Source organism: Rhizobium acaciae, assembly GCF_025941625.1.
Classification (GTDB): Bacteria; Pseudomonadota; Alphaproteobacteria; order Rhizobiales; family Rhizobiaceae; genus Rhizobium; species Rhizobium acaciae.
Genome location: NZ_JAPCZO010000036.1, coordinates 1 through 57,530, shown reverse-complemented (window position 1 = coordinate 57,530; position 57,530 = coordinate 1). Strand labels below are relative to the sequence as shown.

The following is a 57,530-nucleotide window of genomic DNA, read 5'->3' as shown; positions in this document are numbered from 1 at the left end:
CTCTCTTGAACGCCGGCACTCCGAGCGCTTGATCCTGGGTGCCCTCATACGCGCTAGGTAAAGTGCAACCTCTCAGCCCCAAAAAATCACAGCCATCCCCCGCCTCGTGTTAGCGCGGAATTAAAGAATATCGCCTCTTATTTGTTGCGACGACATCGGACCCCGCCAGCCGATCGCATGATGCAAGCGTCAGCCCAAACGTAATCCCTAATCCGCGATATTGAAGCAGCGTTTTCTGCAACAATTGATTTCAAAAGCACCGGGCGCGCGAGCACGCCCCGTCAATCGGGTGACATTTCCATGCTGAAACATCTGAAAATCCGCACAAAAATCATATCGGTGGTGGCGCTCCTGGGGCTGATCACCATGGCCGGGCTGATCTATGTCATTTCCGAGTTCCGCCGTGCGGACGCCGCCTACAGCGCCTTCATCGATCATGAGGCGCAGGCCTCGATGCTGAGCGCGCGCGCCAGCGCATCGGCGGTGGCCTCGGTGCTGCAGGTAAGCCTGCTTGCCGACATGAAGCCCGATACGCCCGAATTCCAGAAGGCGCTCGCCACACCGAGCAAGCTGCCGCAGGCGCGTGACCGCATGAAGCAGGCACTGGCACTGGTGCCCAGCCGCAAGCCGGCGATCGATGAAATTCAGGCGGGCATCGATGAGATCGAAGCGCTGGCGAACAAGATCATAGAACAGAGCAAAGCTAAGGACAGCGCCGGCGCCCAGGCGAATGTTGCCCTGATCAATGCCAAGCTCGATGCGCTGACGCCGAAGATGATCGCCAACAATGATGCGATGATGGCGATGCTCAACGATGGCGGCGACGCGCTCTCGGCTTCCGTCAACGGACGGATCGGCTTCTGTTTCGTGCTGATCGGCATCGCCGTTCTTGCCGCCGTCGGCTTCAGCGTGGTCGTCGCCCAGAAGGGCATCGCCGGTCCGATGACGCAGCTGCGCCAGCGCATGACACGGCTTGCCGAGGGCGATACCACAAGCGACGTCAGCGGCCTCGACCGCGGCGACGAAGTCGGCCAGATGGCAAAGGCCGTTTCGGTCTTCCGCGACAATGCGATCGAGCGCGCCCGGATCGAAGCGCGCGCCGAAGCAGACCGCGACGTCAGCGACAGCGAGCGCCGCGACCGCGAGGCGCAGAAGGCCCGCGAAGCATCCGAACTCGACCGCGCCGTCACCGCGCTCGGCGACGGCCTGCGCCGCCTTGCCGCCGGCGATCTCGCCTCGCATATCGCCGAGCCCTTCGTCGCGCATCTCGATGCGCTGCGTGAGGATTTCAACAACTCGGTCGAGAAGCTCAACGAAACCCTGCATACGGTCGGCGCCAATGCCCGGGCGATCGGCGCCGGCGCCAACGAGATTCGCTCCTCCGCGGACCAGCTTTCGCAGCGGACGGAACAGCAATCGGCCTCCGTCGAAGAAACGGCAGCAGCGCTGGAGGAGATCACCACGACGGTGCGTGACGCCGCCAAGCGGGCCGAGGAGGCGAGCCAGCTCGTCGCCCGGACCCGCCTCGGCGCCGAGAAATCGGGCGAGATCGTCCGCAAGGCCGTCTCCGCCATGCAGCAGATCGAGAAGTCGTCGGGCGAAATCTCCAACATCATCGGCGTCATCGACGACATCGCCTTCCAGACCAACCTTTTGGCCTTGAACGCCGGCGTCGAAGCCGCCCGCGCCGGCGACGCCGGCAAGGGCTTTGCGGTCGTCGCCCAGGAAGTGCGCGAGCTCGCCCAGCGCTCGGCCAAGGCGGCCAAGGAGATCAAGGCACTGATCAGCACCTCCGGCTCGCATGTGCAGACCGGCGTCTCGCTGGTCGGCGAGACCGGCAAGGCGCTCGACGCGATCGTCCAAGAGGTGCAGGAGATCAACCAGCACGTCCACGCGATCGCCGAAGCCTCCCGCGAACAGTCGATCGGGCTGCAGGAGATCAACACCGCCGTCAACACCATGGATCAGGGCACGCAGCAGAATGCGGCGATGGTCGAGGAATCCACCGCTGCCAGCCACAATCTGGCAACCGAAGCGGCAGCGCTCAACAACCTGCTCGGCCAATTCAGGCTGACGGGCACCGGCGGCTTCACCACGAGTGCGCCAATCGCCGCAGCAGCACCGCGCGCTGCCGCCCGCCCAGCAGCCAGGGCAGCCCCGGTCCGCGTCGCCCGCGAAGGCACCGCCCGCCCGGCCGCCTCACCGGCCCGCGCGCTCGGCCAGAAAATCGCCAACGCCTTCGGCGCCGGCAGCGGCACGTCGCCGAGCCAGGATCCCGACTGGACGGAATTCTGAGCCGCTTGAGGCTTGCCCCTCATCCGGCTGCCGCCACCTTCTCCCCGCACGCGGGGAGAAGGGATATGCTGCACCGGCCTCCTCAATCTCAACGTTGCGTTTGGCACGTCCCCTCGCCCCGTCGGAAGGGGGAGAGGGTTAGGGTCGCCCTTTCTCTCTGTGGAACCTCGTATCCGATTTATTCCGGCCGCCAGCCGATCTCGATGAGGATGTTTCCGGGCGCCGTGCAATAAAACAGCCAGCCGCCGCGCATGGCGACCGGCGGACCGGACAGATCAGCACCGGCAGCAGCAAGTCCGGCATGGACCGCATCGACATCCGTCTTTTCGGGCAGGATGAAGCCGACATGATAGGTCTGGCGCCCCATCTCCACCTGATCGGCGGTGCCGAATTTTGCGATTGCGTGGCTGAGGACGATTTCGAGGCCGGCATCGTCTTCGAGGATCGCCAGGCCGTTCTGGCCGCGCATATCCCTAAGTCTCAGACCGAAATGGCGGATGAAGAAATCCGCGGCGGCAGCGATATCGGGTACGTGGAAGTCGAGGTGGTTCAAGCGCATGACAGTCTCCGTTCGAAAAAATCCCGGGACTGCCTTTTGCCGTCTCCGCACGCCGCCGGGATCCCGCATCTTGGTGCGGATCACGTCGCGGGTTCTCGTGCCATGGCACGGAGCAGAGCTTCCGTGAGAGCGCGCTTGACGCTCGAACGGGAGGGACCGGGCTTACCTCAACCGATCCTGCCTTTTTCGACGATGCCGATCTAGCAGACGGCACCGGTTTCGGCAAGGATGCGTCGGCGCGCCTGGAGGATCGGGATTTTCACCCTAATATCCATAGGTGATGTCGCGTCCGGCAGTCGATCACGACGTCCCCGGGAATGCTTCCCAAAGGATTGAGGAGCGGCATGGGCATTTGTGTCGTGAACTCTCTCCGGCAAGGCGTAGAGTGACACAATTCACGGCATTGGGAGGGATGGACATGAAACCTGCAATCATCGGCCTCGTCGGCACGCTCGTTCTCGCGGGATGCAGCAGCGTCAGCTACAGCGGCCCGGGCCTCGAACCCATCCCCGGAAGTATCACCTATAGCGGCCAACCGCGCACCAAGCTCACCAAATCGCCGGTTGGTTCCGCCTTTCCGCATGATTTCATCGACCAATACGGCCGGCAGGTGGAGGAAACCTACATCATCCAGCCCGACCGGAGCCTGATCATCGCGCATCGGCAATATAAGCCGATCCGGTTCTTCGGGGATTAGGCTTGGCCGGCGTGGTTTGCGGGATGGAGCGGGTGAAGGGGAATATCCCTCAATTGCGAACGGAGGCCATGGGCTGGATCAAGTCCGCTGTGTCTTCGGCAAGCGCGTCGACCGCCGCTTAACGGACTTCGAGTCTGGATTTCAGCCCGCGCCGGATCAACCCGTCAGGGCCAGCCAATCACCGATCGTTTTTCCGTAACGCCGTGTGGAGCGGATTGCCGGAGCCGGCCGCTGTTGGGTTGCCACCGTCCTTCGGATTTCACGCGGGCTCAGCCCGAATTCGTGGATGAAGGCGCGCGTAAAATTGGCGGCGACCTCGAAACCGGCGGCTTCTGCGATTTCTGAAATCGGCCTGTGGTCGGCCGAATTGCTGAGATCCGCATAGGCCTGCAGCAATCGCCGCTTGCGAATATAATTGAGCACGCCTCCGCTCGCCTCAAACAGTTGATAAAGCCGCGTACGCGAAATCCCCAACGCGCGGCACATCACTTCCGGTGTCAAGTTTTCCGAATGGAGATTGACGTGAATGTAGCGGTGTGCCCGCTCCATCAGTCCCATGTTGGTCTGGTTTTGACCGGTATCAGTCCTTGTGGACGATGCGGCGCCCGCAACGACCATATCGCCGATGGTTTGGATGATCCGAGGCACTTCCTCTATCGTCAGATTGCCGAGGTTCGTTTCGAGGCCCGTGAGATAGCCCGTGAGCAACTCGGCGTGGCTGCCCGAAAGAACCGTGTTGCCGGCGCTCTGGAGAAGGCTCGCGTCGCGAGCCAGCAACTCATACGGCAGGAACACGAGCAAAGCTTCGGTATCGGTCATCCGTCCGCGATAGGGGCTGCCGAGAGACATGAAAAGTATCTCGCCGGCGCCGGTCTCGGTGACACGACGGTTGACCTCGGTCCAGGCCTGGCCGCTGCGCTGCAGGCCGACGTTCCAATGGTCGATGGGGCTCGATCGAAGCATGGCCTGATCGCGGACATATCTGTGGGCATGCGCGCGCTGCTGGACGATCAGGATATCGCCGAGATGCCAGCCGGTCTGCTCCGCGAGGAATCCGTCTTCGGGTGATTTTCCCTCCGGCAGATGAACATCCACGAGCGGCGCCATATGTGCCCGCCAGGCCTGGAATTGTTCTGCCGGTGGCAGGTCCTGCGTCGAGAATCGCAGCGGCTCGAGTGCAGGAGAGGCATGGGGCGGGCGTTCCTTGCGCATGGCCGGTTCACGCGGCCAGCGCCGCCGCTCCATATGCGCCGGCCGTTCCTGTTCCGCGGCAGGATCATCGTCGGATTCAGACCCTGTAGCCATCCAATTCCTCCAGCGCATAACCCGACCCGAGCCATGGAAATTGAGAAAAGCAATTGTTTTTGCGGCTGAAATCTCCGCAGAACTCCGTCTGAAAAAGCGGAAGTGCCCGAAGAGTCTCCTCCATAAGTTGTTTATCATATTCCTTTTCGCTCTGAAATGTACGGAGCGATAATTTCCAGGACGTGAGGATAACGACAATTGCCTTTCCTAGCTGTATCTAAATAAGCATCGGTTCATTCAAAAAGAAAAACCGGACGAACAAAATATTCGCATGATCGAACGACTTGGTTTCGCGATATGTCGAAGTAAATATCGAATATCTCATAGCAAAATCTGAAAACACGGGAGGTAGTCGTGAACTATCTTGGTAAGATTCGTGCGCGCTCTGTACAAGCTTCGGCTCGTGATGCAAATTGTCCATCCGGAATACATCGCGCTCCCAAGAGAGTTCTTGTCACCGGCGGTGCAGGTTTCCTCGGATCGCATCTCTGCGAGACGCTTTTGGCCGCCGGACACCAGGTGATCTGCCTCGACAATTTTTCCACCGGCATGCGGCGCAATATCGCCGATCTGAAGCGAGTCGATCGCTTCAATGTCGTCGCCCACGATATCGTCCACCCGCTCGATCTGGAAGTCGACGAGATCTATAACCTCGCCTGCCCGGCATCGCCCCCGCATTATCAGGCCGATCCGATCCATACGACAAAAACCTGCGTGCTGGGCTCCCTCAACCTTCTGGAGCTGGCCGCGCGCACCGGCGCACGCATCCTTCAGGCATCCACCTCCGAAGTCTACGGCGACCCGAACGTCCATCCGCAGGTCGAAAGCTACTGGGGCAACGTCAATTCGTTCGGGCCACGCTCCTGCTATGACGAGGGCAAGCGGTGCGCCGAGACGCTGTTCTTCGACTTCCACAACACGCACGGCGTCGAGATCAAGATCATCCGCATCTTCAACACCTACGGCCCGCGGATGCGTCCGGACGACGGCCGCGTCGTCTCGAATTTCATCGTTCAGGCCCTGACGGGGCAAGACATCACGATATATGGCGACGGCTCCCAGACCCGCTCGTTCTGTTTCGTCGATGATCTCATCGGCGGCATGGTCCGCATGATGGCCTCACCGTCGTCGCTGACGGGGCCTGTCAATCTCGGTAATCCGGGCGAATTCACGATCCGGGAGCTGGCCGAGCAGGTGATCGGATTGACCGGTTCCCGGTCGCAAATCATCCATCGCGCTCTGCCGGTTGACGATCCCCGTCAGCGTCGCCCCGACATTTCGCTTGCCATGCAGGAACTCGACTGGCGGCCGAAGATCGACTTGTCGAGCGGCCTGCGTCAGACGATCGACTATTTCGATGGCGTTCTCACCCGTCCGGCACGCGAGCTGGAGGCGGTCTGATGGATGCGCCCCGGGTCCTGGTCACGGGCGGCGCCGGCTATATCGGCAGCCACACCGCCAAGCTCCTCCGCTCGGAGGGGATTGAGCCTGTCGTCTACGACAATCTCACGACCGGAAACCGTTCGTCCGTGCGCTGGGGCCCTTTCGTCGAAGGTGACGTCCTCGACTCGTCATGCCTAATCGAGGTCATCGAGAAATATGCTCCCGATGCCGTCATCCACTTTGCCGCCTCGGCCTATGTCGGCGAGTCCGTGGAAAACCCGGCGAAATATTACAACAACAATGTCTGCGGTGCATTGTCGCTTATCGATGCCTGCCGGCAGACGGGGCTTCAGAACGTCATCTTCTCATCGAGTTGTGCCGTCTACGGCGTCCCCTCCGTGCTGCCGATCGATGAGACATTGCCGAAGGCTCCGATCAATCCCTACGGCAAGACCAAGCTGATCTTCGAGCACATGCTCGCCGATTATGCGGCGGCCTACGGCCTGCGGTATGTTGCCCTGCGTTACTTCAATGCCTGTGGAGCCGATCCGGACGGCGAGCTTGGCGAATGGCACGTTCCGGAAACCCATCTCATTCCGCGGGCGCTGCTGGCCGCGGCCGGCCGGATTCCGCACCTGGAGATATTCGGCGATGATTACGATACCCCTGACGGGACCTGCATAAGGGACTATATTCACGTCGCAGATCTCGCGCGCGCCCATGTTCAGGCCTTCACCCATCTCGCCAAAGGCGGAGCAAACCTCGCTATCAACCTCGGCACCGGGCGGGGTTATTCCATCAGGGACGTGCTGCGCGTGATCCAGGAAACGACCGGCTGCGAAGTCCCGGTCGTCATCCATCCACGCCGGCCGGGCGATCCGCCCAGCCTCTACGCCGACGCCAGCCTGGCCCGCGAGACGCTCTGCTTCCAGCCTCGATATTCCGACCTCGAAACCATCGTGCGGACGGCGGCTCCGTTCTTCGGTCTGGAGGCGCGCGCATGACCGAACTTGCGATTACCCAAGCGACGCATGCTCCGGAACCCTCCCGCGAGCCGCTTCTTGTCCCGGTTCTGACCGGACATCGGCGGGCCGAATATCTGTTCTTGGCAGCCGTATGGGCCTGCGCCTTCGCCTATTTCTGGATCTGGTGGTTGGAGCCGCGCCATCACGTCGATGCTTTCGGCACGATTACGGTGAGCCTCGTTCTTGCCTGGGTTACCGCTCTGCCGGCCTATTTCATCGTCGTCTTCTATCGGGCGGCAAGACCGAACGGTCCCTTGCGCCTGCCGGCGGGCAGTCGAGTAGCCATGGTCGTGACCAAGGCGCCGGCCGAACCCTTCTCGGTCGTCAGTGAAACCCTGCTGGCAATGCTTGCCCAGGAGGTGGAACACGACACCTGGCTTGCCGACGAAGACCCTTCCCCCGAAACTCTCGACTGGTGCTCCGGGCACGGGGTCCTCGTCTCGACCCGCAAGGGGCGATCCGATTATCATCGGACGTCGTGGCCCCGACGCACGCGGTGCAAGGAAGGCAACCTCGCCTTCTTCTACGACCACTACGGCTACAGCCGCTACGATTTCGTGGCGCAACTCGATGCGGATCATGTTCCCGCGCCCGACTATCTCTTCCACATGCTGCGTCCGTTCGCCGATCCAAAGGTCGGCTATGTCTCGGCCCCCAGCATTTGCGACAAGAACGCTTCCGAAAGCTGGTCGGCACGTGGAAGGCTCTATGCCGAGGCCAGCATGCATGGTTCGCTCCAAGCCGGTTACAATGGCGGCCTGGCGCCGATGTGCATAGGGTCGCATTACGCGGTGCGTACCGTCGCCCTCAAACAGATCGGCGGCCTCGGTCCGGAGTTGGCTGAAGACCATTCGACGACATTGATGATGAATGCCGGCGGCTGGCGGGGTGTGCATGCGCTGGATGCCATCGCCCATGGTGACGGCCCCAGAACCTTCAGCGATCTCGTGACGCAGGAATTCCAGTGGTCGCGCAGCCTGGTCATGGTGCTGTTGCGGTACTCGCCGAGCCTCCTCGGCCGGCTGCCGCCCCGGCTCAAGTTCCAGTTCCTCTTTTCGCAACTCTGGTATCCGCTTTTTGCGTTCTTTATGTTGCTCATGTTTGCGTTGCCGATCATCGCGCTCGTGCGCGGCCAGAACTTCGTGACGGTGACCTATCCCGATTTCCTGGCGCATTTCGCACCGCTTTCTATCGCTCTCGTGGTGATGGCTTATCGCTGGCGCGCCAGCAGCTCGTTCCGCCCCTACGACGCCAAGATCCTGAGCTGGGAATGCATGCTCTTTCTCTTTGCCCGCTGGCCCTGGGCGCTCGCCGGCACGCTGGCTGCGGTGCACGATTTTGTAACAGGCTCCTTCGTCGATTTCCGCGTCACGCCGAAAGGCCGGTCCGAAGTCGATCTGCTGCCGGTGCGTGTCCTGGCGCCCTACGCTTTGCTGGCGCTCATTGCGGTATTGCCCGCCCTGGCAATCGGCGATGCCGGCGCTTCCAAGGGGGCTTACTTCTTTACCGTCCAGAACGCGGCAATCTACTGCGCGCTGCTGTTGGTCATCGTCGGGCGCCATTCGAAGGAAAATACTGTTGCGGCGGCCCCACGTTTCTACCGTCCGGCGATGGCGACCGTGCTTCTTGCGCTCGTCGCGCTGCCGGGGGTTGCAACCGTCATGCGCGGAAAGGATGCGACCGAGGCACTTGCCTGGGGCAGCGGCCGCCTTCAGCTGTTCGAAGAGCGCTATGCCGTCGCCGGTGCAGGCCGGGGCGGGACCGCCCTGCGCACGATCTTTTTCAAACCACGATGGATTTCCGATCCGGAGGAGATCCAACTGAGAACCGATGCCGCTCACCCGGATGTGCGGCCGAGCGTGGAGGAAGTACACAATGCATAGCCCATCCAAAATAGCCCTGTTGTCGTTAACCGGCCTGTTGCTGTCGGGAGTCGCGATCCTGCCGACCGCTCTGGGCAGCTCTGCCGAAGGGCAGCCGCTTGCAATGACGACATCGTCCATTGCGCCGCCGGCCAAAATGCCGGTCGTCACGAAGGAGTCGATCACGTTCGGCGCCTATGATCCGCACGGAGATTTAGGCGCCTCGCCCGATTCGAAGATCGAACACCTCTTCCTGCCCTGGGAAGATGTCGATCTGCAGACGCTCGCCGTCGCCGACAATTATGCGCAAGCGCGTGGCCGCACCCTGCTGATCTCGGTCGAGCCCTGGACCTGGTCACCCGATTGGCGCCAAACCTCGCAGGAACTGCTGCACAGCATCCTCAACGGTTCGCGCGATGCGAACATGGCCGCCGTCTGCTCGACTGCTGCCAAGCTGAAAAGTCCGGTCATCATTCGCTGGGGACAGGAAATGGACGAAACCGACAGCCAGTTCTCCTGGTCGCATTGGCAGGGCGCCGATTATGTCAAAGCCTATCGCCGGATGGTGGATGTCTGCAAGGTCCACCTGAAGACGGCCAAATACATGTGGTCACCGAAGGGCAATGAGGGGCTTCAAGCCTTTTATCCCGGCAACGATGTCGTCGATCTCATCGGGCTCTCGGTCTTTGGCCTGGAGCAATACGACAGGGACAAGACTGGCCGCGACCAGACGTTTGCCGAGCACCTTGCGCCCGGATACGCCCGTGTCGCTGGTTACGGCAAGCCCATCATGGTTGCCGAACTCGGCTACGAGGGCGACGAACCCTTCGTGCGAAGCTGGGCTGAGAGCGTAACGAAACGCTATCCCCAGTTCCCGGCCCTGAGCGCCGTTGTCTACTTCAACGACCGTGAAGTCTATCCGTGGCCGGACGGCTATGGCCGCCCCGACTGGCGGATCGTCCGCCAAAGCATCAATTGAATTAGAAGGAACCTGAACATGTCCATGCTTCAAAAAATGCTCCTGGCCGTGGCCCTGACCAGCGGTATCGCTACGGCCGCGTCCGCTGCCGGAACCAATGAGCCTGCGGGGATCGAGACCGCAAAGCCGATGAGCAGCGCGGAAATCTATCGGCTCTACAACCAGAATTCCTGGATGTGGAAAGCCGGCGCCGGCTACTTCTCCGCAAAGGCGCGTCGCTTTACCGCCTGGTCGCGGGAAAATGGCTCGCCATCCTTCGGCATGGGCCGCTGGTTCATCACGGAGTCGGGTAAACTCTGCTTCAACGCCGACTGGCACGCCAAGACCGGAACGGCGACGGCAATCACCTGCTTCAGCCACCGCAAGAAGGGCGGCCTGATCTATCAGAAACGCGAACCGGACGGTCAATGGTACGTTTTCAAGAGCGCACCGGCACAAGCCACCGACGAATTCGCAAAGCTTCGCCACGGCGACTACGTGAGGTCTCAATTGGGGAGAATTGAGACGAGCGTCAGTAAGACCAAATAAGGGCGAAGCTAGGGGTTGCGCGCGGCCGAGGCGCCATCTGTATCCTTGTAGGAGCCGATGCCTGCGCGCAACCCTTTTCATAAAAGATCGCGAAGCGCCTTCAAAAGGCGGCGAACGAACGGCCGGGGCCTCGAACCCATCCCCGGCAGCATCACCTATGGTGGCCAGCCGCGCACCAAACTCACCAAATCCCCCGGCTCCGCCTTCCCGCATGACTTCATCGACCAATACGGCCGGCAGGTGGAGGAAACCTACATGATCCAGCCCGACCGGAGCCTGATCATCGCGCATCGGCAGTACAAGCCGATCCGGTTTTTCGGGGATTAGGCTCGTTCGGCGTGGTTTGCGGGAGATGGAGCGGGTGAAGGGAATCGAAACGGCGATTTATCTTATTGTTCTAACACTGTATTTTAAACACGAACAATTGAAATACCTGCCATCGTACCGCAAATTTCGTTGCATGTAGATGGATGTTAGCAGCGCTGTTGGACAACAACCTACGCGGATCGCAGCCTTCCATGCATTTTCTGCTTCCGAATAACCCTCTCGAATAGTTTTTTCGCCAGAGGCTGCTGCTCCTGCAATTGAGAATGGAGCAAAGGGACCCTAATATCCATGGGTCTCCCCGTAAACGTGAGTCGATGTGTGAGCAAATTATACGACCGTAAGGAACTCATCGCTGCGGCTGCGGCATTTGCAGATGCCATATACAACGGGGGAATCCCGGGACGACCAGCTGGCGAAACGCCCTTTCATACCGTCTGTCTTGGCGAACGCTTCATATCCAATCATGCAGTCAAGCTACTACTTGATCCTGAGCCCTCCTATTTCGGACATATCCGACCTCAGTCAGATGGCAGCAGATCCTGCACAAGGCGGCAGCGCGCCATTGAGCAGCACATCACCGCTGAAACTACAAGCTCCGAATGGCGGCGAAACCTCCTCGCCTCCGATCGAGAATGGACTGCGGGCTGACCCGGTCGAGGCCGTAGCTCCCTCGGAACAATGGCAATTCAGCACCCGAGAGGAGGACTGGGGACAAACCTGCTATGCCGAAATTCAGAAGCGTGATGTTAAGGTTGGCTTTATGGGCTCGCCCGGCGAGCATCTCATTGGTTTCGTTGAGGGCGTCTTCAAGGGCGACACCAGAGCGACATGGCACGTGGATGACAAGCGGGCCTATGTATCCGACGGCGGCCAGAACAACTATTTCGGCTGGCATGAATTTGACCAACTGCCGATGGACTTGCTGGATCAGATTTCAAGCGGCAAGGAATTGGCTATTACGGGCGCAAAGGGTGAGCGCACTGTTGTCAGCCTCAAGGGCGCGAGTGAGGCAGTATCCAGGTTCAAGGCCTGCTTCGGCAAGCACTAGCTCCGTTCTATCATGCGCTGTCTGCTGCCCCGCTGATTTTTAAAGCCAATGAAGCAAAGCCGCACTCTTGCGACGACCAGATGTGTAAATCCCTAAGACCAGTCGCCAACGAGTGCCGCAAGAAAACTTCGACTTGTACTTGATTATTTTTGATTTGCCCTATATCGGTTGTCCGCCTCACAAGATTCAGATAAACAGCGATAGATCTAAAGCAGCTCATTAATGCGCGACCTCGCACTTACCATAGGATATTTTCCTATTGCCACTGCCGCGATAGGGCTGTACGCTTATGCTAGATATTTCTATATTAAGAAATATGACTTTTATGTGTATGCATTTTCTTCTCTCTTTCTGAGTATATTTTCTATATCCGTGATATTCTATATCTTTATTGCAAAATCGCTCATCAGTATAGTGATGTCGCAAATATTTTCTGTTTCATTGATGTTTATTTTGGTGCGGCTTGCGGTGAGTCGCGCCGCAGATGGTTCGACGCGTATGTTGGTGGACCGCGGCCTGCCAGCGAAAGCGCTCATTCTAATGGCTCTCATGCCAGCCTCAGTTGTTATCGTGATTGATTGGTTGGTCGAAAATATATCTCCAAGATGCATAGGAGCAAAGTGCGGGGCTCTGGAGTTTGTATTCGGCAGCGATGACGTTTTCAGCCTCTACTACTTCACCAATCTCTATGGAGTAGTTTTTTTAACACTGAGCGCCCTTTCTATAAATGCCCTAACAAGACGATTTCTAGCAAAATTAAAATAGGCAGGACACCATGGCGGATCAATACAATTCTCTGTTCCCGGGCGATCAATACAATTCTGCCATAGAAAACACTCCAAAGACTTATGGCGTTTCCAATGATCAATTTAGAGATACGCTCAATAACACAGCAACTACTATCCAGTTTGCTGTAGATATAGCGAAGGCTTTGTCGGCATACTCTATAGTTGCGACCTACGGCGCTAAAGCTACTAATAAATATTTTACGAAGAAGGCGGTAAGCGCGAGAAGAATACTTGGCTTCGGCCAGAAATTTGAGGGAATCACATCATTCGCCTCTAAGTATGCCTTGGACGTTCGCGCTCTCGCCGGAGTCGGCAAAGCGCTCGGGGAGGTCGCGTTGCCGCTTATGCTTGCCGAGAATGGCTTGGACCTTGCTACTTACGAGGGACGTCATTATTGGACGAGAGCAGTTGGCATTGCCGCTGACGATTTTGCTGGCCTTTCCCTGGGCCTAGGCGTGACTGTTGCCGCAACGGCGACCGCTGTTTTTCTTGCCGCCACGCCTGTGGGATGGGCACTAGCCGGCACCTGGGTTCTGGGTGCGGCCACTGCCGCGGCGTATTCTTACAAGTATGGGTCAGTGGTGCGTAATGGGGTCACTAATGCTCTTGATGATGCAGTGTACGGACCGCCAGAAAAGCCGCAGCGGCCTGCAGTGGATCTGACTTTCCAGCAACTCATGACGCCTACTCCGTCGCCAGCACAAATTTCGGCAACTGATCTGATCACACCAATTCCACCGCCTGTTCCTGTCACTTCAGTCGCACCGCTTACACCTGCATCGCTGCCAGATTTTCGGAACTACTGGGATCCCTCGTCCTATAGTGAGGGCGGCAACTATTCGACATCGTCTGGTCGCGGTGGATCATCTGATATCTACGGTAGCTCTTCATGGGGTGGCGGATCTTCTTCCGTTCAAGACTCTGGAGGTGCTAGCGCACCCGGCAGCAGTGGAGGGGGCGGAAGCTCATTCAGTGGACATGGCAATTCTGGGAGTCACTATACACAGACGCCATTTGAAGGACCGGTGCCAGAGTCTAGACCTTCTGCGGATACCTCTAGTGGTTGGGTGCAGTGGACCAGCGATAAAGGTACGGGTTGGAATCTCAGTGTAGACCACTGGAGTAAAGACAAAGACTTCTACGACAATCATGGACATTACGGGTGGCCGATATTGCTCGATATATCGGGCGGTGGTCTGAACGTGGAGAGCGTTTCATCCTCCTCAAGGTTCGTTGATCTCGACGGCGACGGTTACCAGCATCGCACCGCATGGGCTGGAACGGGCACCGGTGTACTTGTCATTGACGCGGATGGTGACGGCAAGATCAGCCGATCGAGCGAATTCGCTTTTACTGAGTGGGATTCTTCGGCGACGAGCGACCTCGAGGCGCTGAAGCATGTCTTCGATACTAACGGCAACGGCAAGCTCGACGCCGGCGACGCGCAATGGTCGAAATTCCGAGTGGATGTCAACGGCCAGCTTGTCACGCTTGATAGCCTCGGCATCACCTCGATCGACCTGACGCCGAAGGGCAGCGGCCAGACCTTCAGTGACGGCTCCGCCGTCACCGGAACGACCACCTTCACTCGTGCCGATGGCACGACTGGAACCGTCGGCGACGCCATATTAGCGAACGATGATGCCGCGTATATCGTCAAGACGACCAGCACGACGAAGGCTGACAATTCGGTCGAGAAGACGATCCTTGCCTACAATAAGGACGGCAGCCTTGCCTTCCGCAACGTGGTGACGACGAGCGCCGATGGCAAAACCGTCCAGACGCAGTTCGACGACGACGGCAACGGCACCTTGGATCGCTCGCAGACCAATGTGCTGACCACCGATACCTCAGGCGTTCAGACAAAAACCGTCTCCAACTTCAATGCTGACGGATCGCTGTCGGATCGCACAACGACGGTCACCAGCGCCGATCATCTGACCGTGACGACGGCGCTTGACCAGGACGGTGACGGAATCGCCGATCAGCAGCAGACTTTCGTCAAGAACGCCGATGGTTCGACCACGACGACCACGCAGCAACTCAGCGTCAACGGGACGCTCCTGTTTGGAACATCAGTCAATGGCTCGGCCGACGGCCTGACGAAGACGACCAGCCTCGATCGCGACGGCAATGGGGTCTACGACGATATCGTCACCGAGACCACCACAGTCGCGGCGGATGGCAGCCGCACCATCACAGCGATCGATCGCAGCTCCAACGGCAAGCTTCTATCAGAGGTCGACACGTCAACCAGTGCTGACGGCCGCACCATCACCGTATCGGTCGACGCAGACGGTAACGGACCCCGCGAAACCAAAACCGTCACCACATCCACCACGGCAGCCTCTGGCGACATAACGCTGGACACGATCGTCTACAACACCAATGCGTCCTCCATTAAGCGCTCCAAATCGACGACGGTCACCACCGCCGACGGATTGTCAAAGACCACGACGAGCGACCTAAACGCCGATGGCGTCATCGATTTCACCGATACCGATGTGACGGTGATCGACACCACCAGCCGGACGCAGACGGTCCAGCATCGCACCAAGACCGGGACCACGGGCACCCTGCTGTCGCAGACGGTCACGAAGACCAGCCTCGACGGCAAGTCGATCACGATCACCGAGGATGCGAACGGCGACACCAAGACCGACAAACTGACCGAGATCATCGTCGGGACCGATGGGCAGACGACCAACACGGTCAGCACGCTGAACTCCGATGGCTCGTTGATCAGCAAAACCGTCACGCTCACATCCGCCGGTGGCCTGTCGAAGACGATCAGCGTCGATGCGAATGGCGATACCGTCAACGATCTCGTGGTGACGGATGTCATCTCCACCAATGCCGACGGCAGCCGCACGGAAATCGTGACGTCGACGAGCGGTAACGGCACGCTGACCGGCAAGACTATTACGACCACAACAGCCAACAGCCTGACCCAAACCGTCAAGACCGACGCCGACGGCGACGGCGTCTACGAAGATACCACGAAAAGCGTCATCGCTCTTGACAGCACCGGTAAGCGAACGGAAACGGTGAGGAGCACGAGCGTCGACGGCACGCTGAACTCTCAGATCGTCACCGACGTCAGCGCCGACCGCCGCAGCACCACCATCGTGAGCGATGCGGATGGCGACGGCAAGACCGATACGCGCCGGGTCGAGACGACCACAGTCAGCGGCAATGTCAACATCTGGGAGCGGCAATACGCTGCGGATGCGTCGACGATCAGCACGGTAATTACCGACATTAGCGGTAATGGCCTGACCAAGACCGTGTCGGCGGATTTGAACCACGACGGCGTCGGCGACCGGATCACGAACGACCAGACCGTGCTCAATGCCGATGGAAGCAGGACTCAGGCGATCTCTCTGACGAGCAGCGATGCCACGCGTCTCGACAAGAAGACGATCGTCACGTCAGGCAACGGCATGTCGATCACGACGAGCGACTACATCAACGGCGACGAGGTGGTCGACGCCAAGACGACCGATGTCACGACATTCGACACCTACGGGCTGCAGTTCCAAACCGTATCGAACTATCAGGGAACGACGCTGGTAAATTCGACGAAAGTGACGACCAATCTTAACGGCCTCAACGGATCGATCGATTATGATTTGGACGGCGATGGCACGGTCAATCAGACCTTGTCATGGAAAAAAACGCCGCTCGATCCGGCCGGATCGGTCACCACCACCGAAACCGTCAAGGCAACCGACACCGCCGCCACGCTGATCTCACAGAGGATCACCACGGTCAGCGCCGACCAGAAAACGACCACAGTGAACACGAAGATCGACAGCGACACCGTCGATGACTTCGTGGAAACGATAACCATCAACGATGTTGGAACGCAAAAGGACGAAATCAAGCAGTATAAGGCTTCCGGTGTCCTCGAAAGCCAGGCTGTGGTCACCACCTCGGATGACGGGCTGTTGAAGACCTTGAGTTCCGACCTCGATGGTAACGGCATCTTTGAACTCGTCACCACCGACGTCATTGTGCTGAACGCCGGCGGCAGCCGCACCGAGACCATCTCGAAGATGGGCATCGGCGATGCGCTGATCTCCCGCACAACGGCCAATGTCAGCGCCAGCGGCTTGACCAAGACGACGAGCTGGGCCGATGCCAGTGGCACGGTAGTTCGCTCCATGACCGACGTCACCGTCATCAACGCCGATGGCGGCGCCACGGAGACACTGTCCTACTTCAAGGGGGATGGGACGACGCTGGAAAGCAAGACCGTAGCCACGGTCGCTGCTCATGGTCTTACGACCACAGTCACCGTCGATGTCGACGGAGATAACAACGTCGACAAAAAATCGGTCACGACGAAGCAGACCAATGGATCGACAATCCAAACCCTCAGCGACTTTGGCGCCAATGCTGCACTGAAGGATACAAAGACCATCACGACGACAGCAGACGGCCTGACGCAGACCATCGAATACGACACTGACGGCAATGCTACAGTCGACAAGAAGACGACCCGCACGACTGTTCTGAAAGCGAATGGCAGCACGGCAACCACGACGAAGGATATCGTCGCCGGTGTCACCAAGAGCATCGCGCTCACAGAGGTGTCGGGGGACGGCCTGACCGTTACCACCAAGTGGGACACCGCCGGCACCGGCGGTGGCACCACCTTCGACAAGAGCCGGACGGATGTCACCGTCCTCAATGCCAACGGTTCGAAGACGCGGACGATCAGCAATCTGACCGGCACGGCGCTGACCAGCCGCACCCTCGTCACGTCAAGCGCCAACGGCCTTTCGATCACCACCCAGATCGATCCTACAGGCGCCGGCACCTACAGCCAGACGGCGACCGATGTCACAGTCCTGAATGCCAATGGCACGAAGACCAGGACGGTGGAAAGCAAGAAGGCCGATGGTTCGCTGATCTCCAGGACCACCACGACGATCAGCGCCAACGGCCTGATTACCTCATCCAGCCAAGAGCGTCCGGGCTTTAGCAACCAGACCGTTACCGACACGATCACGGTCCTAGCGGACGGTGCCGTTCGCGAGATCGTCGAAACGAAGGACAGCGGCGGAACCCTGATTGGCAGGACCGTCACGCTGACCAGCGCCGATAAGCTGAGCGTCACCATCGACCGAGATGGCAACGGTGACGGCATCGTCGATCAGCGCCAGGAGACGGTCACTGCCAACTCCGGAATCCAGACATCGGTGACGACCAACTTTAAGGCAGATGGAACGGTCAAAGACAGGTCGACCGCTGTCGTATCCGCCGACGGCCGCCTGACGACGACGACCTGGGATCTCGAGGGCAATGGCACGATTGACCGTCAGCGGGTGACGAATTTCACCGCCAATGCCGACGGAAGCAGCACGACCGTCATCTCGGATACGGATCTTCTGACCGGCACGCTGGCTGCGAAGACGACGACCCAGACCTCTGCAGACGGCAGAGTGAGGACGACGTCGAAGGATATCAATGGCGACGGAACGAACGATCAGAGCGAAACCGTCACCATCGATTCCACCGGCGCCTCAGTGTCCGTAGTCACCAACAATGCAACGGCGCGACTGGTTTCCAACCTGACACCGGGCGGTGTCTACTGGACCCAGGCAATCGCCGCGAAGATCGAGACGACCACGTCAGCGGATGGCCGCACCAAGATCGCCAAATACGATTATGACGGCAACGGCGTCTACGAGACCGTCATGCAATCGACCATCCAAGTCGACGGCTCTATCGTCACGGCAGTGACCGAAACCAACGCCAGTGACACGGTGACGGCCAAGGGCACGATCTCGACCAGCGCAGATGGCCTGATCACCAAGCTGTCGAAGGATGCGGGCAACAACGGCACCATCGATCATACCGAGACGGCGGTGATGCATGCCGACGGTTCGATCACCCTGACCAAAGTCGATCTCACCAGCGGAGCAATGACGCAGACGACCACCAATATCGTCACCGCCCTCGGCTCGCTTGTCTCCAGCCTCACGACGGACTCGGCTGGCCGCAAGACCGCGCAGACCATTTTCGCCGCGGACGGAAGCTCTGTGACGACGACCTATGATGGGGCGAGCGGCAAGCAACTGAGTGTCGCCAATGCAAATAAGGCCGGCTTGCTGACAACCGTCACTTTCTACGACCCGCTGAGTGCGCAGACATGGAAAAGTGTCGAGCAGCAATATGACTCTGCCGGCAAGAAGACGTTGGAAAAGCAGTTCTACGACGACGGATCGCGGATCGAGATCAGCTTCGATCCATCGAATGCTGCGGCGTGGTCGCAGATTCAACAGAACTACAATGCGGCAGGACAGCTGACTTACAAGCTTGAAACGGCCGACAATGGAACGAAGACCGCCTATGATGTTGCCGGCACCCAGTCATGGTCAACCATCAAGCAATCTTATGACACTGCAAATAGGCTGGTCGGGGTCGATCAAGCCAATGACGACGGCACACGCTATGTTGCCAGTTACGATCCCGCCAACGCGGCGGCATGGTCTCGTGTCGACTATTCCTACAACGCGAGCAATCAACTCACAGCTCAGAACACTTATTACGATAACGGTGACAAACGCTGTGAGGCTTGGGATCGGGCGAGCGCTGTAAACTGGTCATATCATCTTGTGATCCAGAATAGCGCCGGACAGACGACCTACGAAGAAACGACCTTCGATAGCGGTCAAACCGATAAGACGACTTATGACGTCGGTAACGGTCAGCCTTGGAGATTCCAGACTGCATCATACTCATCGTCCGGCGCCCCCATGCAAATATTCACGCAAATGGATGAGGCCAAGAAGTGGTATTACGAATACTTTGACTATCTGAATAACAAGTCGTGGACCAGAGACATCATTCGCTTTGACAGATACGGCGTCAAAACCAGTGGCGATACCTATTTCGATGACGGCACCCGCATAGAATACGAGTACCATTCCGACAAGGGTGGCACCTTGGATTGGTGGAAAAAGTATGATGCGCAAGGGCGTGTCATTCAAAGATATGATGCCAATTCGCCGATCCTCCTGGACCTGAATGCCGACAGCCATGTTGATCTTCGGCCGCTTGACTCGCTCGCCACATCGGTGGGATTCGATTGGGATGGCGATGGTGTGGCCGACGAAACAGCCTGGGTCGGTCCTCAGGACGGCTTCCTGGCAATCGATCTCGGTGCGGACGGAACGGCCGGCGCCGATGGAAAGATCGACCAAGCGCGGGAGCTGGCGTTCAGCCTTTGGAACGACAGTGCGACCTCCGACCTTGACGGTCTCCGTCGTGCCTTCGACACCAACCACGACAACGTCTTCGACAAGAACGACGATCGTTGGAGCGAGTTCCGAGTCTGGCGTGACCTAAACCAGAATGGCGTCAGCGACGCCGGCGAACTGCAGACGATGACGGACGCCGGCATCCGGTTGATTAATCTGATATCGAGCAGCGACGGCGCGCAATCCTTCGCCGATGGTTCGATGATCACCGGCACCAGCTCCTATCAAACCGTCGCCGGCACCACCCAATATCTGGTCGGTGACGCAGTCCTTGCTTCGCGGTCCAGTCAGGCGGCCAATGTCGCATAACAACATCTCCTGCCTGATGCCGTCGCTGTACAGCGCCGGCATATCCGCCTTTCGCTGATCCCGCACATGGTAGACATTCAGACAGCGCCCGATCGCGACGCGATGGCGGCGGAGAGCAACGGTGCATCCGAAACAGCAATCGCCGACAGCGGACTGGCGGCGATCTCTGCTGTTGCCGGATATTTCAGGATCGCATCGCGTCCGGAGACGCTGAGCCGTGAGCTTGCGCTGACCGCGCCGGCTGCACGCGACGACCTGCTGCGGTCGGCAAAGATCGTCGGCCTGAAGGCGCGCACCGTCCGCGTGGACAAGATCAAACGCCTGACAACGCTTCCGGCGCCGGCGCTTGCCGCGCTAAAGGACGGCACCTTCGCCGTCTTTGCGGGCGTGGCCGCCGAGGGGCGATATCGGCTGATCAATCCTATCGATTTCTCCGCCCGCAATGTCGAGGCGGACGAGCTTCTCGATCTGACCTCGGGCGAGTTCATCCTCGTCCAGCGCCGTTTCGCCGGCCCTGGCGCCTCGCAGCAGAATTTCGGGTTTCGCTGGTTCCTGCCGGCGATCTGGCGCTATCGGCGGGCCTTTGGCCATGTGCTGATCGCTTCGCTCGTCATCCAGATCTTCGCACTGGTGACGCCGCTGTTTTTCCAGGTCGTCGTCGACAAGGTGCTGGCGCATCGCAGCTATTCGACGCTGATCGTGCTCGTCGTCGGCCTCGCGGCCGTCGGCCTCTTCGACGTGGTGCTGCAATATCTTAGAACCTATGCGCTGTCGCACACGACCAACCGCATCGACGTCGAACTTGGCCGCCGTCTGTTCCGGCATCTCCTGAACCTGCCGCTCAGCTATTTCGAAACGCGCGCCACCGGCCAGACCGTCGCGAGGATTCGCGAGCTGGAAACCATCCGCAATTTCCTCACCGGTCAGGGACTGTTCTCCGGTCTCGACCTGATCTTCACCGTCATCTTCATCTTCGTGCTGTTTTCCTATTCCTCGAAGCTCGCGTGGATCGTCGTCGCCTCGATCCCCTTTTACATGGCGATCGGTTTTCTGATCCGCCCCTTCCTCAAGGAGCGCATCGACGAGAAGTTCGAGCGCGGCGCCTTCAGCCAGCAGCTGCTCGTCGAGACCGTGGTCGGCATACAGACGCTGAAGGCATCGGCGGTCGAGCCGGTGGTCTCCTCGCAATGGGAAGAGCGGCTGGCTGCTTACGTGCGCTCGTCCTTCCTCGCGACCATGCTGGCGGCCAAGGGTCAGAACGCCATCCAGTATGTCAACAAGATCACCTCGGCCGCCCTGCTGCTCTTCGGCGCACAGGCGGTCATCGATGGCGAATTGAGCGTCGGGGCCTTGGTCGCGTTCAATATGATCGCTGGACAGGTCTCCCAGCCGATCCTGCGCCTGTCGCAGCTCTGGCAGGATTTCCAGCAGGTGCAGGTCTCTATCGCCAGGCTCTCGGATATTCTCAATGCCCCGCAGGAGCCACGGCCGAGCGTTGCGGTCAGCCTGCCGCCGCCGAAGGGGGCGATCAGCTTCAAGGCGGTGAACTTCCGCTATTCGCCCGATGGCCAGGACGTGCTCAAGGACATCAATTTTTCGATCCGGCCGGGCGAGGTCATCGGCATCGTCGGCCCCTCCGGCTCCGGCAAGTCGACGCTGACCAAGCTGGTGCAGCGCTTCTATATCCCGAACAACGGCCAGGTCTTTGTCGATGGCCAGGATATCGCCCAGGTCGATCCGGCCTGGCTGCGGTCGAATATCGGCGTGGTGCTCCAGGAGAACATGCTGTTCAACCGGACGATTCACGACAATATCTGCATGGTCAATCCGGCCATGTCGCGGGCCGCCGCCATTCAGATGGCGCGACTGTCAGGCGCCGACGAGTTCATCGCCAAGCTGCCACGCGGCTACGATACGCTGATCGAGGAGCGCGGCGCCAATCTTTCCGGCGGCCAGCGGCAGCGTCTGGCCATTGCCCGCGCGCTGGCCACCAATCCGCCGATCCTCATCCTCGATGAAGCGACAAGTGCGCTCGACTATGAGAGCGAACGTATCATCCTCGGCAATATGCGCGAGATCGTTCGCGGCCGCACCGTCATCATCATCGCCCATCGCCTGGCGACCGTACGACACTGCAACCGCATCATCGGCATGAAGGACGGACGCATCGTCGAAGAGGGAACACACGAGACGCTGCTTGCCCGTCCGAACGGGCTCTATGCCCATCTGTGGCAATTGCAGACGGGGCCAATCCAGTCATGAACCAGGCCGTCCAACCTCCCCGGCTTCCACCGAAGCCGCAGAAACGCTTGCAGGTGGATAACGAGTTCCTGCCGGCTGCACTCGAGATTCTCGAAACGCCGGCATCGCCGATCCGCACGGCGCTCATTTGGTTCATCTGCCTGTTCACCGCCGGCGCACTGATCTGGAGCTATGTCGGCAGATTCGATATCGTCGCGACAGCTCAGGGCAAGATCCAGCCGACCGGACGCGTCAAGGTGATCCAATCGATCGAGGTCGGCAAGACGATCGCGGTTCCGGTCTCGAACGGCGCCAAGGTGGAAGCCGGAGACATTCTCGTCGAGCTTGACCCAACCGAAGCCCGGGTCGAGGTCAACACGCTGTCCACCAGCCTCGCGGCACTGCGGGCAGAAGTCGCGAGACGTGGCGCGGCATTGGCCGAGGTTAACGCCTGGCAGCGTGGCGATCTCTGGAGCGGAACGCGAAGGATTGAGATCGTCCCCGAATTCGCCGATTCCATACCGGCGGAGATCCGCACGCGCGAGGCGCTGCTCTACACGTCCGATCTCGAGCAGCTCGCATCGACCCTCGATAGCCTCGCGGCCCAGCGCAATCAGCAGTTCGCCGCGCTCAAGAGGTACACCGAGATGGTCACCGCTCAGCAGGCGCTGGTGGCCACGCTTGCAGATCGTGTCACCATGCGCTCCAACCTCGTCGATCTCAGCGCCGGATCGAGATCCGGCGTCATCGATGCGGTTGAAATCAGGCAGAAGGAAGAGGCAACACTCGCCGAGCAGATCGGTCAGCGGGCGGAAGCGGAAACCGCGATCGTTACGGCGGCAAGCGAAGGCCTGAAAGCCATCAAGACCTTCGTCGCCGACAATGCTCAGAAGCAGGCGGCAGCATCACGAGAGATCGACGAGAAGGAACAGCAGCTGGTCAAAGCGGCCAAACGGCTGGAGTCGATGACGATCAAAAGCCCGATCAATGGCGTCGTCCAGACATCGGCCATCACCACGGTCGGTCAGGTGGTGACCGCTGGCGCCGAACTGATGCGGATCGTCCCGGATGATGCCTCACTCGAGATTGAAGCCTATCTGCCGAACAAGGACATCGGCTTCGTCTCACCGGGACAGCCTGCCGTCATCAAGGTCGAAGCTTTCCCATTCACCCGCTACGGCATTCTCAACGGCAAGGTCACCCGCGTCGCGACCGACGCCATTCCGGAGCCGGATGCACAGCAGCTCGAAGGCCAGCCGGCAAAGGAGCTGCAGAGCGTGATCCCGATCGGCAATGCCCAGCGTGTCCAAAACCTTGTCTTCCCCGTCACCATCAAGCCGGATGTCGCAAGCATCGATATCGATGGAACGCGCGTTGCGCTTTCGCCCGGCATGTCCGTCACCGTCGAAGTCAAGACCGGCAGCCGGCGCATCCTCGAATATCTCTATTCCCCCCTCGCCGAGGTCGCTTCAGAGGCGATGCAGGAGAGATGAGCAGCTCGTTGTCCAACGGGTCTTTTCCGTGTCGGCGATCGTCAGTTCCAAGAGATAGAAAAATATTTGGCGACGTACCCCGGTCTTCGGCAATGGCATTGACAGCTGTGAGTTGGTCTATGACTGCCGATATTTTCGAGTCCATCCACCTTGTCCACAAGGGAGAGTTACAGCTCGATCCCCTTGATGCACAGGCTGCCTCGATCGCAATCAACCCGCGTGTTTCGGCTTGCCGTGTTGAGAGATTTGATGTCGAGAGGAGGAAGGTCGCAATCATGCAATCGGAGCTTAGCTGTGGACGCAAAACGAACCGGACAAAAGCAGCGTCGGACGATCAAAGCCGAGGGAGCTCATCCTGTTGATGCCCACGTGGGGCAGCGCATTCTTTTAGCGCGCCAAGCCAAGAGAATGTCTCAAAAGGTTCTCGCGGACCAGCTCGGCATAACCTTTCAGCAAATTCAGAAGTACGAGAAGGGTAAGAACCGCGTCAGTGCGTCAGTGCTCTACGGGATCACCTGCGCGCTGGACGTGCCCGCCACCTATTTCTTCGACGGATTGGGGACCGGTGACGGGCCAGCGCCGGTGGCTACTCCTCTGGCAGTGGAAAATCTGAAGGCGCTTAAGCCATTGTTCACTGTCCAGGAAAATGTGAATCTCTTGCAAAATTATCTGCGAGCGCCTTTAGCCGTCCGGAAAGCGGTTCGCTCCCTGCTTTCCATCGTAGCAACGGAGGAGACATAGGCTCCAATTCAGCGCAACTGATCGGACGGCTGCCACCAATTTGTAAATTCCGGTGCACCGCTCTCGGCCAAAGCACTTCCAACATGCAAAAAGGGTGTGTTGTCGGCGAGTTTTCCGCCGATGATTGCTCTTAATTCGCGTGCTTTGCTCCCACGCCCGGCAAGGCGTTCAAATGGATCAGCATCGCGTCGTCCCTATCAGGTTGGCCGGAGAACTTGTTCCCATGAGCCCACCTGGCGCACTTTTCACGCTAATAGGCGTGCAGCCATTTGAAAAAAAGAGCCCGCTCGCCGAGATTGCCTCCGAGGCGATGCAAAAAGGTGAAGCTGGAACCAATGTCAGCCGCCGGTCCTCGTGGGCCTCAGGATCATCTAGCGCGTAACACGAGGGTATAGCCCTACGTGACAGTGAGCAGGTTACCAGACCGACCGTCACATCAGTCTTGACGCCGACTATTTGTGACAAGGTAGCCTCGGGCCTAAAACCTGAGGTGACAAATGACAAAAATCGGATACGCCCGCGTTAGCACGATCGACCAGGACTTTGAACTTCAGCAGCAGCGCCTAAGGGCGGAGGGCTGCCTAATCGTACGGGCAGAAAAGGTGTCAGGCGCGAGTCGCGACGGTCGAACAGAGTTGGCAACCGTCATCGAATTTCTCCGCGAGGGCGACGAACTGGTCGTAACGCGCCTGGATCGCCTCGGCCGTGACACCCGCGACGTTCTGAATATCGTACATGAGTGCGAACAGCGCGGTGCCTGCCTGACTATCCTCGATCCCCATGTATCGACCCGCGGTGAGATGGGTCACGTAATACTCACGGTGCTGGGTATGGTTGCGCAGATGGAACGCCGCTTCATCAAAGAGCGCCAGCGAGAAGGTATCGAGCGGGCTAAATCAGCCGGCCGCTACACCGGAGGCAAGCTTCGAGTTGACTATCAGAAAATTAGACAGCTGTCGGCATCAGGCATCGGCGTAACAGCGATCGCTAAGGAAATCGGTTGCTCGCGAATGCAGGTTTACCGGGTCCTTAACGCGGCGGGCACATGAATACGTTGCCCTTTCAATATCCATGTCTCTCGTCGAAGGCGTGTCACGTCAGGGATTGGACCCGACGCTACGACGCTACACGGGGCAGTTTGGGACTTCGACGTTACGGTTCGAATGAGCAGGAAGTGGCATACCGGTTGCTATATTTAAATATGCGGATAACGCCGCCCAGCTCGATTCACTTATTGCCGGCTGCAACTTAAACCATATTCTAGGTAAACTATTTCGTAAAACGCGAAGTAAGTATTGGGTGATTTTGATTAGGCTATTTGCAAGGGGCGGTGGAATGAGGTGGCAAGACGTTGAAGATCAGGTATGTCGGATTGCGGAAATGCATTGGAACGCACCCTGTCGCCCTGAAGACATCCACGGAATAAGATGTGACGGCGTCATTCGGCTGTCGGCCGACGAAATGGTCGTTCTTGAAATCACAAAAGAAGAAAGTTTGGGCAAGCTGCGCGATGACATTGCGAAGCTCAGTTCTATCCGTAATGCAAACTTTCATAAGCAGATTTTCACGAGATGCTACTTCATCACTGAAGAAGACGCGTCCTCGCTTAAAACGACTGGAGTCGCGCAAAACGTAACAGTTATGAGTGTCGACGAGTTTTCGGAGCACTTTATCGGGACCCGGCAATACGCCTACATCCGAACCTTGCGGGAATTCGGCAGTGCAGTTGATCCGGAAACAGGATCGCCTGACGAATCAGGCTACACCGCTATCCAGTACTGACCTTGCCCCCAAGTTTTATCCAGTTTTGAGTTCGCTCCAGCGGTTTTGGGTTGCTGTATTCGGGGCGGTAGCGGCGGGTTGCGGTGCGGAGCCATTCCGGCTTCGCAGCACCGCATCACGTCGCGGGTTGATTGTCTGAGCGAACTCGGCAGGTGTCATCCAGCCGAGTCCAGAGTGCGGTCGATGATCGTTGTAATCGCTGCGCCAGTTTGAAAGCGCTGATCGAGCATGGGTCAGTGACGAGAAGAGAGTTTCATTCAGGAATTCGTCTCGCAGCCGCCCATTGAAGCTTTCGATGAAGGCGTTCTGGATCGGTTTGCCCGGTGCGATGTAGTGCCATTCCACCTTGGTCCGATCCGTCCATTGCAGGATCGCGTTGCTGGTGAACTCGCTGCCATTGTCGCTGACGATCATCTTCGGCTTGCCTCGTCCCTCGATGATCCGGTCCAGCTCACGGGCAACCCGCAGGCCGGAAAGGGACGTATCGGCGACGAGGCCCAGGCATTCCCTGGTGCAATCGTCGACGACCGTAAGCACCCGGAACCTGCGTCCATCGGTGAGTTGATCCGACACGAAGTCCAGTGACCAGCGATCATTGGCGGCAAGCGGGATCAGCATCGGTGCTCGTGTGCCTATCGCTCGCTTCCGCCCGCCGCGCTTACGCACGGTGAGCTTCTCCTCCCGATAGAGCCGGAATAGCTTTTTGTGGTTCACAAGGTGTCCCTCGCGCCTGAGCAGCACATGAAGGCGTCGATAGCCAAAGCGGCGGCGTTCATTCGCCAACGCCTTCATGCGCTCGCGAAGGCCATGATCGTCGCCGCGGCTGGTTTCGTAACGGATCGTCATTCGGCAAAACCCGATGGCTTTACACGCCCGCCGTTCGCTCATCTCGTGGTGATCCATCAGATGAGCGACAGCTTTCCGCCTTGCTGCGGGCGTCACCACTTCTTTCCCAAAATGTCTTTCAAAGCCGCATTGTCGAGCATCGCATCTGCCAGGAGCCGTTTCAGCTTCGTGTTCTCGTCTTCCAGCGTCTTCAGCCGCTTGGCTTCGGATACGTCCATGCCGCCGAATTTGGCCCTCCATTTATAGATGCTGGCATCGCTGACGCCGTGCTTGCGGCAAAGCTCCGAGACCGGCGTGCCAGCCTCGTGCTCCTTCAGAATGCCGATGATCTGTTCGTCTGTGAAACGATTGCGCTTCATTCCCTGGTCCTCTCAATGGGCCAGAGCTTACTTCAAAATGGATTATTTCAACGGGGCAAGGTCAAGTACGTCGCGCCGGCGAATTCCGCGACCTATAGCGTGGAGGGAATTGCGCAGCTGGTTTCGAGTGGGCGCAAAGTTGTTCTTCTAGGGGAGTTCGGCAGTGGGAAGTCGAGATGCATCAAAGAGGTGTTCGCCCATCTTATAAAAGAAAGCCCCTTCACGCCTATAGATTGCCCTCATTAGGCCGCCAAGCTCCTCACGAGTCGTGAGCGCTGGGTGGCTTACCGGCACATGCCGCTGAAGAGCGCCCCGCAATGCTGAGGTAGGGTCGTTTTCCGCTTTTGCTGTAGCAATAGCGAACCGGAAAACGCGTCCAATTGCTGAACGCGTGGCAAGCGCACTCTCTATCCGCCCACTTTTTTCGATCACGTTGAGGACGTCCAAGACGTCTTTCCCCGAAATTTGGGTTATGGGATAAGGTGAAAGCTTCTTCGCGAGTACCTTTAACATCCACGTGTTTTTGCCGATGGTCGGCTCGGCTCGTTTGTCACGACGCAGCTTGGCGATGAATTCATCGGCGATGACACCGAACGTGTTTCCGGCCGCCGCTTTGGCAGCCAGTTGTTCCCGCTTTTTTGCCAGCGACGGATCTAAACCCTCTGATAGCTTTTTCTTGACTTCATCTCGCCGGGTGCGGGCGTCGGCAAGTCCGAGGGTGGGATAAACACCTAGCGTCAGCGTCTTCCGCTTACCGAAATAGGCGTAGTCGACCCTCCATGACTTACCGCCGGCCGTCGAAACATAGAGATAAAGGCCTTTTCCGTCTGGCAGTTTGTAGGGCTTTTCGGATTTTTTGGCATTTCTAATTTGAACATCGGTCAGCGCCATTTACGGTATTGGCCTCTAAGCTAGCAGCCTTGTACCGCAGTTTTGTACCGAAAAAATTGCTGGATGTCACTGCACCTCGTTGCACTTCGCTACGCGCGCGCGAGGCATGAGCGCTCTTTATGCCACTGATAAGTATGCGTTTATCGGACGTCTGTGGATACTACCACACAACTGGCATGAAGGTGAGTGGAGCGGGTGAAGGGAATCGAACCCTCGTATTCAGCTTGGGAAGCTGCTGCTCTACCATTGAGCTACACCCGCGACGATGCGAGATTTCCAACAGATAGGGGCGGCTGTCAAGTCGCGCCGGATGCAACGTCTCAGATGCGGAAGTGTTTCGAGAGCTTCAGGCCCTGAGCCTGGTAGTTGGAGCCGAGACCGGAGCCGTAGAGGCTTGCCGGCTTTTCCTGCATATGCTCATAGACGAGGCGGCCGACGATCTGGCCGTCTTCGAGGATGAAGGGCACTTCGTGGCTGCGCACTTCGAGCACGGCGCGGCTGCCGCGTCCGCCGGCAGGGGCATGGCCGAAGCCCGGATCGAAGAAGCCGGCATAATGGACGCGGAATTCGCCGACCAGCGGATCGAAGGGGGTCATCTCGGCTGCATAATCCGGCGGCACGTGCACGGCCTCGCGCGAGACGAGGATATAGAATTCGTCCGGATCGAGGATCAGTTCGTTGCGGCCGCGGCTGTGGAGCGGTTCCCAGAAATCGAAGAGGTCGTGCTCGGCCTTCTTGTCGACGTCGACGACGGCAGTGTGATGTTTGCCGCGATAACCGATCAGGCCGTCCTTGTCTCCGGCGAGGTCGATCGACAGGGCGATGCCGCCGCCGGAAACGTTCGGCAGCTTGCTGGCGACCAGCGTCTCGCTCTCATGCAGCTTCAAAAGTTCCGGCTCGCCGAGCAGGGCCTGGCCGACGCGGAAACGGATCTGCGACAGGCGCGAGCCGCGGCGCACGACGATCGGGAAGGTGCGCGGGCTGATTTCGAGATAGAGCGGGCCGGCATAGCCTGATGGAATCTTGTCGAATTCCTGGGCGTAATCGGTGATGACGCGGGTGAAGATATCGAGGCGCCCGGTCGAGCTCTTCGGATTGGCCGAGGCCGACATGTCGGCCGGCAGCGCCAGGCTCTCCATCAGCGGCACGATGTAGACGCAGCCGGTTTCGAGCACCGCCCCCTCGGAGAGGTCGATCACGTGCAGGCTCAGCCGGTCGAGCTTGTCCGACACCAGATGCGAGGGGCCGGGCATGAAGCTGGCGCGCACGCGAAACGCCTTGCCGCCCAAGCGCAGGTCGAGGCTTGCCGGCTGGATCTGGTCGCGGTCCAGCTCCCGCTCGGAGATCAGACGCCCCGTTTCGAACAGCGCGGAGATCGCGCGATCCGCCAGAATTCCCGTTTCGCGAGCCATCATGCCTCATCCATCATTTGCCGCCGACAAAACCAAACTCGGGGAATTGACGCAAGCAGCTAACAGCAGTATTGCAGAATTATCCCGTGGTGATTTGGCCGGTCGGCTTGCAGCCACGTTAAACAAGTGGCTAAAAAGACCGGGTTGAAACCGGTCTGCTTTTGCGACCGGTTTTTTTTGTTATGTGAAGGTGATGGCATGAGCAAGACCTGGCGCCCGGCAACCCAACTCGTCCACGGTGGCACGCTGCGTTCGCAATATGGCGAGACGTCCGAGGCAATCTATCTCACCCAAGGCTTCGTCTACGAGACGTCGGAGGCGGCCGAAGCCCGCTTCAAGGGCGAGACGGAGGGCTTCATCTACGCCCGCTACGGCAGCCCCACCAACGACATGTTCGAAAAGCGCATGTGCATGCTCGAAGGCGCCGAAGACGCCCGCGCCACCGCTTCCGGCATGGCCGCCGTCACCGCGGCGATCCTCTGCCAGCTGAAATCAGGCGATCATATCGTCGCCGCGCGTGCCCTCTTCGGCTCCTGCCGCTGGGTCGTCGAGACGCTGGCGCCGAAATACGGCATCGACTGCACGCTGATCGACGGCCGGGATCTGGCGAACTGGGAAAAGGCGATCACGCCGAAGACCAAGGTGTTTTTCCTGGAAAGCCCGACCAACCCGACGCTCGAAGTGATCGATATTGCCGGCGTCGCCAAGCTCGCCAACCAGATCGGCGCCAAGGTCGTCGTCGACAACGTCTTCGCGACACCGCTCTTCCAGAAGCCGCTGGAACTCGGCGCCCATATCGTCGTCTATTCCGCCACCAAGCATATTGACGGCCAGGGCCGCTGCCTCGGCGGCGTCGTGCTTTCCGACAAGGAATGGATCGACGAGAACCTGCACGACTATTTCCGCCATACCGGCCCGGCCATGTCGCCGTTCAATGCCTGGACTTTGCTGAAGGGCATCGAGACGCTGCCGCTGCGCGTGCGCCAGCAGACCGAGAATGCGGCAAAGATCGCCGATTTCCTGGCCGAGCAAGGCAAGGTCGCCAAGGTGATCTATCCCGGCCGCAAGGACCATCCGCAGGCCGATATCATCGCCAAGCAGATGACCGGCGGCTCGACGCTGGTCGCCTTCGAGCTGAAGGGCGGCAAGGATGCGGCCTTTGCGCTGCAGAACGCGCTTGAGATTATCAAGATCTCCAACAATCTCGGCGACAGCAAGAGCCTGATCACCCATCCGGCGACGACGACGCACAAGAACCTGACGGATGAGGCGCGCGCCGAACTCGGCATTTCTCCGGGCACGGTCCGCCTTTCGGCCGGCATCGAGGATACCGACGACCTGATCGAGGATTTCGCGCGGGCGCTTGCCAAGGTTTCGGCCTGATCCAGAAATAAGCGGCCGGACCTCATTTGGGGTTCGGCCGGGCCGGACCTCACCAAGGTGAGGCCGGATCTCACCAAGGTGAGACGGTGCCGGACCTCACTGCGTGAGGCCGGGGGAACAAGTTTGCCCGCCGCGGCGTTCCGAAACGGAATTAACACTGACAATTAGGCTTAACGTTCGAAAACCTTCGGATCACAGCCATTTCAGCGATGATAATTGTTCCGTTTCTTGACGGACAGGGCCTCTTATAAGATACGGGTAACATATCTTGACTAAGGTGCAAGGCATGTATCGCGCCCTCACAAGAGAGATCGAAGTCGTTGTCGAGCCGTTCTATCTGGAGGAGCAATCCGATCCGGAAGACGATCGCTATGTCTGGGGTTACCGGATTGTCATCAGCAACAATTCCGGCATAGCCGTTCGGCTGGTCAACCGTTACTGGAACATCACCGACCAGAACGGCCAGGTGGACGAGGTGACCGGCCCCGGCGTCGTCGGCGAGCAGCCGCGGCTCAGCCCCGGCGACACCTACGAATATTCCTCCGGCTGCCCGCTCGACACGCCTTCAGGGCTGATGTTCGGCCATTACCAGATGGAAACGGACGACGGCGAGATGTTCGATGTCGACATCCCCGCCTTCTCGCTGGATTCGCCTGGGCTGCTGCGGGTGCTTAACTGAGGCGCATCAATTGAGACGTCATATTCCGTCAGCGCCACGTTCCTGAGACGTCTTCGACGCCCGGCTCCTGGGAGATTGCCGAGGCCTGCTCCTCATCCGCCTGCCGGCACCTTCTCCCCGCTCTTGCGGGGCGAAGGGGACGTGTCGCAACCTCTCCGTTCCCCACCAACCTTTCGTAGGGCACGTCCTCTCGCCGCGTTTTTACGGGGGTCCGCAGGACGGGTCGAGACCAGTGGCTCGACCCCGGCAAGGTTAGGGTGAGGGGCAGCCACTCGCGCGAACCGGACAGCAGTGGTGTCAACTATTCCGCCGGCTGAAGCTCGGCCGGCTCGAAGTGGTAGGTGGTCGAGCAGAATTCGCAGGTCACGGCGATTTCGCCATCTTCCTGGCTGGCCTCGATCTCCTCGGCCGAAAAGCCCTTCAGCACGCCCTTGATCTTGTCGCGCGAGCAGCTGCAGCGGTCGAAAACCGCGCGCGGTTCGTAGACGCGCACGCCGCGCTCGTGGAACAGGCGGAACAGCAGCCGCTCGGTGCCGACCAGCGGATCGGTGAGTTCATCGGCATCGATGGTCTCGACCAGCGAACGCGCTTCGAGCCAGGCATCGTCCTCGCCGTGCGGGCGGCTGCCGGTGTCGCCGTCGCCGCCGTGGAGATCCGGTTGGCGCATGCGCTCCGGCGCTTCCGGAAGGAACTGGGCGACGAGGCCGCCTGCCCGCCAGCGATGGCGCGGCTTGCCGGCATCGTCACGGTCGAAGAGTTCGGCCGCGGCAAGACGGACGCGCGTCGGGATCTGCTCCGACTGGCGGAAATAGACGCCGGCAATGTCTTCCAGCGTGGTGCCGTCGAGCGCAACGATGCCCTGGTAGGGCTGGCTGAACTTGCCCTGGTCGATGGTGAAGGCGAGAATGCCCTTGCCGAGCAATTGCTCCGGCTCGGTTTCGCCTGACTCGATCGCCTTGTTGAGCAGCGCCTGATCGAAACGGGCATAGGCGCGGACATTTTCCGGCGTCGAGAAATCGGCGACGAGAAGATCGACCGGGCCGTCGCCCTTGGTCTGCACCGTGAACTTGCCGTCGAACTTCAGCGAGGTGCCGAGCAGCACCGTCAGCACGACGACTTCGGCAAGCAGCCGGGCAACGGGTGCGGGATAATGATGACGCTCGAGGATGGCGTCGAGCATCGGGCCGAGCTGAACGGCGCGGCCGCGCACATCCAGCCCTTCCACCTGGAAGGGGACGACATGGTCATCGCCGGCGAAATCAAACTGGCCGAGGGCGGCTGCAGCTTCTGCCATGGCTTTTAACTCCTAGTTTTCAGAGCGATGGGCCAGCGTGCCCTTCGCTCACGCGGTCGCGAGTCTGTCTCTCGCGACGTCCGATTATGGTTCAGATCGCGCCCAGGCACCAAGCAAGAATCGACTTCTGCGCATGAAGACGGTTTTCCGCTTCATCGAAGACCACGGATTGCGGACCGTCGATCACTTCGTCTGTCACTTCCTCACCGCGATGAGCGGGCAGGCAATGCATGAACAATGCATCATTGCCGGCTTTGGCCATCAAGGCCGCGTTGACCTGATAAGGCTGGAAGACATTGTGACCCCGGGCCCGATGTTCCTGATTCATGGAGACCCAGGTATCGGTCACCACGCAATCGACGCCGGCGACCGCACGGTCGGCATCATGGCAGAGCATGATTTCGGCGCCCTCATTGCGGGCCCAGTTCAGATAGTGATCCTTGGGCTCCGAGCCAAGGGGGACGGCCATGTTCATGCGGTAGCCGAAGCGCGCGGCACCCTCGACCAGCGAATGCAGCACATTGTTGCCGTCGCCGGTCCAGGCGATGGTCTTGCCCTTGATCGGGCCGCGATGCTCTTCGAAGGTCATGATATCGGCCATGATCTGGCAGGGATGGGTGTCATCCGTCAGCGCATTGATGACAGGCACGGTCGCATGCTGGGCCAGCTCGACCAGCCGCGAATGCTCGGTGGTGCGGATCATGATCGCATCGACATAGCGCGACAGCACCTTGGCGGTGTCGCCGATCGTCTCGGCGCGGCCGAGCTGCATCTCGGTGCCGGAGAGGAACAGCGTTTCGCCGCCGAGCTGGCGCATGCCGACGTCGAAGGAGACGCGGGTGCGCGTCGACGGCTTCTCGAAGATCATCGCCAGCATCTTGCCGGCGAGCGGCTTGTCGCCCTGGCCCGCCTTGAAGGCCTGCTTGCGGGAAAGCGCATCGTTCATGATGGTTCTGAGATCGGCTGATGTGACTGCCGAAAGATCGAGGAAATGTTTAGGGCTCATATCGTCTTCTTACCTGTGCTGCGCCCGAAGGCGGCAATCTCTTCAAGCCGTCTTCTTGACCTTGGAGGCGCGAATGCTCTCGGCGGCGCGTTCGACGCGGGCAAGGCCCTCGCGGGCTTCCTCGGCGGTGACCACGAGCGGCGGAAGAAGGCGGATGACATTGTCGCCGGCGGGCACGCCGAGCAGATGGGCGGCGCGGATCGTCTGCAGCAGTTCGGCTGAGGGAACGGCAGCCTTGATGCCGAGCAAAAGGCCCTCGCCTCTGATATCCTCGATCACATCGGGATAACGATCCTTCAGCGAGGCGAGGCCCTGGCGGAAGACAAGGGCTACGTCGCGCACCTGCTGGAGGAAGCCATCGGCAAGGATGATGTCGAGCACGGCACTGCCGACGGCCATGGCAAGCGGATTGCCGCCATAGGTCGAGCCATGCGTGCCGGCCTTCATGCCGGAGGCGGCCTCTGCTGTGGCAAGGCAGGCGCCGAGCGGGAACCCGCCGCCGATGCCCTTGGCGACAGCCATGATATCGGGGGTGATGCCCGACCATTCATGGGCGAAGAGCTTGCCGGTGCGGCCGACGCCGGTCTGGACCTCGTCGAGGATCAACAGCAGGCCGTTGTCGTCGCAGAGCTGGCGAAGCGCCTTCATGAACTCGGGCGTGGCAGGACGGACGCCGCCTTCGCCCTGCACCGGCTCGATGAGGATGGCGGCCGTCGCCTCGGTGATTGCGGCGCGGACCGCCTCGATATCGCCGAAAGCCACCTGATCGAAACCCGGCGCCTTGGGACCGAAGCCCTCGAGATATTTCTCCTGGCCGCCGGCAGCGATCGTTGCCAGCGTCCGTCCGTGGAAGGCGCCTTCGAAGGTGACGATATGGAAGCGCTCGGGATGGCCCTTGGAAAACTGGTAGCGGCGCGCCGTCTTGATCGCGCATTCGAGCGCCTCGGCGCCCGAATTGGTGAAGAACACCTTGTCGGCGAAGGTGGCGTCCGTCAGCCGTTTTGCCAGACGCTCCTGGCCGGGGATCTCATAGATGTTCGACAGGTGCCAGACCTTATCGGCCTGCTCCTTCAGCGCACCGACCACATGCGGATTGCTGTGGCCGACGGAGGTGACGGCGACGCCGGCGCCGAAATCGAGATATCGCTCGCCGCTTTCGGTGATCAGCCACACGCCCTCGCCTCGCTCGAACCGCAGCGGGGCACGAGAATAGGTGTCATAAAGCGGCGCGGCTTCAGCCATGGCGCGATCTCCATCAAAGTTGGCAGGCAATGACTCCGGCTAAGGAAACCAGGCCCAAAAAAATTAAAAATGCCGCCTTGCGGCGGCGAGTGGCACTATTTCCTTTTCGCGCTGCAATGTCAACAAAACGGCGCCCTTAGCGTATGCAGCACAGGTGTACAGCGGCATTTTCAGTCTTCAACAGGCATTATTGCAGAAATGCCACGCAGGGGCAGCAAGTTGGGGAAAACTACGAATTCGATTCATCCGGATTCATGCGACTCTTGTCACGGAGTCAGCCTCACACTAGGTTAAAGATCAATTACTAGACTGCATGCGGCGGAACTAGTCACCAAAATTGATCAAGCGTTTCTTGTTTCGGAGCTCCCGGGACAACGGTGAGGGATTCTGCCATCACCAACGCAAAAGGTGGAGACAGGGCATGAACTGGACAGACGAGCGGGTCGAGAAACTCAAGAAGCTTTGGGCCGAAGGACTGAGCGCGAGCCAGATCGCGGCACAACTTGGCGGTGTCAGCCGAAACGCGGTCATCGGCAAAGTGCACCGGCTGTGCCTTCCGGGCCGTGCCAAGGCCGGCGGCACCAACACCGCGGCGCGAACGCCGAAGCGCAACACATCGGCGCCGCGCGCGCCGAACTACGCCTCCCGGATCACGACCCGCACCGTCACCCGCCAGCAGGGCGCGACGATGCTGAAGGAAGAGATCGAGATCGAAACGATCGAGGAAATGGAATACGTGCCGAGAGGCAATGTGGTGGTGCCGATTTCGCGCCGCCTCGGCCTGACGGAACTGACCGAGCGCACCTGCAAGTGGCCGGTCGGCGATCCGCTGAAGGACGACTTCCATTTCTGCGGCTGCGAGTCCCCCGATAATTCGCCCTATTGCAGCTATCACCAGAAGCTCGCCTACCAGCCGGTCAACGAACGCCGCCGGGCAGCAGCGCGGGCTAGCTGAGCGGGCAACCATTGTTAGAATGCAGAAAACGGGCCGAGTGGCCCGTTTTTTTATGCAATTTTGGTTCGTGCCGATGGCTGCCCCTCATCCGCCTGCCGGCACCTTCTCCCCGTTCTGACGGGGCGAAGGAAGTATGCCGCACCCTCTCGGTCCCCGTTGACGCCCCGTTTGGCACGTCCCTCTCCCCGTTTTTCACGGGGGAGAGGGTTAGGGTGAGGGGCTGCCATACGCGCGACCGGATGAGGGCCGGGTGAGGGGCAGATGTTTGCTGAAACAATGGATGAAAGCCCTCAGGCTTCCATCGAATAACCGGCGCCGCGGACGGTGCGGATGACGTCCTGCATGTTGGAGAAATTCAGCGCCTTGCGCAGGCGGCCGACATGGACGTCGACGGTGCGCTCGTCGACATAGATATCGTGGCCCCAGACGCCATCCAACAGCTGCGAGCGGGAGAAGACCCGGCCCGGCGACGACATCAGGAATTCCAGCAGGCGGAATTCGGTGGGGCCGAGGCGGACTTCGCGGGTCTTGCGATGGACGCGATGGGTCTCGCGGTCGAGCTCGATATCGCCGCATTTCAGCACCGTCGACAGCACCTCGGGACGGGCGCGGCGCAGCATCGCCTTGACGCGGGCAACGAGTTCGGGGGTCGAGAAGGGCTTGACGACATAATCGTCGGCGCCCGTCGACAATCCGCGGACGCGCTCGCTCTCTTCGCCGCGCGCCGTCAGCATGATGATTGGTAGGCGCTCGGTTTCCGGCCGCATGCGCAGGCGCCGGCAGAGCTCGATGCCGGAGACACCCGGCAGCATCCAATCGAGGATGAGAAGATCGGGCGTGCGCTCCTGAAGCCGCATTTCGGCTTCGTCGCCACGAAGGATGGTATCGACCTCGAAGCCTTCCGCTTCGAGATTGTAGCGAAGAAGCACGCTGAGGGCTTCCTCGTCTTCAACAACTGCAACTCTCGGGATCATGCGTGTCGGTCTCCTCGCGCATGATCCTTAAACCAGGGTGATTTAAGCAATGCATCCTGCGCAAATTCAAAAATTGGCTGCGACCTCTTTGCGCGCCCGGACGGGCGCGCACGCAATTGACGGGTGCGGGCGGTTATTCTGTGACCGCGCCGACGGTGTTGGCGCTGTCATCCTTCGGACGATCGCCTTCCGGCTGCGCGCCTGTCGCCATGTAAAAGATCGTCTCGGCGATGTTGGTGGCATGGTCGCCGATGCGCTCGATGTTCTTGGCGCAGAAGAGAAGATGCGTGCAGCTGGTGATGTTGCGCGGATCTTCCATCATGTAGGTCAGGAGTTCGCGGAACAGCGAGGTGTACATCGCGTCGATCTCGTTGTCGCGTTCACGGATCGCATTCGCCTTGTCGGCTGAACGATTGGTGTAGACATCGAGCACTTCCTTGAGCTGGACGAGCGCCAGCTCGGACAGATGCTCGAGGCCGCGGGCAAGCTTGCGGGGAACGCCGGTGCTTTGGACGGCGATGACGCGCTTGGCGGTGTTCTTGCCGAGGTCGCCGACGCGTTCGAGATCGGCGGCGATGCGGATCGAACCCATGATTTCACGCAGGTCCGAGGCCATTGGCTGACGGCGGGCGATCGTCACGATCGCCTTGTCGCCGATTTCGCGTTCGGCGTGATCGAGGATCACATCGTCCGAGATGACCTTCTGCGCCAGCGCGGTATCGCCGTTGACGAGGGCGCGCACGGATTCGCCGACCATCTGCTCGGCCAGGCCGCCCATTTCGGAAATCCGCCTGGACAGGAACTTCAGATCATCATCATAGGCAGAAAAAATATGTGTCGATGCCATAGGGCTTTATCCTCGAATAACGGGAAGGCTTGGTGTCGCCAAAATCAACCGAAGCGACCCATGATGTAGTCCTGGGTACGCGGATCGTCGGGATTGGTGAACATCTTGTCGGTGTCGTTCTCCTCGACGAGGTTGCCGAGGTGGAACATGGCGGTGCGCTGCGAGACGCGCGCTGCCTGCTGCATGGAGTGGGTAACGATGACGATCGTGTAGTTCTCGCGCAGCTCGTGGATCAGTTCCTCGACCTTGGCTGTGGCGATCGGGTCGAGCGCCGAGCAGGGCTCGTCCATCAGGATGACTTCCGGGCTGACGGCGACGGCACGCGCAATGCAGAGGCGCTGCTGCTGACCGCCCGACAGGCCGGTGCCGGATTCGTGCACGCGGTCCTTGACCTCGTTCCAGAGACCGGCGCGCTGCAGGCTGGTCTCGACGATCTGGTCGAGGTCGGCTTTCGACTTGGCAAGGCCATGGATGCGCGGGCCGTAGGAGACGTTTTCATAGATCGTCTTCGGGAACGGGTTCGGCTTCTGGAAGACCATGCCGACGCGGGCGCGAAGTTCGACGACGTCGATATCGGGATCATAGACATCGTCGGTGTCGAGGGTGATTTTGCCGGTGACGCGGCAGCCATCGATCGTGTCGTTCATGCGGTTGAGGCACCGCAGGAAGGTCGACTTGCCGCAGCCGGACGGGCCGATCAGGGCGGTTACGGTGTTTTCGCGGACGTTCAGGTTCACATCGAAAAGCGCGCGCTTCTCGCCGTAGTAAACCGACACATCCTTTCCGATCATCTTATAAGGGACGTTGCTCATCTTGTGATCCAGCGCCTTTTCAACTGCAGCTTCCGTCAACATGTTCATGATCTTGTAACTCCGTTTACCAGCGGCGCTCGAAGCGACGACGCAAGAGGATGGCGCCCATGTTCATGACGATCAGGAACAGGAGCAGGACTATGATGGCACCCGAAGTACGCTCAACGAAGGCACGTTCTGCCTCGTTGGCCCACATATAGACCTGTACGGGCAGAGCCGTCGAGGGATCGAGCGGTGTCGTCGGCGCGTTTGCGACGAAGGCGACCATGCCGATCAGGAGCAGCGGCGCGGTTTCGCCGAGCGCGTGCGCCAGGCCGATGATCGTGCCGGTCAGGATGCCCGGCATGGCAAGTGGCAGCACATGGTGGAACACCATCTGCATCTTCGAAGCGCCAAGGCCGAGCGCTGCGGCGCGGATCGACGGCGGCACGGCGCGCAGTGCCGCACGCGTCGCGATGATGATCGTCGGCAGGGTCATCAGCGTCAGCACCAGGCCGCCGACCAGCGAGGCCGAGCGCGGCAGGCCGATGAAGTTGATGAAGACGGAAAGACCGAGCAGACCATAGACGATCGAAGGGACCGCGGCGAGGTTGTTGATGTTGACCTCGATCAGGTCCGTCAGCTTGTTCTTCGGCGCGAACTCCTCGAGATAGATCGAGGCGGCGACGCCGATCGGCAGGGCAAGCACGAGCACGATCAGCATCAGGTAGAGCGAGCCGATCAGGGCGACGCCGAGGCCTGCGGCCTCCGGACGGCTAGAATTGCCGTTGACGAAAAGGCCGGTGTTGAACTGCTTGTGGAGAGCGCCGCTCGCCTTCAGCTCGTTCATCCAGCCGATCTGCTTGTCGTTGACCTTGCGGTTCTTCTCACCGACCGAGAGGTCGATCTGGCCCTTGTTGGCGCTGTCGACATTGGCGTCGGCGAGAACCGTGACATTGACCGTCTTGCCGATGATCGACGGATCGGCCATCACCATATCGCGCAGCTGGATCGGCGCGCCCTTCGACAGCATGGCGGATGCATCGCGCACGTCAGGACGGCTCGAGGCATTGATATTCAGCTGCTTGACGATCGCGTCACGCAGGAGAACCGGATAGTTGGCGGCGATCAGCGCAGAGGGATCAGTCGCACGCTTATTGTCGGGGTCGATCGTCTTCTCGACGAATTCGATCGGCAAGGTGATCGCCGTCTGCTGGAAGGCGGTGTAGCCTTTGCCGATCACCGTCCACAGCAGGATGAAGAGGAAGACGAGGCCGAAGGTGATGGCGGCGATGCCATAGGCCTGGAACCGGCGCTCGGCGGCATAGCGCCGCTTGATGCCGATATCGCGGCGCACGGGCGCCTTGGAAACGGTGACGCCTGATGTGGGAGAAACAATATCCGTCATTCGTACTGCTCCCGGTATTTGCGCACGATGTAGAGCGCATAGATATTGAGGCAAAGCGTGATGCAAAACAGCGTGATGCCAAGGGCAAAGGCAACCAGCGTCTGCGGCGAGGTGAACTCGAGGTCGCCGGTCAGCTGGTTGACGATCTTGACCGTCACCGTCGTCATCGGCTCGAAAGGATTGATCTGAATGCGGGCAGCCACACCGGCGGCCAGCACCACGATCATGGTTTCGCCGACGGCGCGCGAGGCAGTCATCAGCAATGCGCCGACGATGCCGGGAAGGGCTGCGGGCAAGACCACCTTCTTGATGGTTTCGGAGCGTGTGGCGCCAAGACCGAGCGAACCGTCACGCAGTGACCGAGGCACGGCGGTGATGATATCGTCCGACAGCGAGGAGACGTAAGGGATCAGCATGATGCCCATGACGATACCGGCCGTCAGAACGCTCTGCGCCTGAATGAAATTGCTGTAGTTGCCGGACAGAAGGCCGCTGACCTGGGCGGAGAAATCGCGCAGGAACGGACCGACGGTGACGAGCGCGAAGAAGCCGTAGACGATCGTCGGAATGCCGGCGAGCACTTCGAGGAGCGGCTTGGCGACCCCACGCACCTTCGGCGAGGCGTATTCGGCCATGTAGATGGCGGCGAAGAGGCCGACCGGCACGGCGACCAGCATGGCGACCAGGCCAATATACATCGTGCCCAGCAACAGCGGGATAAGGCCGAACTGACCGAAGGACGAACTGCCGGCGCCGGCAAAGCGCGGATCCCAGACGGTGCCGAAGAAGAAGTCCATGGCGGGAACGGCCGCAAAGAAGCGGGCCGCTTCCGACAGCATGGAGAGCACGATGCCGATCGTCGTCAGAATGGCGATCGAGGAGGCGAGCAGCAGGCCCCAGAGCATGACGCGCTCAACCCGGTTGCGGGCGCGGAAGCGCGGAGCGATGGAGCGCAGCGCATAGAAGGCGCCGGCAACGGCGAGAGCGAAGACGACCGCCGTCATGGCGATGCGGCTCGTCATGCTCAAGGCGTTGAGCGTCCTGGCGGCATCGAGCATGTAAGGCAGCGGCTGGCCGGCGAGCGGCACGCCCTTTTCGAGGAGCTTGGCCTGCAAAGCAGCCGGATCGTTGCCGACCGCCGCAGTTTCATCCGAGGTCAGCATCGTCAGACCGCGGGCGACCGTCGCCACCGTCGAATAGCCAAGATCCTGCTCGACCGAGACTTGAGCCTTGATGTCGTCAGGGAAAGTGCTGCGAACCGAGGACTGGATGATGCCAGGGCTGATGGAGAGCCAGAGGCCAAGGACGATGAGGGCGGGAAGAACCGCCCAGATCGCCGCATAGGCGCCGTAATAGGCCGGCCGTGAATGCAATGCGGAAGACCGGCCTCCGGCAAGCGCCGTGGCGCGGTTGCGCGCGACCAGATAGGCAGCGGCACCGATCACCACAAGGCACAAAAGTATGATGGATGTGCTCATTCGTTACGTCCCCAGGCCCATAGCCCCAAAAAGCCCGGCAGCTTGATCAGCTACCTTCAGCTTCCAATCATGGAGAAGGAATTCCAACCCTGCAGCTCCAGAAACGCCGGCGCGCAGGGACATGAGGCAATGCCGGCGCGGGCTGAAAGGCACCGCGCCGGCAAAGTCATTACATGGACTTGCCTGCTTCGACTTCCTTGCGGATCGCTTCGCGCTCGGCATCCGGAGCGGCAACCAGGCCGTATTCGGCGAGCGGGCCGTCAGGGCCGATCATCTGGTCGGATACGAAGAAGTTGACGTATTCCTTCAGGCCCGGAACTGCGCCGAGATGTGCCTTCTTGACGTAGAAGAACAGCGGGCGGGAAACCGGGTAGGTGCCGTTGGCGATCGTTTCGGTGGACGGAACGATACCGCTCATGGTCGCAACCTTGAGCTTGTCGGCGTTGTTTTCATAGAAGGAAAGGCCGAATACGCCGACGCCGGTCTTGTTGGCGGCGATGCGAGACAGCGTTTCGGTATAGTCGCCGTCGATATCAACAGCAACGCCGTCTTTGCGAACGGCGATGCAAGTCCTGCCTTGAGCCGCCTTGTCCGACACCGCGGCCTTGATGACTTCTACGGCGCCCGATGCTTCGCAGCCGGCCGCCAGGACTTTTTCCTCGAAGACTTCACGGGTGCCGTGCTTTTCGCCCGGGATGTAGGCAGCGATATCGACAGCCGGAAGCTTCGGGTTGACTTCCGACCACTTCTTGTAGGGGTTGGCGACGAGCTTGCCGTCGACGACGACCTGGGCTGCGAGGGCCTTGTAGAGGTCTTCAGGAACGTAAGCGACATCGGCGTTGGAAGCGTCGGTGGCGAAGACGATGCCGTCGTAGCCGATCTTGACTTCCTGGATGTCGGTTACGCCGGCAGCCTTGCAAGCGTCGATCTCGCTTGTTTTGATAGCGCGGGAAGAGTTCGCGATGTCAATGGTGTTTTCGCCAACGCCCTTGCAGAATTCCTTCAGGCCGGCGCTTGAGCCGCCGGATTCGACGATTGGCGTCTTGAAGTTGGTGAAGGTTTCGCCGAAGGACTCGGCAACGATCTTTGCGTAAGGCAGGACGGTGGACGAACCAGCGACCTGAACCTGGTCGCGGGCGACGGCAGCGCCAGCGAAAGCAGCGGTTGCAGCGAGCGCGGCAACGGTGAGTTTAAAGGTGTTCATTTGAATCTCCCGGCATTTGGGCTTGTGTGAGTGCGGCCTTAGAGAGGCCCTCGCATTGCCTTTTTTCATCGGCGGGACTCTCTTAGCTCTTGAAGCCTCGTCCTTTTATGTCAAATCGATGAAACATTTGTGACAATATAAGCCGTTGATTTAAAATAACAAAATTATGCAACGTAAAAGTGTTGCGACATATCGTCAGAAGCGGACGGTAAAATCGGTGCCCTTGCCGACTTCCGACTTGACGACCAGCCGCGCCCGGTGGCGGGTGAGGATGTGTTTGACGATGGCAAGACCGAGGCCGGTGCCCTTCTTCGAGCGGCTATCCTCGATGCTGACGCGATAGAAGCGCTCGGTCAGGCGCGGCACATGCTCGGCCGGAATGCCCGGGCCCCTGTCGACGATGCTGACCTCGACCGGCTGGCCGGTGCCGTTCTTCACCCAGACATCGACGACCTCGCCCTCCTGGCCGTATTTGCAGGCATTTTCCATCAGGTTCTCGAAGACCTGGACAAGCTCGTCGCGGTCGCCCAGCACTTCGACCTTGCCGTCAGGCAGATGCAGGTTGATGTCGACGCCGACATCCCTTGCCAGCGGCAACAGCGCATCCCTGACATGGCCGAGCAGCGGCACCAGATCGACCTTCTCATCCGGCGCGATGTGCGATTTCAGCTCCAGGCGCGAGAGCGACAGCAGGTCGTCGACCAGCCGGCTCATACGCGTCGTCTGGTCGAGCATGATGTTGAGGAAACGCGCCTGCGCCTTCAGATCGTTCTTCGCCGGCCCCTGGATGGTCTCGATGAAGCCGCGCAGCGAGGCAAGCGGCGTGCGCAGCTCATGGCTGGCATTGGCGACGAAATCCGAGCGCATGCGGTCAATGCGGCGGACCTCGGAGATATCCCGGAAGGACAGGATGAAATAGCGCTCATGCGGCCCGTCTCCGGCCGCGAATTCTATGGGCGCGCTGCGCACGATATAGACGCGCTCGGAGGGCAGCCGCTCGGAATGCTCTATCTGGTTCGGCGCGTTGGTGGCGATGGTTTCGCGCACCATGTCGAGCACGCCGGGCGAGCGCAGGCGGGCCGATATATGGGCGCCGAGCGCCACCTCGCCGAAGGCCTTTTCGGCAGCGCGGTTCTGGAAGAGCACCGAGGCATCGTCCGACAGCACCATGACGGGGATATCGAGGCCGGAGAGCGTCGCGGAAACTTCCGGCAGGCGGCTTGGCGGTGCTTCCGGCTCGATCTCCACCGGCGGGGCGGGGTCGGCCGCGATGACCGGGGCCTCATTGAAAAGCGCGGTGAGGATCATCACAAGCAGCAGCCCAAGCACAACCCATTTGTTCATGCCGGCGGCAAGCGCGGCGAGCGCGCTGAGGATCGCCGCAAGCAGCACCGGCCGTTCGCGCCTTATGCGCGCCGACAGGCTTTTTCTCCACGGAGTTTCGTCTTGCAAGGGCCCTCGCAGCGTCGATTCGTTTTTCTTAATATTGAACTCTGCCTGATAGCGGTAATTCATGACAGAAGTTTTCGGGCTGCCGCACCTCAAGCGAAAGGCCGCAGCCGAAACCCACGAAAAATGATCGGCCGTCCGCGAAAGATTTGATTTTCAACGGTAACTATGTTCGCCTGCGGAAAGGGAACAATCAGGCTGAGGAGGACCATATGGGCGAGACCGTCGAAAGCAGGGCCGTGGAGTTGGAGATCCACGGAAAGAAGCGCATCTTCGACGTCGACGATCCGATCCTGCCGGTATGGGTGGACGAATATGCGCTGGCATCCGGTGATTTTCCCCACAAGAAGAAGCTCAAGGAAGAGGACTATCTGGCGCAGCTGGAAAAGCTGCAGATCGAACTCGTCAAGGTGCAATTCTGGCTGCAGGCGACCGGCAAGCGGGTGATGGCGCTGTTCGAAGGGCGCGACGCTGCCGGCAAGGGTGGCGCGATCTCGGCCTCTTCGGCGCATATGAACCCACGCCTTGCGCGCGTCGTGGCGCTGACCAAGCCGACCGAGCGCGAGCAGGGGCAATGGTATTTCCAGCGCTATGTCGCGCAGTTTCCAACGGCTGGCGAATTCGTGCTGTTCGACCGCTCCTGGTACAACCGCGCCGGCGTTGAACCGGTCATGGGTTTCTGCACGCCGCAGCAATATGAGGACTTCCTCAAGCAGACGCCGCAGCTCGAAAAGATCATCGCCCATGAGGGCATCTTCTTCTTCAAATTCTATCTCGATATCGGCCGCGAGATGCAGCTCAAGCGCTTCCATGATCGCAGGCATGATCCGCTGAAAGTCTGGAAACTGTCGTCGATGGACATCGCGGCACTGACGAAATGGGGCGATTACAGCGACAAGCGCAACCGGATGCTGAAGGAAACCCATACGGATTTCGCGCCCTGGACGGTGATCCGCGCCAATGACAAGCGGCGGGCGCGCCTCGAGCTCATCCGCCACATGCTGAACAAGATGGATTATGACGGCAAGGACAAGCTGGCGCTCGGCATGGTCGACGAGAAGATCATCGGCTCGGGGCCAGACTTTCTGAAATAGGGCACCGATCGCATCGGGACCGGGCCACCGACTGCATCGGGACCGGGGTCACTGCCCCGGCAGGATGCGGATGGCGAAGAGGTTGATGCCGCGCGCCTTGCCGTCGAGATCGCTGTTGATCGTCAGTGTACCCGGCGAATTCGGCGCCAGCGAGCGATCGAACTTCACCTGCAGCAGCGCATCCGACTTTTCCCGGGTGACGGTGAAACGATGGCGGGCGCAATTGCCGAGCGTCTGGAAATTGCACTCGACGGTGACCTGGGTCGGCTCGTCGCTGGTCGACTGCAGCGTCAGCGCGATCGTCGAGGATTTGCCGGCAAGCTGTTGCAGCACCGATGGGGGCACGCTGATCGAGACATTGCCGTCGGCTGCACCGCTTTCGGAAATCAGCCGGACGGCGGGGCCATCATTCTCGTCGATTTTTTCGGTGCGCGCCCGCGGGCCGCTCTGGATCTTGTCGGCGTCTTCAGGCTTGAATACGGGGATCCAATCGGCCGAAAAGCTGTTCTGCGGGTCGATCGTCACCGGCTGATCGGTGTGAGAGCCCGCATTGCCGGCGCTGTCGTCATTGCCAGTGAAATCCTCGGGCTGGGTGCTGGCCGGCGGATTGGCAACGCTGGTGTCGCGCTCGGCCGCCGTCATCAGCAGGCCCGACGTATGCACCCACCAGGCGCCGATGCCGATGAAGGCCAGCAGGACGCACCAGACGAGCAGCCGCGAAAAGAATTTTCTGGGCTTACGGCGGCCTGCCGCCCGCTCCGGGCGGAAATCCATATTGGTGGCGCGCTGACCGCGGGCAAGGCGTTCCTCGCCGACGGGAGCGGCAGCCAGATGATCGCTACTCTCGGCATGCACGTCGTCGAGGCTCGCCTCATCGCGGCGGCCGAAGGTCACTTCGGGCGCGCGGGTCTCGCCTGATACCACGGGGCCGTCGAACGCATCCGCTTCGGCCTGGCGAACCGGCGGCGCCGGCATTTCCACGACCGGCGGCACGGGCACTTCAGGCGGTCTCTGGCGGGGATGAAGACGGTCCCGCTCCTCGCCTTCGATGGCGTGGATGGTGCTTTCCAGGCGGTGGCGGTGATGGGCGACGACCTCGGTGTCGGTGATATCCTGCTTGCGCAGACCGGCTTCCAGCGCCTGGCGGGCCGACTGATAGATCCTCGCTCGAACCTCCGGATTGTCGCGATCGGAATTTTCGAGCGCTGTTCTGATGGCCGTTTCTAATCCGCTCACATCCAGTCCTTCACCTTGAATTCGGCATCGGACTGCAATCCCTGCCGTTCTCCATCAAAATTCGGTAACGGCAAGTGCGGCAAACCGCAAGCCTTGCAGGCCCGGCCACGGTCTATGGGCGGGGATATCGGCAGCTTTCACCGCTTACGGGCCCTAATCTATTAGCTTTCTCGGACGTATATATTCGGGCCGAAATCGACCAAGGCATGGCAGCTACTCTTTTATCGCCTTTTCATCTCTGTTATGAGATTGACGTTTTCGTAAACGTCAATGGAGGTGATGACCATGGCCCTGCCGCCGATCCTGAGGGATAGATTGAGACTGCCGGTCATCGGCTCGCCGCTGTTCATCATCTCGCATCCTGTCCTGACGCTGGCGCAATGCAAGGCGGGCATCGTCGGAGCGTTTCCGGCGCTGAACGCCCGGCCGGAAAGCCAGCTCGACGAATGGCTGGCTTTCATCACCGAGGAGCTTGCCCGCCACGACGCCGCCCATCCGGAAAGGCCGGCGGCCCCCTTTGCCGTCAACCAGATCGTCCACATGTCGAACAAGCGGCTGGAGCACGACCTTACGCTCTGCGTCAAATACAAGGTGCCGATCGTCATCTCCTCGCTCGGCGCCGTGCCCGAGGTCAATGCCGCCGTGCACTCCTATGGCGGCATCGTGCTGCACGATATTATCAACAACCGCCATGCCCATTCGGCGATCCGCAAGGGTGCGGACGGGCTGATCGCAGTTGCCGCCGGCGCCGGCGGCCATGCCGGCACGCTGTCGCCCTTCGCACTTGTCCAGGAAATCCGCGAATGGTTCGACGGGCCGCTGCTGCTGGCAGGCGCGATCGCCACCGGCGGCGCCATTCTCGCCGCAGAAGCGATGGGCGCCGACATGGCCTATATCGGCTCGCCCTTCATCGCAACGCAAGAAGCCCGCGCCGCTGACGCCTACAAGCAGGCAATCGTCGAAGGGGCCGCCAGCGACATCGTCTATTCCAACTATTTCACCGGCGTACACGGCAACTATCTGAAACCCTCGATCTTGGCGGCCGGCATGGACCCCGACAATCTGCCCTTAGCCGATGTCTCGAAGATGGATTTCGAGCAGGCTGTCGGCGGCGCCAAGGCATGGAAGGACATATGGGGCAGCGGCCAGGGCATCAGCGCCGTCAAGGCCGTCGAGCCGGTGGCAAATCTCGTCGATAGGCTGGAGGCCGAATACCAGGCGGCGCGTGCCCGGCTGACGCTCTGAGGCGCGCCTTCTTGGCCCCTGCCCTCTTTTTTGCCAAAGCCATGACAGGGTGCTTGAAATCTTCGATCAATGCCTGTATCAGCGCCATGCAAATCGCAGGCCGCATGCTTCGGCCGTGAGGGGCCGCTTTAGCTCAGGTGGTAGAGCACATCATTCGTAATGATGGGGTCGCAGGTTCGAGTCCTGCAAGCGGCACCATTTCTTTAGCTTAAACAATTGATTTTTCTTGTCTATTAGCACCGACGATTTTCGCCAATCCACCTTTTGGTCCACCTTTAACCGTTCGGTAGAAAAGGAGGTGTTGATTGCAAGGAGATAAAATGTTGTGCTTCACAGGTTCAAACTGTCGCCCACTCTAGTTCGCTGCTCAGTAGATAGTGACGTGGTTGTTCCGAGGAAGCGCATGAGAAACGGCGCTGATTTTGGAATCAGCACCTCCTCTGCGTCCCATATGGTCGGCGCCGACCTATGAATGAAAAAATCCAGAAATGCTTTCAGCGCATTAGCGGAAATGGAACCTTTTTGGTAATTGAAAATTTATTGAAACGTATTTACATTGACAACACATGGACGTATTCGAACGTTCATTGAGTACGTCGCACAAATCAATTCACCTGTGCGATTGATGGAGAAGTATGATGTCCGCTCTTAAGAAAACCAAAACCGTCAATCTTCGGATTGAACCGGAAACGCATGATCTAATCGCACGCGCTGCTGAGGTTTGTGGAAAGAGCATAACTGCGTTCATGACCGAAGCCTCTGTATATACCGCGCAAGAAGAGTTGCTGGATCAACGATTCATAGGTGTATCCGCTGAAGTGTTTGACGCTGTAAGTGACCAGCTTGCCGCTCCAGGCGTAGCCAGAGACAATTTGGTCAAGCTTTTTCAGACCAAAGTAGAATGGATGGACTGACGTTTGCAGTATCGGAAGCCCTGCCCCATTACAAATCATCACATCATTGAGGGCTTCTCATCAGGGAAGCCCTCATTGGATTCGTGGTTAAAAGAAATGGCCTTATATAATCAGGAGCAGGGATATACTCGTACATTTGTAATTGCGGACGAAAACTTCCGAGTGGTAGGTTACCATTCGGTTTGCGCAGGTATAATACACCGAAGCGACGTTTCCCGATCGGTAAAAGGGTCTAAATCTCCCACCGAAATTCCGATTGCAGTTTTAGCCCGACTTGCGGTTGATGCCGATCATCAAGGTAAGGGCCTTGGCAAAGCACTCCTTAAAAACGCGCTCATGAGTGTGGTTTCCGCCGCGCAGGTAGTCGCTTTTCGCGCCGTGGTAATCCACGCCCTCGATGATGATGCTGTCACTTTTTATAAAAAATTCGGCTTTCAAGAGACGAAGAACATGGTGCGGCGTCTCATTTTGCCGACAAAGGACATTGCAGCTTCCTTGAACGAGGCCACAGGCTAGCCTGACGCGGAAGGTGCATCAGCGCTGGCTGGCTCCTGCAGATCGGCGACGATCCGAAGGCAGAGCTGAACTCCGCGCTTGATCAGTTAAATTTCTTGCACGGACGGGACAGCGGTTTTGCACTCCGGTACCTCGTTGCGCCAAACACCCGAGCGCCCAGGCCGGCATTTCTGATTGACGTTTTCGGCGCTGTCGCCGAGAGGGGAGCCAAAAGCCCGCGGTCTCTCACAGAGACTTGGTAATAATCATCAATCAAAAGCAGTTCGCACTACGACATGAAAGTGGATCAATGAACGTTTGGCAAACCGGTTTTCTGAGGACATCCTGCTCTCGGTCGCGAAATCATTTGGTGATACCAAGTTTTCCACCTTGGATAGGGAACTCGGATCAGTGGGAATGCAGGATCGATGGATGAAGATCACGGCCTGGCCCTCAATTCAGCGAGGCGGATTTCAAGGAACTCGATGTGATCTCTGATCGGAAAAGCGTCCGATCAAACGACCGTGAAAACCGCCGCCACGACAGGAACAATGCCCCCGCCTAGCAGGTTTTCTCCCTGAGACAACAAGCATGGAGAAAATCATGTCCTGCAAGTTCATCGCGATATCGCTGCTTTCGATCGGTCTGGCCGGCTCGGCGCTGGCGCAGACGGCCGGGGGTGCGGATGCCAATGGGCGGCTTTCGGTGGCGCCTGTTATCGGCGGAACGGGGAGTTCGGGTGCCGGTTCCGCAGGCGCCGGGTCGGCTGGCACTGGGTCCGTTGGCGGCGGTGCAACGGGCACCGGGTCTGTCGGCACAGGGTCTGTCGGCACCGATTCCGGCACCACCGGCAGCACGACCGGCAATGGCGGCGTCAATCTCAATAGCGGCCGCAGCACGATCAATCCCGGCGGGGTCAATCCCAACCTGCAGCAGACGCCGGGTTGCACCAGCGGAAGTGCGGACAGCGGCTCGCTCAGTGAGGCATGCCCGCAATGAGGATAGGGCGATTGTTCGCCTTTCCTTCTGACAAAACGAAGGCCCGGAGCGGAATGGCGCCGGGCCTTCGCTTTCGACCGAAACTTCCCGGACATTACGCGAAAACAACCGGTGCTGTCAGAAAGCGGTCGTGGCCTGCTTTACCGGCCGGGCTTGAGGTCGTAAAAGGACGGCATCACTCCGCAAGCGGCGCATCGCCCCACATCTCGCCAGCCTGCCGATATTTCCGGCATCTGCGGAGCACCCGAAGAGGATCGTCATGTCGAATGCAGCGCAACGCTCGAACCGCGTGCTTATCGTCGCCACCATCATGCTCGCGACCTTCATGGTGGCGATCGAGGCGACGATCGTGGCGACCGCGATGCCGCGCATCGTCGGGGAGCTCGGCGGCTTTTCCTATTACAGCTGGGTGTTTTCGGCCTTCCTGCTGGCGCAGTCGACGACCACAGTCATCTACGGCAAGCTTTCCGACATTTTCGGGCGCAAGCCGGTGCTGATCTGCGGCATCCTCATCTTCCTGGTTGGCTCTTTGCTCTGCGGGCTTGCCTGGTCGATGATGTCGCTGGTGCTGTTCCGGCTGCTGCAGGGGCTTGGCGCCGGCGCCATCCAGCCGGTGACGATGACGATCATCGGCGATCTCTTCAAGCTCGAGGAGCGCGGCCGCGTGCAGGGCGCGATGGCGACCGTCTGGGCGACCTCGGCCGTCGTCGGGCCGCTTGCCGGCGGCATCATCGTCGACAATATCTCCTGGGCCTGGATCTTCTGGATCAACCTGCCGATCGGCGTCATCTCTGTCATCGCCTTCATGATCTTCCTGAAGGAGGACGTGGCGCACAAGCAGGCAAAGATCGATTACCTCGGATCGGTGCTGTTTTCGATCTCGATCGTCGCACTTCTCGTCATGCTGACGGAAACCGATGCGAGCGCCTGGATCCTGCTTTCGCTTTTCGCCGTCTTCGTTGTCTCGGGCCTGCTCTTTCTCGCCCAGGAGAAGCGGGCACCGGAGCCGATCATCTCGATCCCGCTGTGGAGCCGAAGGCTGATTGCGACCAGCAATACGGCGACGCTGCTGGCCGGCATGGCGCTGATCGGGCTTTCGACAATCCTGCCGCTCTATGTGCAGGGCGTGCTTGGCCGCTCGCCTCTTGTCGCGGGGTTCACGCTCACCATGCTCGTCGTCGGCTGGCCCTTGGCGGTGATGCTCTCCAGCCGCTTCTACAGGGCCTTCGGCATCCGCCGCACCTTGCGCGTCGGCAGCCTGATGTTTCCGTTCGGCGCCTGTTTCCTGTTGTTCCTGACCCCTGACAGTTCGCCGGTCATTGCCGGCGCCGGCTCGTTCTTCATGGGCTTCGGCATGGGTCTCATCAGCCTCACCAGCATCGTGCTGGTGCAGGACAGCGTCGAATGGTCGATGCGCGGCAGCGCCACGGCGTCGATCATCTTTTCCCGCAGCCTCGGCAATACGCTCGGCGCCACCGTGCTTGGCGCCATCCTCAATGCCGGCATCAACCATTATGCGAGTGGCGAGGCGGCGGCAGGCCTGCACGAGGCGCTGAACCAGCCGACCGGGCTTTCGGCGCTCGCCGCCGATCCGGCGATCCGCTCGGTCTTCAATGCGGCCCTGCACTGGAGCTTCTGGGGCGTGGTCGTCGTTGCGGTGCTGACCTTCTTCACCACCTGGCTGATCCCGGTCGGGCCGAGCCAGAAGCGCGAGGGGGCGGCTGTCGCCAGCGAGGCGGCCTCGCATTAAGCGGTTCAGCTTGTGGAAGCGCAGAAATGCTGTGTTTTCACACCGGTGGATTGTGTTGGGAGAGTTGTCGGAGGATGAGCGTTTTCGTTTTGCTCCTGGGGTTTCCGGGCGTCGGGAAACTGACGATCGCCAAAGAACTCGGCTCGCTCATATCAGCAAAGATCGTTGATAATCACTGGTTCAACAACCCGATCTTGCGCCTCCTCGACGAGGATCAGACCGCGCCGCTGCCAAAGGGCGTCTGGGAATATACTGGTAGGGTCCGGCAGGCCGTCCTGGATGCAATCACCGCCTATAGCGGCCCATCGGCGAATTTCATCTTCACCCATGCCGGTGTCGAAGGCGATGAGCGGAGCGCGCGGACGTACCAACAGTTCTTTGACGCCGCCGGACAGCGCGCCGCGGTCTTTGTTCCGGTGAGATTGCTGTGTGCCGAAGAAGAATTGGCGCGTCGCGTTTCGTCCCCCGCGCGGCGCGACCACTTGAAAACGACCGACGTCGAGACGTCGAGGAGCCGAAGCCAACAGGCGCTGGTTCTTGATATCCCGCACCAACACGCACTGACGTTGGATGTGACTTTCATGTCGCCAGCGGAAAGTGCAGTGGCAATACGGGATCATGTTGCGAGACGCAGCGCCTGAGGAGTGCAGCCCTTCGTGATAGCGGAAGATCGGCCTCGGGCGGGAATGCGCTGCTGATGTCGGGATTCAAAGGAAATAAGTGCAATCGGGCCAATCGCCAGGCATGACCAAACCTGTTGGGACGGAGTGATTGAATTGACCAAGACTATTGGAGCTTTTATACAATAGCTTTTGCGAAACTCCGGATTGGCCAAAAATAATCCTTTTAAATCAATTGGCTTCTCCTGGATGGTGCCAAATCAAGAATGCGGAACCAGCGGATTGCTGAAGCGACGCAACCCGGCTGTATGCATCGGCCATGGAGAAACAAAATTATAAAGATCATGGTCTTGCTGCACAGCGCCGATGGCATGGCTTGGCAGTCTCCCCCTAAAGGCACCAGCCTGAAGACATTGAGCGAAGCCGAAGAGCAAGGTTTCATCTTGATCCGCGGGGAATTTCAGAAACGCCAATTCCGCCTGACAGAGCTGGGCTCCAACTATGTCGAGCGCGACAAGCGTCGTCTGGGAGCGCGCAGGCTCTGAACCGATCCCGCCGGCTAAGCGCGAACTGAACGCACAAGCCTGGCCCCCAACGGCCGAAAGGCGGGTCTGACAATGGCGCGTCGCAACAGGAGCGGTCATCCCCGCATAGGGAGTACCAGCTTACAGGCCATCCCGGATATCGAAGCGGACGATCTTGTCGCCTTCCATGCGAAAGATATGCGTCACCGTCTTATCCTTCAGGCCATGAGCCTGCCCTTCCAGCGGCCGGCCATCGAGGTCGAAGACCGACTGGATCACCTCGACAGCGAAGGCGCCATCTGGCGTTTCTTCAAATGCGACCGGCTCGACGTGCGGACTGATGACGGCCCACTGGCGTGTCCAATAATCGCGCACCGCCTCACGGCCATGAACGTGGCCGCCATCCATGCCGTTGGCCCAGGCGACATCATCGGAAAGCACGGCAAGGACAGCATCAATGTCTCTGGCATTGAAGCTGGCATAGATGTGCTTGATCATTTCGACGTCATTTTGAGACATGTCGTTTCCTCGATGGAGATTGAAACATTCGCTGTGCGGCCTCGAAATGCCATTGCCTCATGCCGCGCATCAAGATACATACGTACATATATACCTTACAGTCAAGCGCGGGCAAGGGGTGAGCCGAATGGACGAAGACGTGCTTTCAACGGCGGGGCATCTCGTCAGTCTTGCGGCGCGGGGGTTCGCCCGTCTGAGCGAGTCACGCCTTAAACCGCTCGGCTTCGGTGTCGGCCAGCTGCCTGTCCTAGTCGCGCTGCAAAATGGCAAGGCCAGCACGCAGCGCGACCTCGCCCGCTTTGCCAGGGTGGAGCAACCGCCGATGGCGCAGATGCTCGCACGCATGGAGAGGGATGGCTTGATCGAGCGGACACGCGACCCGGCTGACGGTCGCAGCAGCCGTATCGTGCTGACGAAAACTGCACAGGAATGCATGCCGAAGGCAATTGCGGCCCTATTCCAAGGGAATCGTGAGGCACTGGCCGGGTTCACGGATGCGGAAGCGGGACAACTGGTCGATTTGCTCAAGCGGCTGATCGACAATCTGGATCAGATTGCAAGCGCGGAGTCTTCGGCGCAGCTTTAGAAGCACGACTTGGCTTATGAGAGGAAGGCTTATGCATAAAGGGTCCTGCCTGTGTGGTGCAGTAACTTTTGAGATCGAAGGCGATCTGCGAGCGCCGGATGCGTGCCATTGCTCCAAATGCCGAAAACAATCCGGCCACTTCTTCGCTTCAACCGACGTGCCAAGGCGTCAGATCGCGATCCAGGGAGGTGAAAGTGTTACCTGGTATCAATCCTCAGAAAAGGTGAGGCGTGGATTTTGCGGGGTATGTGGATCATCGCTGTTTTGGGATCCATCCCATCACGACTGGATTGCTGTCGCGATGGGTGCATTTGATGGCCCGACCGAAACCAAACTGAAAATGCATATTTTTGTCGCTGATAAAGGCGACTATTACGACATCACCGACAACCTGCCGCAGAACGCGCAATAGGTCACTGTTGCCCTTGGAGCGGCCTTCAATTTCCATTCCGGGGCTGCGCCGCGTTACTCCCGGTCGCGCTGCTTTTCGGCTGGGAGCGGCGGTTCTCCAGGACGCGTGACAGCAAGTTCCCTTTTCTCTTGCGCGGGATGAGATCGATATCGCTGACAAGCTTTGCGCCGCCCCGGCGGCGCTCCAGCGTGATCTTGCGGCTATGGAAGGTTTCCAGCTCAGCGCGATGCGCGACGCTGATGATGGTGACATCAGGCAATTCATCGATCACCATCTGCATCATCTTGTCCTGGCTCTTCTCGTCCAGTGCCGACGTTGCTTCATCCAGCACGATGATATCGGGTTGATGCAGCAGGAGACGCGCAAAGGCCAGCCGCTGCTTTTCGCCGCCCGACAAGGTCTGGTCCCAGGGCGCCTCTTCCTCGATCCTGTCGTTCAGATAATCCAGTCCCACCTTGTCGAGCGCCGACTTGATCTCGTCCAGCGGCCAGCTATCGGCGGCGCCGGGATAGGCGACGGCGCGGCGAAGCGTGCCGGACGGGATATAAGGTCGTTGCGGCAACATGAACAATTGTCTGTCGGCGTGGAAATCGACGCTACCGCCGCCCCACGGCCAGAGACCTGAGATGGCCCGCACCAGCGTGCTCTTGCCGGACCCAGATTCGCCGGACACAAGCACCCGCTCGCCGGGTTCGATCTCGACCCGAGTTTCCGTGACCACGGCGGTGCCATCGTCAAGCGATACGGCGAGATCGTTGAGGCTGAGCATCGCCTCGCCTTCGGTTTCGCCATGCTTGATGCGTCCGAGCGAGTCGCTCTGTTCGGCACGTTCAAGCCCGTCGAGCGACATCATCAACGAAGCGACGCGCCGCGCGCACGCGTTCCAATCGGCAAGACGGGGATAATTGTCGACCAGCCAGCCGAAGGCGGTCTGGACGATGGCGAAGGCCGATGCTGCCTGCATGACCTCGCCCAGCGTCATGCTGCCTTCGAGAAATTTGGGCGCGCAAAGCAGGAGCGGCACGACAGGGGCAATCAGCATCGAGCCATGCGACACAAACGTCGTGCGCATGTGCTGGCGGGCAAGCAGCGCCCATTGCTTCAGCACATTGCCGAAGGTCTTGTCGAGGTCGTTGCGCTCCTCCTCCTCGCCGCCGAGAAGCGCGATGCTCTCGCCATTTTCCCGCACATGCGTCAGCGTGTAGCGAAATTCGGCCTCGACCTGGTTCTTGACCTCGGAGACCTGCACGAAATGGCGGCCGATCACGGCGATCACGCTCGAGGTGATCACCGCGTAGAGGACCGCGGTCACGACGAGAAAGCCGGGAATGGTGACGGTCCACCCGCCGATCGGCAGCGTCAGGGCTCCGCCGATCGTCCACAGCACCACGATGAAGGTCGAGGCCGACAGGAACGCCGCGATGACACCGGCGATGAAATCGACAGGGGCTTCGGTGGCGATCCTCAAATCCTCCGAGATGCGCGCCTCGGGGTTCTTGTGGTCGCCGCCGATGAGGTTCAGCTGGTAGTATCGACCGTTTGCCAGCCAGCGCGCGATGACTGCGGTCGCCAGCCAGGAACGCCAGCGCCGCTGGATCATCATGCGAACGGCGACCTGTGTGGTGACAAGGGCGACGGTTCCGAGCACGAGCGGCACGAACACGCCGCTGAGGTAATAGACGGTGCCGGCGTCGTGCCGCTCTATGGCGTCGAAAATCGCGCGGTTCCAGCGATTGATCCCGTACTGGAAGCCGACATTCATGCAGATCATGGCAAGCAGCCCGATCGACAACGGCCAGGCGAGCTTGTCACCACTACTGCCCCAGAAACGGCGCGCGCTGATCCAGAAGCGCTTGAGCAAATACCGCTTGCGCGCGTGCTCGGCCTCCTCGGGCGTCAACTCCGGATCGGGTTCGATGGCATCTGGCGGCAGCATGACCTCAACAGTCGATGCCGTCTCCTGGGGCGAGTTTCCGGCACCGTGCGGTTCGGTGCCGTCGACCGATTTCGGTTTGAGTTTAGCGTCGGTCATAAGCGCGATAACGGCTTACAGATCGAAATGTTTCATGCTGGCTGCCATCCGCCGTATCGAAAAACATCTGCCCCCCAACTAACCCTCTCCCCGCTCGCGGGGCGAGGGGACGGGCCCTGAGAGCCGTGGGGAACCGAGAGGTCGCGGCATATCCCCTTCACCCCGTTTACGGGGGTCCGAAGGACGGTGCCGGCAGCTGGATGAGGGGCTGTCATCGGCGATCTCTGGGCCGAGATGTCCTACCCTCAGGCGG

The 57,530-nt window shown here is 59.8% G+C and carries 47 protein-coding genes, 2 tRNA genes and 1 riboswitch; of the genes, 30 read left to right on the top strand and 19 right to left on the bottom strand.

Annotated features, from left to right (window positions below; translation table 11 throughout):
* Positions 1-300: 300 nt before the first annotated feature.
* A complete protein-coding gene (locus tag OLZ32_RS35975) occupies positions 301-2,295 on the top strand; it encodes a methyl-accepting chemotaxis protein (RefSeq protein ID WP_264425120.1) in 1,995 nt (664 codons plus the stop codon).
* A gap of 178 nt (positions 2,296-2,473) precedes the next feature.
* Here OLZ32_RS35975 and OLZ32_RS35970 read toward each other — a convergent pair whose 3' ends face one another.
* Complete coding sequence (locus OLZ32_RS35970; RefSeq protein WP_264425118.1) at positions 2,474-2,854, bottom strand: VOC family protein; 381 nt, start codon at positions 2,852-2,854, stop codon at positions 2,474-2,476.
* A 418-nt stretch (positions 2,855-3,272) separates the two neighbouring features.
* Here OLZ32_RS35970 and OLZ32_RS35965 point away from each other — a divergent pair, with 418 nt between their 5' ends.
* Positions 3,273-3,551: a hypothetical protein gene (locus OLZ32_RS35965; protein ID WP_130711881.1), complete on the top strand. Its 279-nt coding sequence runs from the start codon at positions 3,273-3,275 to the stop codon at positions 3,549-3,551.
* Positions 3,552-3,707: 156 nt separating this feature from the next.
* Here OLZ32_RS35965 and OLZ32_RS35960 read toward each other — a convergent pair whose 3' ends face one another.
* A complete protein-coding gene (locus OLZ32_RS35960) occupies positions 3,708-4,856 on the bottom strand; it encodes a helix-turn-helix domain-containing protein (protein ID WP_264425127.1) in 1,149 nt (382 codons plus the stop codon).
* Between the two features lie 354 nt (positions 4,857-5,210).
* Here OLZ32_RS35960 and OLZ32_RS35955 point away from each other — a divergent pair, with 354 nt between their 5' ends.
* The 14 genes from OLZ32_RS35955 to OLZ32_RS35890 all read left to right on the top strand — a co-directional run bounded on the left by OLZ32_RS35955 (position 5,211) and on the right by OLZ32_RS35890 (position 26,633).
* Positions 5,211-6,257 carry a UDP-glucuronic acid decarboxylase family protein gene (locus OLZ32_RS35955; protein WP_264425116.1) on the top strand — a complete coding sequence of 349 codons (1,047 nt, stop codon included), beginning with the start codon at positions 5,211-5,213 and terminating at the stop codon, positions 6,255-6,257.
* Positions 6,257-7,243 carry a UDP-glucose 4-epimerase GalE gene (gene galE / locus OLZ32_RS35950; protein ID WP_264425114.1) on the top strand — a complete coding sequence of 329 codons (987 nt, stop codon included), beginning with the start codon at positions 6,257-6,259 and terminating at the stop codon, positions 7,241-7,243. Before OLZ32_RS35955 ends, galE begins: the two co-directional genes overlap by 1 nt.
* Positions 7,240-9,147, top strand: coding sequence for a glycosyltransferase family 2 protein (locus OLZ32_RS35945; protein WP_264425112.1), 1,908 nt, complete (start codon positions 7,240-7,242; stop codon positions 9,145-9,147). Before galE ends, OLZ32_RS35945 begins: the two co-directional genes overlap by 4 nt.
* A 19-nt stretch (positions 9,148-9,166) precedes the next feature.
* Positions 9,167-10,105 (top strand): glycoside hydrolase family 26 protein, encoded by a 939-nt coding sequence (locus OLZ32_RS35940; protein WP_264425125.1) that lies wholly within the window; start codon positions 9,167-9,169, stop codon positions 10,103-10,105.
* Between the two features lie 18 nt (positions 10,106-10,123).
* Positions 10,124-10,633: a DUF995 domain-containing protein gene (locus OLZ32_RS35935; protein WP_003545197.1), complete on the top strand. Its 510-nt coding sequence runs from the start codon at positions 10,124-10,126 to the stop codon at positions 10,631-10,633.
* Between the two features lie 57 nt (positions 10,634-10,690).
* Positions 10,691-10,960, top strand: a complete 270-nt coding sequence (locus OLZ32_RS35930; protein ID WP_003545196.1) for a hypothetical protein — start codon at positions 10,691-10,693, stop codon at positions 10,958-10,960.
* A 526-nt stretch (positions 10,961-11,486) separates the two neighbouring features.
* Entirely contained in the window at positions 11,487-12,008 is a 522-nt protein-coding gene (locus OLZ32_RS35925) for a hypothetical protein (RefSeq protein WP_264425110.1), read from the top strand.
* Between the two features lie 222 nt (positions 12,009-12,230).
* Positions 12,231-12,773, top strand: a complete 543-nt coding sequence (locus OLZ32_RS35920; protein WP_264425108.1) for a hypothetical protein — start codon at positions 12,231-12,233, stop codon at positions 12,771-12,773.
* A 10-nt stretch (positions 12,774-12,783) separates the two neighbouring features.
* Positions 12,784-20,376: a hypothetical protein gene (locus OLZ32_RS35915; RefSeq protein WP_264425106.1), complete on the top strand. Its 7,593-nt coding sequence runs from the start codon at positions 12,784-12,786 to the stop codon at positions 20,374-20,376.
* Between the two features lie 102 nt (positions 20,377-20,478).
* Complete coding sequence (locus OLZ32_RS35910) at positions 20,479-22,638, top strand: type I secretion system permease/ATPase (RefSeq protein ID WP_264425123.1); 2,160 nt, start codon at positions 20,479-20,481, stop codon at positions 22,636-22,638.
* Complete coding sequence (locus tag OLZ32_RS35905) at positions 22,635-24,110, top strand: HlyD family type I secretion periplasmic adaptor subunit (protein WP_264425105.1); 1,476 nt, start codon at positions 22,635-22,637, stop codon at positions 24,108-24,110. Before OLZ32_RS35910 ends, OLZ32_RS35905 begins: the two co-directional genes overlap by 4 nt.
* A 294-nt stretch (positions 24,111-24,404) precedes the next feature.
* Positions 24,405-24,851 carry a helix-turn-helix domain-containing protein gene (locus OLZ32_RS35900; protein WP_264425103.1) on the top strand — a complete coding sequence of 149 codons (447 nt, stop codon included), beginning with the start codon at positions 24,405-24,407 and terminating at the stop codon, positions 24,849-24,851.
* Between the two features lie 497 nt (positions 24,852-25,348).
* The gene (locus OLZ32_RS35895; RefSeq protein ID WP_264425101.1) at positions 25,349-25,900 is read left to right on the top strand and encodes a recombinase family protein; all 552 of its coding nucleotides are present in this window, start codon (positions 25,349-25,351) and stop codon (positions 25,898-25,900) included.
* Positions 25,901-26,186: 286 nt separating this feature from the next.
* Complete coding sequence (locus tag OLZ32_RS35890; RefSeq protein WP_264425099.1) at positions 26,187-26,633, top strand: hypothetical protein; 447 nt, start codon at positions 26,187-26,189, stop codon at positions 26,631-26,633.
* Between the two features lie 15 nt (positions 26,634-26,648).
* On the opposite strand, the gene OLZ32_RS35885 is transcribed toward OLZ32_RS35890, so the two are convergent.
* From OLZ32_RS35885 to OLZ32_RS35870, 4 genes are all read right to left on the bottom strand, one after another.
* A protein-coding gene (locus OLZ32_RS35885; protein ID WP_264425097.1) for an IS3 family transposase occupies positions 26,649-27,838 on the bottom strand; the annotation gives its coding sequence in 2 pieces (ribosomal slippage) (positions 26,649-27,589 and positions 27,589-27,838; 1,191 coding nt in all).
* Between the two features lie 147 nt (positions 27,839-27,985).
* Positions 27,986-28,729 carry a tyrosine-type recombinase/integrase gene (locus tag OLZ32_RS35880; RefSeq protein WP_264425095.1) on the bottom strand — a complete coding sequence of 248 codons (744 nt, stop codon included), beginning with the start codon at positions 28,727-28,729 and terminating at the stop codon, positions 27,986-27,988.
* Positions 28,730-28,916: 187 nt separating this feature from the next.
* Positions 28,917-28,990, bottom strand: a tRNA-Gly gene (locus OLZ32_RS35875).
* 59 nt (positions 28,991-29,049) lie between these two features.
* Positions 29,050-30,144 carry a 2'-deoxycytidine 5'-triphosphate deaminase gene (locus OLZ32_RS35870; protein ID WP_017990181.1) on the bottom strand — a complete coding sequence of 365 codons (1,095 nt, stop codon included), beginning with the start codon at positions 30,142-30,144 and terminating at the stop codon, positions 29,050-29,052.
* 73 nt (positions 30,145-30,217) lie between these two features.
* Positions 30,218-30,296, top strand: a riboswitch (SAM riboswitch).
* Between the two features lie 43 nt (positions 30,297-30,339).
* On the opposite strand from OLZ32_RS35870, the gene OLZ32_RS35865 reads away from it, so the two are divergent.
* Positions 30,340-31,524, top strand: coding sequence for an O-succinylhomoserine sulfhydrylase (locus OLZ32_RS35865; protein ID WP_017990180.1), 1,185 nt, complete (start codon positions 30,340-30,342; stop codon positions 31,522-31,524).
* A 286-nt stretch (positions 31,525-31,810) separates the two neighbouring features.
* Complete coding sequence (gene apaG / locus OLZ32_RS35860; protein WP_003545191.1) at positions 31,811-32,203, top strand: Co2+/Mg2+ efflux protein ApaG; 393 nt, start codon at positions 31,811-31,813, stop codon at positions 32,201-32,203.
* A gap of 301 nt (positions 32,204-32,504) precedes the next feature.
* Here apaG and OLZ32_RS35855 read toward each other — a convergent pair whose 3' ends face one another.
* From OLZ32_RS35855 to OLZ32_RS35845, 3 genes are all read right to left on the bottom strand, one after another.
* On the bottom strand, positions 32,505-33,497 hold the full coding sequence (locus OLZ32_RS35855; protein WP_003545189.1) for an Hsp33 family molecular chaperone: 993 nt from the start codon (positions 33,495-33,497) through the stop codon (positions 32,505-32,507).
* A gap of 91 nt (positions 33,498-33,588) precedes the next feature.
* Complete coding sequence (gene argF, locus OLZ32_RS35850; RefSeq protein ID WP_003545186.1) at positions 33,589-34,503, bottom strand: ornithine carbamoyltransferase; 915 nt, start codon at positions 34,501-34,503, stop codon at positions 33,589-33,591.
* Between the two features lie 42 nt (positions 34,504-34,545).
* On the bottom strand, positions 34,546-35,745 hold the full coding sequence (locus tag OLZ32_RS35845; RefSeq protein WP_264425091.1) for an aspartate aminotransferase family protein: 1,200 nt from the start codon (positions 35,743-35,745) through the stop codon (positions 34,546-34,548).
* 421 nt (positions 35,746-36,166) lie between these two features.
* Here OLZ32_RS35845 and OLZ32_RS35840 point away from each other — a divergent pair, with 421 nt between their 5' ends.
* A complete protein-coding gene (locus OLZ32_RS35840) occupies positions 36,167-36,700 on the top strand; it encodes a GcrA family cell cycle regulator (RefSeq protein ID WP_011650336.1) in 534 nt (177 codons plus the stop codon).
* A 290-nt stretch (positions 36,701-36,990) separates the two neighbouring features.
* On the opposite strand, the gene phoB is transcribed toward OLZ32_RS35840, so the two are convergent.
* The 7 genes from phoB to phoR all read right to left on the bottom strand — a co-directional run bounded on the left by phoB (position 36,991) and on the right by phoR (position 44,917).
* Positions 36,991-37,674 carry a phosphate regulon transcriptional regulator PhoB gene (gene phoB, locus OLZ32_RS35835; RefSeq protein WP_003545181.1) on the bottom strand — a complete coding sequence of 228 codons (684 nt, stop codon included), beginning with the start codon at positions 37,672-37,674 and terminating at the stop codon, positions 36,991-36,993.
* 133 nt (positions 37,675-37,807) lie between these two features.
* A complete protein-coding gene (phoU, locus tag OLZ32_RS35830) occupies positions 37,808-38,521 on the bottom strand; it encodes a phosphate signaling complex protein PhoU (protein WP_003545180.1) in 714 nt (237 codons plus the stop codon).
* 44 nt (positions 38,522-38,565) lie between these two features.
* Positions 38,566-39,381, bottom strand: a complete 816-nt coding sequence (gene pstB / locus OLZ32_RS35825; protein WP_003545178.1) for a phosphate ABC transporter ATP-binding protein PstB — start codon at positions 39,379-39,381, stop codon at positions 38,566-38,568.
* A 16-nt stretch (positions 39,382-39,397) separates the two neighbouring features.
* A complete protein-coding gene (gene pstA, locus OLZ32_RS35820) occupies positions 39,398-40,720 on the bottom strand; it encodes a phosphate ABC transporter permease PstA (protein WP_264425088.1) in 1,323 nt (440 codons plus the stop codon).
* Positions 40,717-42,198 carry a phosphate ABC transporter permease subunit PstC gene (pstC, locus tag OLZ32_RS35815; RefSeq protein ID WP_003545174.1) on the bottom strand — a complete coding sequence of 494 codons (1,482 nt, stop codon included), beginning with the start codon at positions 42,196-42,198 and terminating at the stop codon, positions 40,717-40,719. The genes pstA and pstC overlap by 4 nt, the downstream gene beginning before the upstream one ends.
* Before the next feature lie 169 nt (positions 42,199-42,367).
* Positions 42,368-43,402 carry a substrate-binding domain-containing protein gene (locus tag OLZ32_RS35810; protein WP_264425086.1) on the bottom strand — a complete coding sequence of 345 codons (1,035 nt, stop codon included), beginning with the start codon at positions 43,400-43,402 and terminating at the stop codon, positions 42,368-42,370.
* A gap of 195 nt (positions 43,403-43,597) precedes the next feature.
* Entirely contained in the window at positions 43,598-44,917 is a 1,320-nt protein-coding gene (gene phoR, locus OLZ32_RS35805; RefSeq protein WP_264425082.1) for a phosphate regulon sensor histidine kinase PhoR, read from the bottom strand.
* A 146-nt stretch (positions 44,918-45,063) separates the two neighbouring features.
* On the opposite strand from phoR, the gene ppk2 reads away from it, so the two are divergent.
* Positions 45,064-45,945 carry a polyphosphate kinase 2 gene (gene ppk2, locus OLZ32_RS35800; protein WP_264399752.1) on the top strand — a complete coding sequence of 294 codons (882 nt, stop codon included), beginning with the start codon at positions 45,064-45,066 and terminating at the stop codon, positions 45,943-45,945.
* A gap of 48 nt (positions 45,946-45,993) precedes the next feature.
* On the opposite strand, the gene OLZ32_RS35795 is transcribed toward ppk2, so the two are convergent.
* Positions 45,994-47,181, bottom strand: coding sequence for a regulator (locus OLZ32_RS35795; protein WP_264425080.1), 1,188 nt, complete (start codon positions 47,179-47,181; stop codon positions 45,994-45,996).
* Positions 47,182-47,466: 285 nt separating this feature from the next.
* On the opposite strand from OLZ32_RS35795, the gene OLZ32_RS35790 reads away from it, so the two are divergent.
* The 8 genes from OLZ32_RS35790 to OLZ32_RS35755 all read left to right on the top strand — a co-directional run bounded on the left by OLZ32_RS35790 (position 47,467) and on the right by OLZ32_RS35755 (position 53,749).
* Positions 47,467-48,426, top strand: coding sequence for an NAD(P)H-dependent flavin oxidoreductase (locus tag OLZ32_RS35790; RefSeq protein ID WP_264425078.1), 960 nt, complete (start codon positions 47,467-47,469; stop codon positions 48,424-48,426).
* Positions 48,427-48,548: 122 nt separating this feature from the next.
* Positions 48,549-48,624: transfer RNA gene (locus OLZ32_RS35785), tRNA-Thr, on the top strand.
* Positions 48,625-49,064: 440 nt separating this feature from the next.
* Complete coding sequence (locus OLZ32_RS35780; protein WP_264425076.1) at positions 49,065-49,340, top strand: type II toxin-antitoxin system TacA family antitoxin; 276 nt, start codon at positions 49,065-49,067, stop codon at positions 49,338-49,340.
* A gap of 75 nt (positions 49,341-49,415) precedes the next feature.
* Positions 49,416-49,856 carry a GNAT family N-acetyltransferase gene (locus OLZ32_RS35775; RefSeq protein WP_264425074.1) on the top strand — a complete coding sequence of 147 codons (441 nt, stop codon included), beginning with the start codon at positions 49,416-49,418 and terminating at the stop codon, positions 49,854-49,856.
* Positions 49,857-50,438: 582 nt separating this feature from the next.
* The gene (locus tag OLZ32_RS35770) at positions 50,439-50,834 is read left to right on the top strand and encodes a hypothetical protein (RefSeq protein ID WP_264425072.1); all 396 of its coding nucleotides are present in this window, start codon (positions 50,439-50,441) and stop codon (positions 50,832-50,834) included.
* Between the two features lie 259 nt (positions 50,835-51,093).
* Entirely contained in the window at positions 51,094-52,584 is a 1,491-nt protein-coding gene (locus tag OLZ32_RS35765; RefSeq protein ID WP_264425070.1) for an MDR family MFS transporter, read from the top strand.
* Between the two features lie 74 nt (positions 52,585-52,658).
* Positions 52,659-53,225 (top strand): AAA family ATPase, encoded by a 567-nt coding sequence (locus OLZ32_RS35760; protein ID WP_264425068.1) that lies wholly within the window; start codon positions 52,659-52,661, stop codon positions 53,223-53,225.
* Positions 53,226-53,548: 323 nt separating this feature from the next.
* Positions 53,549-53,749 carry a hypothetical protein gene (locus OLZ32_RS35755; protein WP_264425066.1) on the top strand — a complete coding sequence of 67 codons (201 nt, stop codon included), beginning with the start codon at positions 53,549-53,551 and terminating at the stop codon, positions 53,747-53,749.
* Positions 53,750-53,869: 120 nt separating this feature from the next.
* Here the strand turns inward: OLZ32_RS35755 and OLZ32_RS35750 are convergent, their stop codons facing one another.
* Positions 53,870-54,247, bottom strand: a complete 378-nt coding sequence (locus OLZ32_RS35750; protein ID WP_264425064.1) for a nuclear transport factor 2 family protein — start codon at positions 54,245-54,247, stop codon at positions 53,870-53,872.
* A gap of 127 nt (positions 54,248-54,374) precedes the next feature.
* Here OLZ32_RS35750 and OLZ32_RS35745 point away from each other — a divergent pair, with 127 nt between their 5' ends.
* Positions 54,375-54,833, top strand: coding sequence for a MarR family winged helix-turn-helix transcriptional regulator (locus OLZ32_RS35745; protein ID WP_264425062.1), 459 nt, complete (start codon positions 54,375-54,377; stop codon positions 54,831-54,833).
* Between the two features lie 31 nt (positions 54,834-54,864).
* Positions 54,865-55,245 carry a GFA family protein gene (locus OLZ32_RS35740; protein ID WP_017990164.1) on the top strand — a complete coding sequence of 127 codons (381 nt, stop codon included), beginning with the start codon at positions 54,865-54,867 and terminating at the stop codon, positions 55,243-55,245.
* Between the two features lie 25 nt (positions 55,246-55,270).
* Here the strand turns inward: OLZ32_RS35740 and OLZ32_RS35735 are convergent, their stop codons facing one another.
* Entirely contained in the window at positions 55,271-57,277 is a 2,007-nt protein-coding gene (locus OLZ32_RS35735) for an ABC transporter ATP-binding protein/permease (RefSeq protein ID WP_264425059.1), read from the bottom strand.
* Positions 57,278-57,530: the final 253 nt, after the last annotated feature.

Excerpts from the sequence above, each read along its gene's own strand:
- OLZ32_RS35810 (WP_264425086.1), bottom strand. The coding sequence starts at position 43,402 with ATGAACACCTTTAAACTCACCGTTGCCGCGCTCGCTGCAACCGCTGCT.
- OLZ32_RS35915 (WP_264425106.1), top strand. The coding sequence starts at position 12,784 with ATGGCGGATCAATACAATTCTCTGTTCCCGGGCGATCAATACAATTCT.
- OLZ32_RS35945 (WP_264425112.1), top strand. The coding sequence starts at position 7,240 with ATGACCGAACTTGCGATTACCCAAGCGACGCATGCTCCGGAACCCTCC.
- OLZ32_RS35965 (WP_130711881.1), top strand. The coding sequence starts at position 3,273 with ATGAAACCTGCAATCATCGGCCTCGTCGGCACGCTCGTTCTCGCGGGA.
- OLZ32_RS35970 (WP_264425118.1), bottom strand. The coding sequence starts at position 2,854 with ATGCGCTTGAACCACCTCGACTTCCACGTACCCGATATCGCTGCCGCC.
- OLZ32_RS35840 (WP_011650336.1), top strand. The coding sequence starts at position 36,167 with ATGAACTGGACAGACGAGCGGGTCGAGAAACTCAAGAAGCTTTGGGCC.
- OLZ32_RS35855 (WP_003545189.1), bottom strand. The coding sequence starts at position 33,497 with ATGGCAGAAGCTGCAGCCGCCCTCGGCCAGTTTGATTTCGCCGGCGAT.
- OLZ32_RS35895 (WP_264425101.1), top strand. The coding sequence starts at position 25,349 with ATGACAAAAATCGGATACGCCCGCGTTAGCACGATCGACCAGGACTTT.
- phoR (WP_264425082.1), bottom strand. The coding sequence starts at position 44,917 with ATGAATTACCGCTATCAGGCAGAGTTCAATATTAAGAAAAACGAATCG.
- OLZ32_RS35890 (WP_264425099.1), top strand. The coding sequence starts at position 26,187 with ATGAGGTGGCAAGACGTTGAAGATCAGGTATGTCGGATTGCGGAAATG.
- OLZ32_RS35845 (WP_264425091.1), bottom strand. The coding sequence starts at position 35,745 with ATGGCTGAAGCCGCGCCGCTTTATGACACCTATTCTCGTGCCCCGCTG.
- OLZ32_RS35770 (WP_264425072.1), top strand. The coding sequence starts at position 50,439 with ATGTCCTGCAAGTTCATCGCGATATCGCTGCTTTCGATCGGTCTGGCC.
- OLZ32_RS35735 (WP_264425059.1), bottom strand. The coding sequence starts at position 57,277 with ATGACCGACGCTAAACTCAAACCGAAATCGGTCGACGGCACCGAACCG.
- OLZ32_RS35790 (WP_264425078.1), top strand. The coding sequence starts at position 47,467 with ATGGCCCTGCCGCCGATCCTGAGGGATAGATTGAGACTGCCGGTCATC.
- OLZ32_RS35755 (WP_264425066.1), top strand. The coding sequence starts at position 53,549 with ATGGTCTTGCTGCACAGCGCCGATGGCATGGCTTGGCAGTCTCCCCCT.
- OLZ32_RS35780 (WP_264425076.1), top strand. The coding sequence starts at position 49,065 with ATGTCCGCTCTTAAGAAAACCAAAACCGTCAATCTTCGGATTGAACCG.
- OLZ32_RS35960 (WP_264425127.1), bottom strand. The coding sequence starts at position 4,856 with ATGGCTACAGGGTCTGAATCCGACGATGATCCTGCCGCGGAACAGGAA.
- apaG (WP_003545191.1), top strand. The coding sequence starts at position 31,811 with ATGTATCGCGCCCTCACAAGAGAGATCGAAGTCGTTGTCGAGCCGTTC.
- ppk2 (WP_264399752.1), top strand. The coding sequence starts at position 45,064 with ATGGGCGAGACCGTCGAAAGCAGGGCCGTGGAGTTGGAGATCCACGGA.
- OLZ32_RS35740 (WP_017990164.1), top strand. The coding sequence starts at position 54,865 with ATGCATAAAGGGTCCTGCCTGTGTGGTGCAGTAACTTTTGAGATCGAA.
- pstB (WP_003545178.1), bottom strand. The coding sequence starts at position 39,381 with ATGAACATGTTGACGGAAGCTGCAGTTGAAAAGGCGCTGGATCACAAG.
- OLZ32_RS35870 (WP_017990181.1), bottom strand. The coding sequence starts at position 30,144 with ATGATGGCTCGCGAAACGGGAATTCTGGCGGATCGCGCGATCTCCGCG.
- OLZ32_RS35975 (WP_264425120.1), top strand. The coding sequence starts at position 301 with ATGCTGAAACATCTGAAAATCCGCACAAAAATCATATCGGTGGTGGCG.
- OLZ32_RS35880 (WP_264425095.1), bottom strand. The coding sequence starts at position 28,729 with ATGGCGCTGACCGATGTTCAAATTAGAAATGCCAAAAAATCCGAAAAG.
- argF (WP_003545186.1), bottom strand. The coding sequence starts at position 34,503 with ATGAGCCCTAAACATTTCCTCGATCTTTCGGCAGTCACATCAGCCGAT.
- galE (WP_264425114.1), top strand. The coding sequence starts at position 6,257 with ATGGATGCGCCCCGGGTCCTGGTCACGGGCGGCGCCGGCTATATCGGC.
- OLZ32_RS35910 (WP_264425123.1), top strand. The coding sequence starts at position 20,479 with ATGGCGGCGGAGAGCAACGGTGCATCCGAAACAGCAATCGCCGACAGC.
- OLZ32_RS35765 (WP_264425070.1), top strand. The coding sequence starts at position 51,094 with ATGTCGAATGCAGCGCAACGCTCGAACCGCGTGCTTATCGTCGCCACC.
- pstC (WP_003545174.1), bottom strand. The coding sequence starts at position 42,198 with ATGAGCACATCCATCATACTTTTGTGCCTTGTGGTGATCGGTGCCGCT.
- pstA (WP_264425088.1), bottom strand. The coding sequence starts at position 40,720 with ATGACGGATATTGTTTCTCCCACATCAGGCGTCACCGTTTCCAAGGCG.
- OLZ32_RS35905 (WP_264425105.1), top strand. The coding sequence starts at position 22,635 with ATGAACCAGGCCGTCCAACCTCCCCGGCTTCCACCGAAGCCGCAGAAA.
- OLZ32_RS35865 (WP_017990180.1), top strand. The coding sequence starts at position 30,340 with ATGAGCAAGACCTGGCGCCCGGCAACCCAACTCGTCCACGGTGGCACG.
- OLZ32_RS35925 (WP_264425110.1), top strand. The coding sequence starts at position 11,487 with ATGGCAGCAGATCCTGCACAAGGCGGCAGCGCGCCATTGAGCAGCACA.
- OLZ32_RS35760 (WP_264425068.1), top strand. The coding sequence starts at position 52,659 with ATGAGCGTTTTCGTTTTGCTCCTGGGGTTTCCGGGCGTCGGGAAACTG.
- OLZ32_RS35750 (WP_264425064.1), bottom strand. The coding sequence starts at position 54,247 with ATGTCTCAAAATGACGTCGAAATGATCAAGCACATCTATGCCAGCTTC.
- OLZ32_RS35920 (WP_264425108.1), top strand. The coding sequence starts at position 12,231 with ATGCGCGACCTCGCACTTACCATAGGATATTTTCCTATTGCCACTGCC.
- phoU (WP_003545180.1), bottom strand. The coding sequence starts at position 38,521 with ATGGCATCGACACATATTTTTTCTGCCTATGATGATGATCTGAAGTTC.
- OLZ32_RS35745 (WP_264425062.1), top strand. The coding sequence starts at position 54,375 with ATGGACGAAGACGTGCTTTCAACGGCGGGGCATCTCGTCAGTCTTGCG.
- OLZ32_RS35935 (WP_003545197.1), top strand. The coding sequence starts at position 10,124 with ATGTCCATGCTTCAAAAAATGCTCCTGGCCGTGGCCCTGACCAGCGGT.
- OLZ32_RS35930 (WP_003545196.1), top strand. The coding sequence starts at position 10,691 with ATGCCTGCGCGCAACCCTTTTCATAAAAGATCGCGAAGCGCCTTCAAA.
- phoB (WP_003545181.1), bottom strand. The coding sequence starts at position 37,674 with ATGATCCCGAGAGTTGCAGTTGTTGAAGACGAGGAAGCCCTCAGCGTG.